At 72.9% G+C, this 46,593-nt stretch carries 41 protein-coding genes, 1 tRNA gene and 1 riboswitch; of the genes, 23 read left to right on the top strand and 19 right to left on the bottom strand.

Translation table 11 applies throughout. The annotated features are described in order from the left end of the window. Window positions 1-92: 92 nt before the first annotated feature. The 4 genes from ACIO5D_RS21775 to ACIO5D_RS21760 all read right to left on the bottom strand — a co-directional run bounded on the left by ACIO5D_RS21775 (window position 93) and on the right by ACIO5D_RS21760 (window position 5,507). Entirely contained in the window at window positions 93-875 is a 783-nt protein-coding gene (locus ACIO5D_RS21775) for a pyridoxal 5'-phosphate synthase (RefSeq protein WP_363603895.1), read from the bottom strand. Window positions 876-1,883: 1,008 nt separating this feature from the next. Beyond that, the gene (locus ACIO5D_RS21770) at window positions 1,884-3,248 is read right to left on the bottom strand and encodes an FAD-binding oxidoreductase (protein ID WP_400658405.1); all 1,365 of its coding nucleotides are present in this window, start codon (window positions 3,246-3,248) and stop codon (window positions 1,884-1,886) included. A gap of 224 nt (window positions 3,249-3,472) precedes the next feature. Then, window positions 3,473-4,303 carry a MerR family transcriptional regulator gene (locus ACIO5D_RS21765; protein WP_400797087.1) on the bottom strand — a complete coding sequence of 277 codons (831 nt, stop codon included), beginning with the start codon at window positions 4,301-4,303 and terminating at the stop codon, window positions 3,473-3,475. Between the two features lie 94 nt (window positions 4,304-4,397). Further along, window positions 4,398-5,507 (bottom strand): peptidoglycan-binding protein, encoded by a 1,110-nt coding sequence (locus tag ACIO5D_RS21760; protein ID WP_400761605.1) that lies wholly within the window; start codon window positions 5,505-5,507, stop codon window positions 4,398-4,400. A gap of 797 nt (window positions 5,508-6,304) precedes the next feature. On the opposite strand from ACIO5D_RS21760, the gene ACIO5D_RS21755 reads away from it, so the two are divergent. Then, window positions 6,305-6,547 (top strand): DUF2188 domain-containing protein, encoded by a 243-nt coding sequence (locus ACIO5D_RS21755; RefSeq protein ID WP_400797085.1) that lies wholly within the window; start codon window positions 6,305-6,307, stop codon window positions 6,545-6,547. Window positions 6,548-6,701: 154 nt separating this feature from the next. Here ACIO5D_RS21755 and ACIO5D_RS21750 read toward each other — a convergent pair whose 3' ends face one another. Further along, the gene (locus ACIO5D_RS21750; protein WP_400797082.1) at window positions 6,702-7,385 is read right to left on the bottom strand and encodes an HAD family hydrolase; all 684 of its coding nucleotides are present in this window, start codon (window positions 7,383-7,385) and stop codon (window positions 6,702-6,704) included. Next, on the bottom strand, window positions 7,382-8,230 hold the full coding sequence (locus ACIO5D_RS21745; protein WP_400797078.1) for a GntR family transcriptional regulator: 849 nt from the start codon (window positions 8,228-8,230) through the stop codon (window positions 7,382-7,384). Before ACIO5D_RS21745 ends, ACIO5D_RS21750 begins: the two co-directional genes overlap by 4 nt. Window positions 8,231-8,820: 590 nt before the next feature. Between ACIO5D_RS21745 and ACIO5D_RS21740 the strand changes: the two genes are divergently transcribed. The 13 genes from ACIO5D_RS21740 (at window position 8,821) to ACIO5D_RS21680 (ending at window position 21,589) form a co-directional block, all read left to right on the top strand. Next, window positions 8,821-9,108 (top strand): hypothetical protein, encoded by a 288-nt coding sequence (locus ACIO5D_RS21740; protein ID WP_400797075.1) that lies wholly within the window; start codon window positions 8,821-8,823, stop codon window positions 9,106-9,108. Next, window positions 9,105-10,361 carry a hypothetical protein gene (locus ACIO5D_RS21735; RefSeq protein ID WP_400797072.1) on the top strand — a complete coding sequence of 419 codons (1,257 nt, stop codon included), beginning with the start codon at window positions 9,105-9,107 and terminating at the stop codon, window positions 10,359-10,361. The genes ACIO5D_RS21740 and ACIO5D_RS21735 overlap by 4 nt, the downstream gene beginning before the upstream one ends. Before the next feature lie 50 nt (window positions 10,362-10,411). Continuing rightward, complete coding sequence (locus tag ACIO5D_RS21730) at window positions 10,412-10,897, top strand: hypothetical protein (RefSeq protein ID WP_400797069.1); 486 nt, start codon at window positions 10,412-10,414, stop codon at window positions 10,895-10,897. Between the two features lie 53 nt (window positions 10,898-10,950). Then, window positions 10,951-11,394, top strand: coding sequence for an ATPase (locus tag ACIO5D_RS21725; protein ID WP_400797066.1), 444 nt, complete (start codon window positions 10,951-10,953; stop codon window positions 11,392-11,394). Next, window positions 11,391-11,837: a hypothetical protein gene (locus ACIO5D_RS21720; RefSeq protein WP_400797064.1), complete on the top strand. Its 447-nt coding sequence runs from the start codon at window positions 11,391-11,393 to the stop codon at window positions 11,835-11,837. Before ACIO5D_RS21725 ends, ACIO5D_RS21720 begins: the two co-directional genes overlap by 4 nt. Before the next feature lie 38 nt (window positions 11,838-11,875). Continuing rightward, window positions 11,876-12,430 (top strand): hypothetical protein, encoded by a 555-nt coding sequence (locus tag ACIO5D_RS21715; protein WP_400797061.1) that lies wholly within the window; start codon window positions 11,876-11,878, stop codon window positions 12,428-12,430. A 131-nt stretch (window positions 12,431-12,561) separates the two neighbouring features. Beyond that, window positions 12,562-14,568 (top strand): hypothetical protein, encoded by a 2,007-nt coding sequence (locus ACIO5D_RS21710; RefSeq protein ID WP_400797058.1) that lies wholly within the window; start codon window positions 12,562-12,564, stop codon window positions 14,566-14,568. Between the two features lies 1 nt (window position 14,569). Beyond that, entirely contained in the window at window positions 14,570-14,944 is a 375-nt protein-coding gene (locus tag ACIO5D_RS21705; RefSeq protein ID WP_400797055.1) for a hypothetical protein, read from the top strand. A gap of 5 nt (window positions 14,945-14,949) precedes the next feature. Continuing rightward, window positions 14,950-17,250: a type IV secretory system conjugative DNA transfer family protein gene (locus ACIO5D_RS21700; protein WP_400797052.1), complete on the top strand. Its 2,301-nt coding sequence runs from the start codon at window positions 14,950-14,952 to the stop codon at window positions 17,248-17,250. Further along, on the top strand, window positions 17,247-17,597 hold the full coding sequence (locus ACIO5D_RS21695; RefSeq protein ID WP_400797049.1) for a hypothetical protein: 351 nt from the start codon (window positions 17,247-17,249) through the stop codon (window positions 17,595-17,597). The genes ACIO5D_RS21700 and ACIO5D_RS21695 overlap by 4 nt, the downstream gene beginning before the upstream one ends. A gap of 72 nt (window positions 17,598-17,669) precedes the next feature. Then, the gene (locus ACIO5D_RS21690) at window positions 17,670-19,652 is read left to right on the top strand and encodes a DUF3987 domain-containing protein (protein ID WP_400797047.1); all 1,983 of its coding nucleotides are present in this window, start codon (window positions 17,670-17,672) and stop codon (window positions 19,650-19,652) included. Between the two features lie 300 nt (window positions 19,653-19,952). Continuing rightward, window positions 19,953-20,147: a helix-turn-helix transcriptional regulator gene (locus ACIO5D_RS21685; RefSeq protein WP_400797044.1), complete on the top strand. Its 195-nt coding sequence runs from the start codon at window positions 19,953-19,955 to the stop codon at window positions 20,145-20,147. 62 nt (window positions 20,148-20,209) lie between these two features. Beyond that, the gene (locus ACIO5D_RS21680; RefSeq protein ID WP_400797041.1) at window positions 20,210-21,589 is read left to right on the top strand and encodes a tyrosine-type recombinase/integrase; all 1,380 of its coding nucleotides are present in this window, start codon (window positions 20,210-20,212) and stop codon (window positions 21,587-21,589) included. A 139-nt stretch (window positions 21,590-21,728) separates the two neighbouring features. On the opposite strand, the gene ACIO5D_RS21675 is transcribed toward ACIO5D_RS21680, so the two are convergent. Both ACIO5D_RS21675 and ACIO5D_RS21670 read right to left on the bottom strand, forming a co-directional pair. Continuing rightward, a tRNA-Ser gene (locus tag ACIO5D_RS21675) sits at window positions 21,729-21,816 on the bottom strand. A 60-nt stretch (window positions 21,817-21,876) separates the two neighbouring features. Then, the gene (locus ACIO5D_RS21670) at window positions 21,877-23,709 is read right to left on the bottom strand and encodes a S1C family serine protease (RefSeq protein ID WP_400797038.1); all 1,833 of its coding nucleotides are present in this window, start codon (window positions 23,707-23,709) and stop codon (window positions 21,877-21,879) included. 255 nt (window positions 23,710-23,964) lie between these two features. Next, a riboswitch (TPP riboswitch) is annotated at window positions 23,965-24,114 on the top strand. Between the two features lie 88 nt (window positions 24,115-24,202). Here ACIO5D_RS21670 and ACIO5D_RS21665 point away from each other — a divergent pair. From ACIO5D_RS21665 to ACIO5D_RS21650, 4 genes are all read left to right on the top strand, one after another. Continuing rightward, a complete protein-coding gene (locus tag ACIO5D_RS21665; RefSeq protein WP_400797036.1) occupies window positions 24,203-25,609 on the top strand; it encodes a purine-cytosine permease family protein in 1,407 nt (468 codons plus the stop codon). An 80-nt stretch (window positions 25,610-25,689) separates the two neighbouring features. Further along, complete coding sequence (locus ACIO5D_RS21660) at window positions 25,690-26,514, top strand: glycerophosphodiester phosphodiesterase family protein (protein ID WP_363603887.1); 825 nt, start codon at window positions 25,690-25,692, stop codon at window positions 26,512-26,514. 198 nt (window positions 26,515-26,712) lie between these two features. Further along, window positions 26,713-27,282 carry an ATP-binding protein gene (locus ACIO5D_RS21655; protein ID WP_363604197.1) on the top strand — a complete coding sequence of 190 codons (570 nt, stop codon included), beginning with the start codon at window positions 26,713-26,715 and terminating at the stop codon, window positions 27,280-27,282. A 147-nt stretch (window positions 27,283-27,429) separates the two neighbouring features. Further along, complete coding sequence (locus tag ACIO5D_RS21650; RefSeq protein ID WP_400658394.1) at window positions 27,430-28,416, top strand: DUF5926 family protein; 987 nt, start codon at window positions 27,430-27,432, stop codon at window positions 28,414-28,416. Window positions 28,417-28,692: 276 nt separating this feature from the next. Here the strand turns inward: ACIO5D_RS21650 and ACIO5D_RS21645 are convergent, their stop codons facing one another. Further along, the gene (locus ACIO5D_RS21645) at window positions 28,693-29,331 is read right to left on the bottom strand and encodes a bifunctional DNA primase/polymerase (RefSeq protein WP_363603883.1); all 639 of its coding nucleotides are present in this window, start codon (window positions 29,329-29,331) and stop codon (window positions 28,693-28,695) included. A 611-nt stretch (window positions 29,332-29,942) separates the two neighbouring features. Between ACIO5D_RS21645 and ACIO5D_RS21640 the strand changes: the two genes are divergently transcribed. Next, on the top strand, window positions 29,943-31,388 hold the full coding sequence (locus ACIO5D_RS21640) for a PP2C family protein-serine/threonine phosphatase (protein WP_363603882.1): 1,446 nt from the start codon (window positions 29,943-29,945) through the stop codon (window positions 31,386-31,388). A gap of 185 nt (window positions 31,389-31,573) precedes the next feature. Then, a complete protein-coding gene (locus ACIO5D_RS21635) occupies window positions 31,574-33,076 on the top strand; it encodes an aminopeptidase P family protein (protein ID WP_400797033.1) in 1,503 nt (500 codons plus the stop codon). 61 nt (window positions 33,077-33,137) lie between these two features. Here the strand turns inward: ACIO5D_RS21635 and ACIO5D_RS21630 are convergent, their stop codons facing one another. Both ACIO5D_RS21630 and ACIO5D_RS21625 read right to left on the bottom strand, forming a co-directional pair. Then, window positions 33,138-34,550 carry a hypothetical protein gene (locus ACIO5D_RS21630; protein WP_400797030.1) on the bottom strand — a complete coding sequence of 471 codons (1,413 nt, stop codon included), beginning with the start codon at window positions 34,548-34,550 and terminating at the stop codon, window positions 33,138-33,140. Beyond that, complete coding sequence (locus ACIO5D_RS21625; protein WP_400797027.1) at window positions 34,547-35,218, bottom strand: RNA polymerase sigma factor; 672 nt, start codon at window positions 35,216-35,218, stop codon at window positions 34,547-34,549. The genes ACIO5D_RS21630 and ACIO5D_RS21625 overlap by 4 nt, the downstream gene beginning before the upstream one ends. Before the next feature lie 240 nt (window positions 35,219-35,458). Between ACIO5D_RS21625 and ACIO5D_RS21620 the strand changes: the two genes are divergently transcribed. Next, on the top strand, window positions 35,459-36,538 hold the full coding sequence (locus ACIO5D_RS21620; RefSeq protein ID WP_400761624.1) for a helix-turn-helix domain-containing protein: 1,080 nt from the start codon (window positions 35,459-35,461) through the stop codon (window positions 36,536-36,538). 23 nt (window positions 36,539-36,561) lie between these two features. On the opposite strand, the gene ACIO5D_RS21615 is transcribed toward ACIO5D_RS21620, so the two are convergent. The 8 genes from ACIO5D_RS21615 to ACIO5D_RS21580 form a co-directional block, all read right to left on the bottom strand. Continuing rightward, a complete protein-coding gene (locus tag ACIO5D_RS21615) occupies window positions 36,562-37,335 on the bottom strand; it encodes a MerR family transcriptional regulator (protein ID WP_400797099.1) in 774 nt (257 codons plus the stop codon). A gap of 130 nt (window positions 37,336-37,465) precedes the next feature. After that, entirely contained in the window at window positions 37,466-38,689 is a 1,224-nt protein-coding gene (locus tag ACIO5D_RS21610) for a hypothetical protein (protein ID WP_400761627.1), read from the bottom strand. A gap of 281 nt (window positions 38,690-38,970) precedes the next feature. Beyond that, window positions 38,971-40,137: an LPXTG cell wall anchor domain-containing protein gene (locus ACIO5D_RS21605; RefSeq protein ID WP_400797024.1), complete on the bottom strand. Its 1,167-nt coding sequence runs from the start codon at window positions 40,135-40,137 to the stop codon at window positions 38,971-38,973. A gap of 370 nt (window positions 40,138-40,507) precedes the next feature. Then, window positions 40,508-41,068 (bottom strand): GNAT family N-acetyltransferase, encoded by a 561-nt coding sequence (locus ACIO5D_RS21600; protein ID WP_400658377.1) that lies wholly within the window; start codon window positions 41,066-41,068, stop codon window positions 40,508-40,510. A gap of 89 nt (window positions 41,069-41,157) precedes the next feature. Next, on the bottom strand, window positions 41,158-42,087 hold the full coding sequence (locus ACIO5D_RS21595; RefSeq protein WP_400797021.1) for an NAD(P)-dependent oxidoreductase: 930 nt from the start codon (window positions 42,085-42,087) through the stop codon (window positions 41,158-41,160). Window positions 42,088-42,205: 118 nt separating this feature from the next. Further along, entirely contained in the window at window positions 42,206-42,619 is a 414-nt protein-coding gene (locus tag ACIO5D_RS21590) for a hypothetical protein (protein ID WP_363603873.1), read from the bottom strand. A gap of 43 nt (window positions 42,620-42,662) precedes the next feature. Then, window positions 42,663-43,088, bottom strand: coding sequence for a PPOX class F420-dependent oxidoreductase (locus ACIO5D_RS21585; RefSeq protein ID WP_363603872.1), 426 nt, complete (start codon window positions 43,086-43,088; stop codon window positions 42,663-42,665). 132 nt (window positions 43,089-43,220) lie between these two features. Next, the gene (locus ACIO5D_RS21580) at window positions 43,221-43,781 is read right to left on the bottom strand and encodes a heme-binding protein (RefSeq protein WP_400658371.1); all 561 of its coding nucleotides are present in this window, start codon (window positions 43,779-43,781) and stop codon (window positions 43,221-43,223) included. A 344-nt stretch (window positions 43,782-44,125) separates the two neighbouring features. On the opposite strand from ACIO5D_RS21580, the gene ACIO5D_RS21575 reads away from it, so the two are divergent. Continuing rightward, complete coding sequence (locus ACIO5D_RS21575; protein ID WP_400797018.1) at window positions 44,126-45,391, top strand: sensor histidine kinase; 1,266 nt, start codon at window positions 44,126-44,128, stop codon at window positions 45,389-45,391. Beyond that, entirely contained in the window at window positions 45,388-46,032 is a 645-nt protein-coding gene (locus ACIO5D_RS21570; protein ID WP_400797016.1) for a response regulator, read from the top strand. The genes ACIO5D_RS21575 and ACIO5D_RS21570 overlap by 4 nt, the downstream gene beginning before the upstream one ends. The last annotated feature ends 561 nt before the right edge of the window (window positions 46,033-46,593 follow it).

The following is a 46,593-nucleotide window of genomic DNA, read 5'->3' as shown; positions in this document are numbered from 1 at the left end:
GAGCTACCTCGCCGGCCTCCACCTCCGCGCCTCGATGATCTGGATCAAAGACCTCACCCAGACTGCCCTTTGATCACAACCCGATACGGTCCCTAAGGCCAGAGCAGGGTCCGCGACCACTCCGGGGTGCGGACCGGGCCGGTCCGCGTGTAGCGCAGCCGGACGTGACGGCGGTCGTTGTCGCCCTGCCAGAACTCCACTTCGTGCGCCCAGAGCGTGTAGACGGCGTGGCCGGCCGCGACGGTGTCCGGGGTGGCCTCCAGCCGGCGGCGGGCGACCGCGACCGCCTCGTCGTACTCGGCCGGGGAGGCCAGCGGCTCGCTCTGTCGGCCGACCAGCGCCCCGACCCGGGCGGCGGGCGAGCGGGTGGCGAACTCGGCCGCGGCGACCTGGTCGGCGGCCCGCTCGACGGTGCCGCGGACCCGGATCTGACGGCCCAGCGGCGGCCAGTACAGGGTGAGCGCGGCGGCCGGGTGGTCGGCGAGCTGGCGGCCCTTCGGACTGTCGGCGGCGGCCGAGAAGACCCAGCCGGTGCCGGAGGCGTCGACGTCCCGCAGGACCAGCACCCGGGCGTCCGGCAGGCCGTCGGCGTCGACCGTGGAGAGCGTGACCACCTGCGGGTCGAGCACACCGGCCGCGAGAGCGGTGGCGAGCCAGTCGACGAACAGCGGGCCGGGCTCCGCCGGGGCCGCCTCCGCGTCGAAGGACGGCAACGGGCGGGCCATCGGCGGACGGCCGAGCAGCAGCTCGGGTACGGACCTGGGCTCGGGCCTGGTCTCGGACCGGGGCGCGGACCCCGGGTCGGTTCCCGGGTTCGCCCCGGCTGCGGGCCTGGTCTCGCCCGGGCCGGTCAGGCCCTCCTCCTCCGCTGCCATCGTGCCTTCCCTCCGGTCGCCTCGGTCGCAGCCCCGGCCGGCCGGGCCGTCGGGGCCCGGGCGCGGGGTGCGCTGTCGGAGCGCAACCGTACCGCCGTGGGCTGACCGCTCGGGCGCGGGCCCTCGCTGTGCGCCCTGTGCGCCCCGTTGCCCGTGCGCCCGTGCGCCCGGGTTCTTGGCGACAGGCGGCCCCGGACGTGCTGGTGGGCGGTGCCGATGATCGGCACCGCCCACCAGGCCGGTCGCGGTGACCCTTTCCGCTACCCGGTTCCGCGCGGTGACAGCCGCGCGTCGAGTTCCCTGGTCTTCCCTGGTCCGAGTTGTCTTCTCCGACTTCTGTGCGGCGGGCTCTCCGTCGAGTCCTCTGGTCGAGTTACTCCGCGTCGGGCCCTGGTTGGAATCCTGCTCCGGTCTTCTTCGCTTCTCCGCTTCTCCGCTGCGAGCCCGGCCACGGGTGCTCAGCTCACCTGTGGCCGCCCACGTCCGGCGCCCCCGCCGGACGTGACCTCGCTCGGATCAGTGGATTCGGTTGGAGACCGGAGCGAAGACGACGGTGGTGTTCTGGCCACCGTTGGAACCGTCATCGCGGATGCGAGCCATTGAGAGCCTCCCAAAAGCTGTACTTCGTGCGTTGTGTCGGAGTTCGTCGCCCAGACGAACTCCTGCGGGCTGCGACGTCGAGGAACAGACTTCCGCAACAAATCGACAAAGCACCACCTCAAGCCGGAATTTTCGCCCGTTTGCGTGATATCCCAACCTCTGATGAATAACGGGCGCACCCTCTGGACAACGCATCGATACAGCGCCGCTCACCTGGGTCTTTGCCCGGACGGTAGCCTCCTTCCGGGTGAACCGGCGCAGCGCCTGGACACCGGGCGTCGATTCACCCGCCGCACACGGGTGCGGTCGACCTTCCATGTCGACATGTCAAGCCATTCTGCGACCATCCCAAAGTATTACTGGAGGCATCACAGACAGAAGAGAGAAGGAAATGGGGAGAGGTGAAAATCAGACCGCCTTACCCGGGTTGAGAATCCCCAGCGGATCGAAGACCGCCTTCAACTGCCGCTGCAGTTCCAGCGCCACCGGCCCCAGCTCACGCGCCAGCCAGTCCCGCTTGAGCAGCCCCACCCCGTGCTCCCCGGTGATCGTGCCGCCCAGCTCCAGCCCCAGCGCCATGATCTCGTCGAAGGACCGCTGCGCCCGCGCCGACTCCTCGGGATCGGCGCCGTCGAAGATGACGATCGGATGGGTGTTGCCGTCCCCGGCGTGACTCACCACGCCGATCGTCAGCGCGTGCCGCTCGGCGATCGCGGCGACGCCGTTCAGCATCTCGGCCAGCCGGGAACGGGGCACCGCCACGTCGTCGATCATCGTGGTGCCCAGCCGGTCCAGCGCGGGCAGCGCCAGCCGCCGGGCCTCCAGCAGCAGCTCGGACTCCGCCTGGTCGTCGGCCGGCACCACCTCGGTCGCGCCTGCCGCCCGGCAGATCTCCCCCACCGCCGCCAGCTCGGCCACCTGGTCCGGCCCGTCGAAGGCCACCAGCAGCAGCGCCTGGGTCGACTCCGGCAGCCCCATCTGCCCCAGCTCGTTGACGGCCCGCACGGTGACCGCGTCCATCAGCTCCATCAGCGACGGGGTGAGGCCGCGCGCCATCACCTCGCAGACCGCCGCACCCGCCGTGTCCGCGCTCGGGAACTCCGCCGCCAGCGCCAACTGCGGTGCCGGCGCGGGCCGCAGGGCGACCACCGCCCTAACCACCACACCCAGCGTGCCCTCCGAGCCGACCAGCAACCGGGTCAGGTCGTAGCCCGCGACCCCCTTGGCGGTACGACGGCCGGTGGACAGCAGCCGCCCGTCCGCCAGCACCACGTCCAGCCCGAGCACATACTCGCCGGTGACGCCGTACTTGACGCAGCAGAGCCCGCCCGCGCCGGTCCCGATGTTGCCGCCGATGGTGCAGGTCTCCCAGCTGGACGGGTCCGGCGGGTAGGACAGCCCCAACTCGGATGCCGCCCGGGAGAGTTCGGCGTTCACCACGCCCGGTTCGACCACCGCGATCCGGTTGACCGGGTCGATCTCCAGGATCCGGTTCATCTTCACCATCGACAGCACGATGCAGCCGTCCACGGCGTTGGCCGCGCCGGAGAGCCCGGTGCGGGCACCCTGCGGCACCACGGGGACACGCAGTTCGGTGGCGGTCCGCAGGATGTGCCGCACCTGCTCGACCGTCTCCGGGAAGGCCACCACGGCGGGGGTTCCGGCCACACAGAAGCCCGCCATGTCATGGCTGTAGGCGGCCATCACATCCGGGTCCACCGCCAGGGCGCCGGGCGGGAGCCCCTGCGCCAGCCGGTCCGTCAGATCACTCATCGCCGTCTCCGATCGCCGCCCGGTCGCGCCACCGCCGCACGCGCGGCACGCGCTCTTCCCGCGTGCTTCCCGCTCTGTCCGCACTCTGCCCGCCGACCGGTGGTCGGGCAAGTGCGCCGCTCGGACGTTTCAGAGCCGGACCGGCGGTGCGGCCCCCGGGGCCCCGAGCAGGGCCGGCCTGGACCCCGGCCGGCCGGAGCGGGTACGCGCCCCGGGGCACTGTCCTACGGGCGGCTTACCGGCTCCTGGAACTCCGTCACCCACGCCGCCTGGTCGTCCGGGCACTCCAGGTACAGCTCCCGGGCGTATCCGGCGGAGCGGTAGCCGTTCTCGTCGACGAAGCGGGCCAGCGCCTGGACGGAGCCCATGCTGTCGTCCATCGAACCGCGGTGCACGATGGTCGCCGCCTCCTCGATCACCGGCAGGTCGACCACCTCGAAGCCGCACTCCCCGGCGGGTGCCGGGGCCGCGCCGACCGGGACCGCCGCCCGGACCAGCCCCGCGCCGTCCCCGTCCGGGGCGTCCTCGTAGCGGGCCACCGCCGGGCCGGCCCCCTCCACCCCGGCCTCCGCCATCCGCCGGCAGAGCTCCGTGAACAGCGGGCCGATCACCGGTCCGACGTCCTCCGGCTCATAGCTCGCGGCGACCGCCGTCAGTTCGGCCACCCGCACCGACGGCACCCGCTTCACCACGACATCGTGCGCGGACATGGTTCCCTCGCTCTCGATCGTCCGGAGCCTCGCCTCGACCCGGGTCAGCCGCTGGGCGTCCGCCGCCATCGCCGCGGCGAGTTCGGCCCGCCGCAGCCGCAGCATCCCGCGCAGCTCGGCCGCGTCCACCCGCTCGTCCAGGACGTCCCGCACCTGCTGCAGCGTGAAGCCGAGGTCCTTGAGCGCGATCACCCGGTTGAGCCGGGCGAGTTGGGCGGCCTCGTAGAAGCGGTAGCCGCTGGCCCGGTCGACCCGGGCCGGACGCAGCAGGCCGATCGCGTCGTAGTGGCGCAGCATGCGGACCGACACCCGGCCGTGCTTGGCGAAGTCTCCGATGTTGAACATGATGGCTCCCAGTGCAGACCCTCACACCGTGTCATGGTCAAGCACCAGCACCCACGGCCGGGCCGCCGTCCTCACCACCTCGGTCCATGCCGCCTCAGTCCGTGACGTCGAACCCGCGCCGCCGGCCGAGCACTTGGAGGCTGCGTTGACCGGGGATCCCGTTCGCGTCCGCGCCCGAGTAGCCGAGACTGCGCTGGAAGGCCGCGTACGCCTGCACCGTCCTGGTGCCGAGCGAGCCGTCCACCCAGCGCTGCTCCAGGTACCCCTCGTCGGCCAGCGCCTGTTCGACGATCCGCACCTCGGGTCCGTACGTCCGGTGGCCCTGTTCGGCGCCGGGGTCGGTCCGGGCGGCCGCGACGATGTGCGCCACCGAGACGCGCCGGGGCGAGGGCAGCGTGCCGAGCAGCCGGCGCAGCGAATCCTCGCCCGGCACGCCGTCCGCGGCGGCCCCCGCGTAGCCCAGACTGAGCTGGTAGTCCTGGTAGTTGAGGGTGTCGGCGTCCCGCCAGTCCTCGTCCGGACCGGCCGTGTAGTGCGAGCCGTGCCCGGACGCCACCAGCGCGTCGCCCACCTGCCGGACCTGCGGGCCGTGCGCGCCGTACCCGTACTCCAGGCCGTTGATGGTCACCCGGTAACGGGCCGGCCCCGGCGTCGACCGGGACGGGGGCGGCGGAGCACCGCCCGCGCCGGCCACGATGCCCGGCAGGACGAGACCGTGGAACTGCTGCACCCGGGCGTCGCCGGGGCAGGCGGTGCCACCGTCCGACCACTCCGGGAAGAGCCGGTGAAAGCCGTAACCGGGGTCGTCGGCGGTGCGGCAGACCCGCAGCGGGATGCCGTGCCGCTGGTGCAGCCAGACCCCGACCGCGATGAACGTCCCGATCTGCGCGGCCGTCCACGGATCGGTGTGCTGGTCGTTGCTGGCCGACTCGATGCTCACCGCGCCGGTGCCGTCCGGCCGGTGGTTCGCGGCCATGTTGGCGTCGGCCCGGGTCTGGGTGCCGATGTACTGGGCGATGCCGCCGTCGTAGCCGACCCCGAAGTGCGACTCCAGGTTGGTCGAGTCCCGCCAGTACTCGTAGATGCGGCGCGGCGTCCAGGGCGCCGCCATGCTGTGAAAGATCACCTGCGTCGGCACGATCGCCGGCTGCGCGTCCGACTCGGGCTGAAGCTCCATCTTCTCAGCGCCGGGGTACCAGGCCATCCGTGTCTCCTCGCCGGGCCCACTCCCAGGGCAGTCCGCCCCTTACCCCCGGCACACGCCCCCTCGCCGCACCCACAAGGACGCCCCCACCCCAAACCCCCCGTTCAGGTGAACCCACCACCCCCGGCCCACGGTCGGCCCACCGCCTCCACCCCGGTGGAAAACGCGAAGGGCGGGTGTCGGCCTGGGGCCAACACCCGCCCTGAGCAGGCGGTTTCTCCTACCAGCGGAGAGCGTGGGATTCGAACCCACGGTGACGGGTCACGCCACGACAGTTTTCAAGAACATTAAGGCACTCCCCCTCAGGGGCCCTTCCACCTGCGGCGGAGCACCAATCCGACCGCGCGATCGTACCCAGCGTTCCGCGCATGTTCCAGGGCCCGGGTCGGGCAGCTTCGGCTGCCCGACCCGGGCCTTTTTGCGTTCAGGCCAGGCCTCGGTCTCCAGGAGCCGTGACACTCCGCATCCACAGGGGGCTGTGGATCACGCTGTGGACAGAGCTCCCCGTGCTGTGGATTAGCCAGGTCACACCCTGTGGACACCACATCTAGTGGTTGCATCCTCACCTGTGCACAACATCTTGGAGCCGAAGGTGTTTGCGAGTGTCAGCCCGCCCTGCTCTACTTGGGACTGCTCAAAGTGAGCAGGCCCCACTACTCGGGGTCGACACTGAGTCGTGCCCGCCGAGCCGTGGGGCCTAGTGCGTTGGTCGCGCCCTAGGACCGTACCTCCCTCGTGGTCATCCACCAAGGGATCGAAGGTGTCGGTTGGGCCACGCCTCTGGAAACGGAGCAAAGGTGGCAGGAAAGCCGAAGTCGGGAGACGTTACCCAGCGACCCGACGGCAGGTGGCAGTTCGCTCGGCCCGAGAACAGCCGGGCCAGTGCCGTCGCCGACACCCAGGCAGCTGTTGTCGCCCGGGGCAGGGAGATCCTCGGGCGGGATGGCGGTGGCGAGCTGCGGATCCACGGCACGAACGGCGTGATCCGTGACCAGCGAACCATATCTCCGGGGAACGACCCGTACCCGCCGAAGGGCTGATCCACCGCCAGGGGCGCCTTGACGCGCAGGCCTCAAGGCCGCCTTTGGCCCATCCAGCCCCTATCGGGGTCGACCAGCGTTGACGTCCGATAACGCCAGTCAGGCTGGTCAGCGAAGGGGGAAACACCCCTCCGCTGACCAGCCTGACTCTTGATCAGGACAGCGCGTCCGCAATGTGCTGCATTGAATCCACGATGACCACCGCACCGGCGGCGGCCAACTTGGCATCCTTCCCGGGCTTGTTCGCGTAGCCGATCGTTGGCACGCCCGCAGCGTCACCAGCCTGCACGTCCCGGGCCGCGTCGCCGATGAACACGCACTCCGCCGGCTCGGCGCCCACGGCTTCCATGGCGTCCACGAGGAGACGCGGGTTCGGCTTCATGGACGATGGGTCCCCAGGAACGCGCCCAAAGACGCCGGTCACGTAGCCGCTCAGCCCGTGGTCCGTCAGGTATGCCTCGATCGCCGCGCCGGCGTTGTTGCTCACCACCGACACGGATCGGCCGGAGCGCGCGCAGGCCAGCAGAACCGATTCCCCACCAGGGTTCGGCTTGCCGATCCGGACGGCCTCTGTCTCCAGCGCGGCCAGCGCCGCATCGGCGCTGGCCGCGAGCTCAGGCCTGGCGTCGGCGATAAGACGCAGCAACGCGAGCGGATCACTCTCGGCCTCGCCCGCAGCCGGGGCCTGCTCGCCGGCAGCGAGCAGGCCCTCGCGGAGACGCCGTGCCACCTCAGGGGCGGACAGGCCGGCGAACACCGAGCACACCGGGCCGTCGAAGTCGAGCAGGACGTGCTTCACCGGGCGGAGCACCTCCGCGAGCTGCTGGGCCGCGCTCACGGCTGCCGCTCGTAGGCGATGGTGGACCACACGCTGTCGAACCACAGCTGGGCTTGCTGCACGTACTGCGACCCGAGCGAGGCATCGTCCGGCCCGGCGGCGTGGTGGAACAACGTGGTGTCCTTGCCGGTCACGTCGTAGAAGGTGTGGGCCGTGTCGTCTACGTTGATGGTCCGCTCGCGCAGCGGATAGAAGCCGAAGAACGCTTCCGAGCGGTTCAAGATGTAGAGCTTGAACAGGCTCGATGCCCGGTGCACCTTGACCTGGACGTTCGCCGACTGGACGAGCCCGAGCTCGGCCAGAACCTCCACCGAATGGGCGATGCCGCCGGCGTTCGTCAGCGCGATGTTCCGCGCGCGCTCGCGGAGCGCGACCTCATCCTTGAGCCCGTCGACCAGTACGGGAACGGCCATCGGCTCCGTGGTGTCCGGCAGCAGCAGCCGCACCGTGACGGACTCGGGGGTCAGTCGGCCGGAGCGGACCTTGTCCAGCGGCTCCTGAAGCGCGTTGTGCAGCGTCTCGCTGGAGAAGCCGGCGAAGTCGAGCGTGACCTGCTGCTGCTCGAAGGCCGCTTCGAGATGCGGCCGGAGGCCGACCGGTCGGGACGTGCGCTCCCGGACGAACGAACCGCTTCCCTGGCGGGTCACGATCAGTCCCTCGGCCCGGAGCAGGTCGAGCGCCTTGTCGACGGTCCCGCGCGCCACGCCGAAGTGCTTGGCCAGCTCAGGGCCAGACGGAAGTTTGTCACCAGTCTCGAAGCCGGGCTGCTTCGTCAGGATCGAGGCCCGCAGACGGCTGCTGACCTGCTGATACGGGGGGCGAGAGTCATCCGGGTCCAGGGCCATACGCCAATGCTAGGGCAGGTGCCCAACTGACGCGAGAAACCCAACTCTCTTGACCTGCCTAAGCAGGTTCTCTATGTTGTGAGTGTCGCACCGAGTGAGACAGGGGCGACACAGAGGGGCCTTCTTTGGGCTGCTCTGAGCTGCACAAACGCACCATCGACAACTCAAGAGAGTGATCCACCACCGCAGTCCTTCCGTGGCCACGCCGGTCGGGGTGAGTGGAGACCAGTCGGCAGAGAAGGGGCGCACGCCCTGACACCTCGGTCCGCCCTTAAGACGGCGGGTCGTACATGGGACACGCAGCCGACTCAAAAGACCGACGCGGCCGACATTTCGCCGGCGACGACCTCCGGGAGGGATCTCCCCGGAGCGAGCCCGGCCCGCGTCCAAACGAGACCAACCACCCAGCTCCACCAGTGACCACGGCCCTCGACACCCCGCGCATCCGTGACTGCGCGGCTGGTGCCGGGGGTCGTGGCTACTCGTGACGTTCGAGTGGCCTGGGCCCAACAAGACAGGCCGCCGCGCTCCGGCCAAGGAACGCGCGGCGGCCCCGGGCCCACACCCCCCAACCGAGAAGAGGTAGACCCGTGAGGTCGATTGTTGCAGGCCAGACGGCCCTGACGGAGGACGAGTTCGCCGAGTTGGCGCTCGGCGTGGACTCGGAGTTCACGAAGCTGTTCACCGGAGTGTCCGGTGAGAACGAGTTGGAGCGCGCCGCCCGGATGGACGCCGCCGCCGACGTCCTGACGGACCTGCGTCGGGAGGACCCGGAGCTGGCCGCCTACGCGGAGCGGCTGCTGGCGATGGCGCCGGTGCCGCTGCGGCGCCCGGCCGTCATCGTCCGGATGGCGAGTGTCGAGCGGGTGGCGGCGTGAGCGGGCTGAGTGAGTTCCGCGCTGAGCGGCGGGCCGACAAGGTCGCCGACCGGGCCGCCGATCGGGAGGACCGGCGCGAGGAGCGTGAGCAGGCCCGGCTGGATGCCGAGGCCGCCCGGCTCCGCCGCGAGGCTGACCGGGCCCGCGCCCGTGCCGAGCGGGCCGAACGCCTCGGTCGTGTGACCGGCTGGGTCACGGCGAACCCCGCCCGCGCGTTCGTGCGCCTGGTTCAGGCGTGCTCGATCGTGCCGGCCGTGGTCTCCCAGGTCGCCGCGCTCGACCACGCGAAGGTGTACCTGCTGCTCGCGGTGCTGCTGGCCGCGATGCTGGAGGGCGGAGCGTGGGCCCTGGTCGCCATGGGCGCCCAGGCCGAGGGCGAGCGCTCCACCCACACCTACCGCCTCGGCGCGTGGGCGGCCGGCATCGTGGCGGGCGGCATCAACTTCGCCCACGGCTGGCAGCAGTACCCGCACCACCACTGGGTGGCCTTCGTGCTGGCCCTGTCCAGCGTCGGAGCCGTCTGGCTGACCGATCTTCAGACCCACGGCGGCCGGGGCCCGACCACGGCGGACAAGAAGACCGCCAAGGAGCGGGCCGAGCACGCCAGGCAGCGGGCCGAGCACCACCCGGAGGTCCGGAAGGTCGCCGACCGGCTGATGTCCGCCGCCGCCTACGGCACCCTGCCGGCGGACGAGGCCTGGCGCATCGCCTGGGAGTACGTCCACGGCATCACGGTGCCCGGCCTCACCGCCGATCTGCTGGCGCGCCGGCTCAACGCCCGTGCCCGCGTCGCGGAACTGAGTGCGCTTCCCGCGCCGGCCGATCTGTGGCCGGGAATGCCCGACGACCCGTTCCCCGCCCTCACCCTCCCGCTGCCCGGCGGGCCCTTCGACAGCGTCTACCTGGACACCGTTCCCGAGGCGCTGCGGAACGCGACCCCGGATGCCGCCAAGGACCGGGAATCCCTTTTCCGTAAAGGGCCGGACGTATCCGTAGCAAATCCGGAGCCCCCCGCGAACAGCGCCTCGGATGGCGGGGGTGGGAACGCTTCCCCGCTCGCCGGGGAACGCCCGCTCGACCCGGCCCATCTCGCCCGCGTCAGGGTCCTGACCGCCGACCTCGCCGCCCGGGGCGAGGAACTGTCGACCCGCAAGGTCCGCGAGCTGCTCGGCTGCCGCAACGACTACGCCGTACGCCTGCGCGCCGCCGTCGAAGCCGAGCGCACGGACCGGCCGCAGCCCGACAGCCAGTGAGCCAGAAAGCCACCCTCACCCGCCCCGCGCTCCATGAAGGAGACCCCGCCATGACCACCGCCACCACCCGGGCAACCAGCCAGATCGACGCGGCCGGCGCCCTGATGGCCATCCTCACCGCCCACACCGATCTGCCCGAGACCACGCCCCAGCTGTGGCAGTTCCTCTCCTCCGGCACCGACATCGCGTTCGGCGCGTGGGGCGTGAAGCTGTCGCTGCACAGCGGCCTGACCGCGTTCGAGCAGTGGCGCGAGGCCCTGGACCTGGACCCCGCCACCACCGACCACGGCGAGCTCGACACCACCCGGTGGCTGTCCGCCCACGGCGTCCACCACGGCGTCCCGGTCGAGTTGGTCGGCTTCTACAGCCTGCCCGACACCGGCGAGGAGTCCGCCGTGAAGCACTGCTACTTCTGCGGCGAGAGCACGCCGGATGTCGAGAACGTCGCCGACCCGTTCGCGCGGGAGATCAACGACGAGGAGTGGATCATCCCGATCTGCACCGACTGCTACCAGGTCCGCTGCGACGAGATCTGATCCCCACGTCCCCTGACCTGCTCCGCTGCCACCCTCGACAGGAGATCACTGTCATGTCCGTGACCGAGATCAGCGTGATCAGCTTCGGCTACCTGCACGGCGACCCGCCCGCCGACGCGAACTTCGTGCTGGACCTGCGCCGGCACTTCCGTGACCCGCACATCAGTCCCGGCCTGCGCTACCAGACCGCCCACGACCTGCCGGTGCGCCGGGCGGTGCTCGGCACGCCGGGAATCCGGGAACTGATCAGCACCGCCGCCCTGGTGGCCGACGCGTTCGACGCCGGGCCGGGCGGGGCGCCGCTGACGATCGCGGTCGGCTGTGCGGGAGGCCGCCACCGCGCCGCCACCGTAGCCATGGCCCTGGCCGACCGGCTCCGCAAGACCGGCAGCCCGGTGACCCTCGTGCACCGGGACCTCGGCAAGCCCGTCGTCGAGCGCACCGTCACCGGCGACGCCGTCGCCCCGGCCGCCCGAGAGAACGGAGAGCCCCGATGACCACCACCCGCGCCGCCAGGTTCGCCGCCGTCTATGCCCTGCTCAGGGCGGCGGCGGACGTGGCGGACCACTGGATCCAGACCGACCACCAGGCCACCGCCAAGGGCCAGGCCGACACGGCCGGGCGCCGGGCCTGCGCCGCCCACGTCGCCACCTACACCGCCGTCCAGGGCGCCGTGCTGGTGGCCGGTGCGCGGGTGCTGGGGGTGCGGCTGCGGCCCGTCCCGGTGGCCGCCGCTCTGACCCTGTCGGCCGCCAGCCACTACTTCGCCGACCGGCAGGGCGGTCACTGGCGCGAGTCCGAGCCCCGAGGGATCGTTCGCCTTGCCCACGCCACCGGCGGGGGCAACTGGCTCCAGCGTGACCCCCAGGCCGGCTACCTGCTCGACCAGGCCTGGCACCACGCGTTCGAGGCCGCTGCGGCCCTCATCGCCTCCGCCTGACCGCCCGTCACTCCACCCGATCAGAGGAGAGCATCGTCATGTCCGACCGTGATTCGGTCTACAACGACCCGGCGTACGACATCACGTCGGTGCCGTCGTGGAAGTCCCCGCCGCTGCACGGCGCTTACGCCCCGAACGCCCGTCTGTCCGCCCGTGCCAGGGCCGGGATCGGCGCTGGCGTGGTCGTCCTGGCCGCCGCCGGGATGGTGGCCTATTCGGTCTACTCCTCCGCCGAGGTGGACGCCGAGGTGCGCAAGGCCCAGATCGCCCTGGACGCCTCCCGGCTCGACCTGGAGCGCCAGCGCCAGGCGGCCGATCTGGCCAAGGCCGGCGAGCAGGAGACCGACGCGCAGCGAGCCCGCCGTGAGGCCGTCCAGGCGTGTGTCGCCAAGGCCGGCGGCGCGTACAACGCGATCGCCGACTGCGGCAAGGCCTACCCGGCCGTCGACGCGCCGGGGATGGTGAACACCTCCCGCTCGGTCGCCTCCGGGGACGAGGGCGGCTCGAATTCCGGTGTTGGCCTGGTCGTCCTCGGCGTCACCGGCACTGCGGTGGCCGTCGGCTGGATGAAGCGGAAGTTCGCCCGTCCGTAACATTCCGTGACCTCCCCCCACCCACCCCCCACCCGGGAAAACGTCTCCCTCCACCCGCTCAGTGGCTTGGGAGGGCACTTTCAGGCCGGGTGGGGGGTGGGTGGGAGGTTACCCACAGTGAGGAATTCGTGATGGCCACACCCGCCACCCCCGGTATCCCGCCCGTGCCGCCTCACCCGCCCGCACCCCCGGCGCAGGCCCCCGCCCCGGCTTCTCCGGCAGGGGCCTCACCGGATCCGGCTCCCGCTCCGGCCGCGCCGCCGAGCGCGCTCGCGCAGATCCTCGCCCCGGTCCAGCCGGCCCGCCGCCCCGCCACCCCGATCGGCACCACCGCTAGCCTGGCCCAGACCCCCGCCGCCCCGGACGGCAGCGGCGGTCCGGGCACCGGCACTGTCGGCGACGGCTCCGGGCGTGACGACCGGCGCGACGGCACGCTCGCCGCCCTGGTGCGGGCCCTCGCCGAGCGACTGCGCCGCACCGGCACCACGACCAGCATCAAGCGCAACCACGACGTCAAGGAGACCCGGGTCGCCGGGAACTCCACCAACACCACCAACACCAACAATGCGGACCGGCAGGCCAAGCACGAGACCAGCGCTCAGCACCGCTCCAACCGCGACGCCAAGCTCGCCGACCTGAACAACAAGACCAGCCAGCACCAGCACCAAGACCACCGGGACGTCAAGAAAGCCGACGCCACGGACGCCAGGACGAACGCGAACCGCGACGTCCGCAAGACCGATGCCACCGACGCCAAGACGGCTGACACGAAGAACACGAAGGCCGACACCGCCGCCGTATCGAAGACCGGCAAGGACACCCGGGACAGCACGGACGCCAAGACCTCCGACACCAAGGCCGCCAAGAGCGACACCGGGGTCCGGACCAGCAGCGACGACAAGCACCACCGCGACGTGAAGACCGTGAAGACGCCCGCGTCGAAGGACACCGGCGCCGGGGGCAGGGGTGCGGGTGCGGGGGGCTCGAAGCCGGACACCCCGCCCGGGACCGGCGGCTCGAAGGCGCCGAAGACACCCGCCCCGGACGGCCCGCCCGGCAAGGCCGACGCCGCGAAGGCGCCGGAAACACCCGGCTCGGATGCCCCGCCCGGCAAGGCCGGCGGCGCGAAGCCGGACGGTTCCCCGAAAGCCGGCAGTGCCGACCCGGACAGCGCGGACGCCAAGCGCGGTGCGGGAGGCAAGGCGCCCGAGCCGAAGACGCCGGGTGCCTCCGGGCCCGCAGCGAAGCCGGGCAGCCTGGCGGCGCCCGCCGGGGCGAAGGGCCTGGACACCAAGTTCGCCGGAGCGAAGGCCTTCGAGGACAAGGCGCGCGGCGAAGCACCGAAGACCGCACCACGCCCGGCCACCCCGCAGGCACCCGCCGCCGCGGTGGACGGCACGAAGGCCACGCCCGTCACGAAGACGGCGGACGCCGGGAAGCCGGGCGGCACGAAAGCCGAGGACACGGCAGAGAGGACGACGATGACCACCCCGAAGACCCGCCCGGGGCCCCTGGCCGCCCCGCCGATGACTCCCGCGAGCGGATCCACCGCCGACCTGACGAAGAAGCCACCCGCCCGCACCGCTCCCGCCGCGGGGCCCGCCCGGCCGGCCGCTCCTCCCCGCCCGACCGTCCCGCCCCAGGCCCAGGCCAAGCCGTCCGCGGTTCCGGTGAGGGACGTGGCCGTCGGTGAGAAGGGCATCGCGTTCACTTCCGGTACGGGCGCCGACACGCGGCAGCACACCATGAGCCGCGGCGAGGTGCGCACGTTGCGGCAGTTCGAGCGGCGTATGGAGGAGAAGGCGGGGGTGCTGGCGCAGATCGCCGAGGACAGCAAGACCGCCAGGGCCCACGCCGTCGCGCACGCCGCCCGCGCACAGAAACTCGCCGAGGACGCTAAGGCCGTCAAGGGCGGTGTCGCCCTGGTCAACCAGTTGCGGCGGCTCGCCGAGCGCGCCAAGGACCTGCGCCTCAAGGCCGAGGAGGCCGAGAAGAACGCTGCCCGCGGGGCGGAGGCCGTCCGCGTGCTGGCCGCCAACGCGGAGGTGCGCCACGGCGGCATCTACAAGGCGGTCGTCGACAGCCCGCTCACCGCTCCGGCCGAGCGCTACTTCTACCAGGACAGGCAGGGGACCTGACATGGCCACAGGACTGACCTACCGGGAACTGGTCCGCCAGGTGCGGCAGCTGGCCCGCGAGGTGCGGCGCGACACCGCCGCCTACAAGGCCCTGGCCGCCGCGCAGAACAAGGAAGCCAACGACACCAACCGGATCGCTGAGCAGATCATCGCCCTCAAGGTCGACACCGCCACCGTGGCCGAGACCCACGAGGTCACCCGGATCATGCGAGGCCTCGTCCATGCCGCGATCGCCTACGCGACCGCGACCGAGGAGACCTCCAGGTCCGCCGCCGCCACCGAGACGCAGGCCCAAGGCGACCACGGCGGCATCCAGCAGGCCGCCGATTCCTCCCGCGTCCCCATGGCCGACCGCCCTTGGTACACCCAGGAGTAGCAGCGATGACCATCCCCGAAACCACCCGGACCGCCCAGGCCGCCCGGACCGCCCCGGCCGCGGTGAACCTCTCGACCGAGAAGGCGTTCGCCGTCGCCGAGGTCGCCGCCCCGCTGGTGACCGCCGCCGTGATGCCGTTCCTCGACCCGCAGGCCGCCACCACGGTGAGCACGTTCCTCGCGGCCCCCGCCCTGGTCGCCGGCGCCACCTTCACCGGCCTGCTGTCCGACCGGGTGCTGGACGCCGTCCCGGGCGGTGACATCCTGCGCGCCCACCGCCGGCCGTTCTTCGTCTCCACCGTCGCGACCGCGACCGCCGCCGCGACCGCCACGCTCCAGGGCATGCCCGGCATTGACGCCCTGCTCGCCGGGTGGATGAACCTGCCGTCCCTGTCCGGCCTGGTCTCCCTCGCCTGGTGGGGCAGCGTGGGCTTCGTCGGCTTCTCCCTGCGCCGCGTCCTCGGCAGCAGCCGGCCCCGGCCCGCCGCCCCGGCCGAACCGCCCGCCCCCGCCGAGGACGCCCCGGTCAACCAGGTGCTGATGCGCTGGCACGTCTACATCTCCGACGAGTCCGGCGCCCACCCCGGCCAGCACCTCACCCTCACCGGCCACGGACCCGAGGCGTGGGAGGGCATCATCGAGGCCGCCCCGGGCCGGCCGGTCACCGTCACCGCCGACACCGTCTCCGGCGTCTACCGCATCCCCGCCGCCCAGATCAGCATCACGGACGGCCCGCACACCAGCTCCCGGCACATCCTGGTCCACCTGGTCGCCCCCACCGTCGACCAGCCGCAGTACGGCGCCCTGGAGACCCTGTGGCTCCAACGGGTCGCCCGCAAGGGCGGCTGCATGCCCGGCACCCACCTGGAGGGCACCGTCCCGGACCCGGCCACCGGCGGCGTCGCCGCGTGGATCTGCGCGGACGAGGACACCGACGCCCTCACCATGCCCGACCTCTACACCATCGCCGGTGCCCTGCGCACCACGCCGCTGCTGGTCTCCGTCGAGCGCACCGACGACCCCCGCAAGGCCGTGTTCCGCATGATGGACCGCTCCCCGCTGGAGGACGGCCGCCCCCTGCCCGGACCCAAGACCCTGCTCGCCAACGCCAACGGGTTCGTGCAGCTCGGCACCGGCGTGTCCGGCAAGCCCTCCCGTATCCAGCTCTACGACGCCGACCTCGGCGCCCGCCACGTCCTGGTGGCCGGCGTCACCGGATCCGGCAAGGGCGGCGTCCTGCTGATCCTGGGCCTGAGCTACCACGTCAACGGGGTGGCGATCATCTACGCCGACCCCAAGGGCTCCAGCAACCCGGACGTCGAGGACATGGCCGCCTACGCCGGCTGCGGGCCCGACGGCGCCATGGGCGCCCTGCGCCTGGCCTACGCGGTCTTCCGCCACCGGGTCGCCGAGAGCCAGGAACTGCGGGCCAAGAACTTCACGCCCACGCCCGAACGCCCGTACGTCGTCACCATCCTGGACGAGATGGCCCAGCTCCTCGGCGACAAGAGCCCCTACCGAGCCGAAGCTGCGTGGATCATCGCCATCCTCGCCTCCCAGGGCCGCTCGCTGGGCATGCCCGTCGTGCTGTGCGGACAGATCCTCAACCTCGACCAGATGGGCTCTGACACCAGCATCCGCGACAACGTGTTCTACGGCGGGGCCCTGGTCCTCCTGCGCTCCGACAGCGCGCAGAAGAGCCGCGTCGACCTGCCCCCCGCCTTCAACGGCATCGACCCCTCCCAGATCCCCGCCTACTGGAAGAGCGGCACCGACAGCCTCATCTACGACCCCACCGTCCCCGAGGACGACCCCCGCCGCACCTTCGGCGTCGGCTACGTCGCCGGCCCCGACGACCGCGCCGAGATGATGCGCGCCTGGCTCCTCTCCTCCGCCGCCGGCCTCTGGGACCCCGACAACGTCGCCGTCCCCCACGACTTCCCCGGCTGGGAAGACCGAGACGCCATCGCCACCACCCCCGTCGGCCCCGCGGCCACCGACGACGACGAGGACGGCGGCACCGGCCGGGCGTGGATGCCCGCCTCCGCCGCCCCGTTCCTGGCCAAGGAACCCACCGCCGAAGAGAAGATCCTCGCCGTCCTGGAGGAGCGCCGCGACCCGATCGGCCTGGAAATCGGCTTCCTCCACCTCGACCAGATCACCGACATGACCAGCGTCACCCGCAAGACCGTCGAGAACACCTGCTCCCGACTCACCAAAAAGGGCGCCCTGGTCCGCAAGTCGACGTCCTCCGGCGAATACGGACTCCCCCTCACCGACACCGCACCCGGGGAGGTGGCCGTGTGAACCGCGTCCCGCCGCTCGGTGACGGTGGCCTGTGGCAGGCCGTCATGAACGCCGCCGCAGGCCGCTGCCAGTGCCGCGGCACCTGCGGCAAGAACCACGCCAAGGACGGCGGCCGCTGCCCCCACATCCACGGCGGATACGCCCACCGCCACGGCGGCGGCACCATCCACCTCATCGCCGCCCCCACCGACCCGGCCGGCCTCCTCCTCCCGCCGCACCAAGCCGCCGCCCTGCCCAAGCAGCGCTTGGCCGCCTGGTGCCCGCCCTGCCACGACGCCACCCGCACCACCGCCCGCAAGAACCAGCAGGCGAGCGCCCAGGTGGCCGAGCCGGACGCCCTGTTCTGACCCTCGCCCCTCGGCAGCCTGCACCCCTCGCCCCGGGTGCGGGCCGCCCCGCTCCGCACGAAAGGAGCCACCTTGAGCACCGAGTACGCCCACCCGAACGTGATCCCGTTCCGGCCCGAACCCGCCGAGGTCAAGGCCGCCGAACAGGCCGTCATCGGCGCCGCCCTGCTCGACCCCGCCCAGATCCCCGTGCTCGCCGCCCAGATCGGCGACCCGGGCGTGTTCTACCACCCGGCGCACGAGACGATCTGGCGCACCATCACCCGCATGGCCGACGGCGGCCGGCCGGTGGACCCGCTGCTCCTGACCGGCGTCCTGCGCGCGCAGGGCGACCTGGGCCGGGTCGGCGGGCCCGGCTACCTGCACACCTGCGTCGAGGCCACCCCGACGGCGGCGAACGGCGACTACTACGCCGAGATCGTCCGTGTGGCCGCCGAGCGCCGCCGCATCAACACCGCCACCAGCCGCCTGGCCCACATGGCCAGCGACGGCCAGGCCGACCTGGACGACGTGCGCACCGCCGCGCTCGCCGCGCTCGCCGACCTCGCCTCCGGCGAGACCTGGCTGGACCCCGTCCCGCTCGGCTCGCACGGCGCCCTGCCCACCTTCCCCGTCCACGCTCTGCCGGGATGGGTGAGCGGGTACGTGGAGGCGGTGGCGGAGTTCACCCAGACCCCACCCGACATGGCCGCCACCATGGCCCTGGCCGCGCTGTCCACGGCCGCCGGCGGCCGGGTTGGGGTGGAGATCCGGCCCGGGTGGCGCGAGCAGTCGAACCTCTACCTGGTGTGCGCGATGCCCCCGGCCAGCCGCAAGTCCGACGTGTTCGCGTTCATGACCGGCCCGGTCTACCGGGTCGAGGACGAGCTGAAGGCCGGGGCCAAGATGGCAATCATCGAGGCCGAGACCGCCAAGGAGACCGCGCTGGCCGAGGTCGAGGCGCTCATGGCCAAGGCCCGCAAGAACCCCGACCTCGACCGCGCGCACCTGGTCGCCGAGATCTCCGCCGCCCGGATGCTCGCCGACGAGATCGTGGTGCCGCCGAGCCCGCGGCTGACCCTGTCCGGGGACATCACCCCCGAGACCGTCACTCACCAGCTCGGCGTGCACCGCTGCCTGGCCGCGCTCTCCCCCGAGGGCGACCTGTTCGACAGCATCGTCGGCCGCTACAGCAGCAAGCCCAACCTCGGAGTGTTCCTCCAGGCCCACAAGGGCGAGCGCCTCCAGGCCGACCGGATCACCCGCGAACAGCCCACCGTCGACAAGCCCGCCCTCACCATCGGCGTCACCCCGCAGCCCGCCGTCCTGCAGGAGCTCGGCTCCGCCCCCGGCGCCCGGGACCGCGGCCTGCTCGCCCGATTCCTGTACTCCCTGCCGCCCTCCAACCTCGGCTACCGCAAGATCCGCACCACCCCCGTCCCCGCGCCGGCCGCCACCACCTACGACGTCCGCCTCACCGCGCTCCTGCACGCCCTCACCGCCCTGGACGAGCCGGTCACCGTGACGATGACCGAGGCCGCAGACCTCGCCGTCGAGAAGCTCCAGGAGAAGTTCGAGGTCCAGCTCCGCCCGGACGAACCGCTCGCCCACATCAAGGACTGGGCCGGCAAGCTCGTCGGTCACATCGCCCGCATCGCCGTCCTGCTCCACCTCGCCGACCACGTCGCCGACGACTGGCGCGCCCCCGTCGAGGCCGCCACCGTCGACCGCGCCGCCGCGATCGCCGAGTACTACACCGCCCACACCCTCGCCGTCTTCGACCTCATCGCCGCCGACCCCGCCACCGACGACGCCCACGCCCTCCTCCAGTGGCTCCAGCGACCGAAGAAGGACGGCACCCACCGCACCCACATCAAGGCCCACGACGCCGTCGCCAGCAGCCGCCGCTTCAAGAAGGTCGCCGACGTCGAACCCGCCCTCAATCTCCTCGAACAGCACGGCTGGCTCCGCACCGACCAGCCCCCCGCCAACGGCCAGCGCGGCCGCCCCCAAGCCATTACCTACCGTGTCCACCCGGCCGTGTGCACCCCCACGGACACGGACGCGACCACGTAACCGTCAGGGATGTCAGGGCAAACACCTGACCAGCCAATACGCCACCAGACGGCCTGTCAGGGGTTGTCAGGGATGTCAGGGATTAACCGAGATTCCCTGACAACCCCTGACAACCCCTGACACCTCGCCAGGAGCCAAACCAGCAGGCCAGCGGGTTTCCCTGACATCCCTGACACTTTCCCGCCTCACCCCCCGTCCATGCACGGGGAGCGTCACTGACCGCAGCCACCGCCCCTGCCCCTGTCTCACAGTCCACAGCCGTGCGGCGCAACTCTCACAACCGCCGATGGAGGCGCCACCGTGGCTACGCAGGACCAGAAGCTGAAGCTCGCCGCCGTGCTCGAAGAGCTGGACATGTCTCGCTCCGCCTTCTACCGCATGGTCGCCCGGGGGACGGGGCCGAGGCTCCTGAAGCTCCCCAACGGCCAGATCCGCGTCCGCCGGAGCGACCTCGACGCCTGGTGGGCCGCGCAGGAGCAGTCCACCGCCGCCTGACCGTCCGACAACGCCCTCAGGGGGCCCTGGCCAAAGCCAGGGCCCCTCCGTTTGGAGAACACGTGCTCACGTTCGACGTGCAGATCTACAAACTCCGCGACCTGAAGCGGGGACGGAAGCCTCACCAGCTGCGGTGGCGGGTCGGGAAGAGTCCGCACTCTCGCACCTTCGCCACGAAGACCCTCGCCGACGGCCGGCGAGCCGAGCTGCTGACCGCGATCAACAAGGGCGAGCAGTTCGATACCGACACGGGCCTACCGGCCTCGGAGCTGCGGGCACTGATGCAGCAGCAGGCTCAGGTGTCGTGGTTCGAGCACGCAAAGAAGTATGCCCAGGTCACATGGCCCGGATCGTCCGCAAAAGATCGGGCTGCACGGGCGGATGGCTTGGCCACGATCACTCAGGCGCTCGTCACGGATCACCGTGGGGCTCCGCCGGCACCCGTGCTACGGAGAGCTCTCTCGTGCTGGGCGTTCAACTTCTCCGAGCACCGGGGCGAGATCCCGGCGAAGTTCGCGGAAGCGCTCGGCTGGCTCGCCCAAAAGTCGGTGCCCGTCTCGCAGTTGGAGGACTCGGACACCATCCGGGAGGCCCTAACGGCCATCACTCTGCAGCTGAACGGGAAGCGCGCGGCGGACAACACCATCAAGCGCAAGTACTCCACCCTCAGCGGCGCGCTCGGGTACGCGATCGAACGAAAGCTCCTCACGGCGAACCCACTCAAGTCCGTGAAGTGGACGCCACCGAAGACGGACGACGAGATCGACTTCCGATACGTTCCGGCCCCGCGCCAGGCACGGGAGCTAATCGAAGCGGTCCGGACGCTCGGCCCACGTGGGCGCCACCTCACCACGTACTACGGCTGCATCAATTGGGCCGCCACCCGCCCGGCCGAGGCCACACACCTCCGCCTGACCGACTGCACCCTCCCTGAGTCGGGATGGGGTCTCATCGTGGCGCCCGGCAGCTCGCCTCGGGTCGGCTCGCGGTGGACCGACGACGGGCAGTCCCACGAGGAACGCGGCCTGAAGCACCGCGCCCGCACGGCCACCCGGGACATCCCGATCCCCCCGGTGTTCGTCCGGATGCTGCGCGAGCACGTGGACGAATTCGGCCTGGGCCTCGACGGGCGTCTGTTCCAGGCCGCCGAGGGCGGGCTGCTCAGCACGAAAGAGACCTCGGAGGTCTGGAAGAAAGCTCGGGGGTTGGTGCTCGCCCCCGAGCAGGTGAAGACCCCGTTCGCCGAGGTCCCGTACGACCTGCGGGCCACCTGTGTGTCCGGGTGGCTGGCGGCCGGCGTCGACCCGGCCGAGGTCGCCCACCGCGCCGGGCACAGCATCACGGTGCTCTTCAAGTTCTACGCCAAGGTGCTCGACGGCCGGAAGGATCGGTCCAACAACCTGATCGAGCGCTTCCTGGATCAGGAGTACGGCGACGAGTAGGCACCGATCCGTTCCACAGGTGTTCCACACGCACTGAACGAACCCGGGACTCGGGTGGGACAACCCGGGACGGAATAGAGAAGGGCGGGTGTCGGCCTGGGGCCAACACCCGCCCTGAGCAGGCGGTTTCTCCTACCAGCGGAGAGCGTGGGATTCGAACCCACGGTGACGGGTCACGCCACGACAGTTTTCAAGACTGTTCCCTTAGGCCGCTCGGGCAGCTCTCCAGGCGGAGGTCAGCCTAACGGGTCCGGCGGGGTTCGGTGCACAGGGTTTCGGGGACGGGGTCAGTCGCCGACGCGCTCGGTGAGGGTGACCTTGGTGTTGAAGGTCTGGCCGTTGCGGGTGTACTCGACGTCGACGGTCTCGCCGGGCTTGTGCGTCCAGATCTTGCTGACCAGGGCGGGGCCGTTCTCGATCGGGCTGCCGCCGAGCTTGGTGATGACGTCGCCGGGCTTGAGGCCCGCCTTGTCGGCCGCGCCGCCGGGGGTGACGGCCGGGGTGCCCTGGATGTCGCGGGTCTGGATCTGTGCGCCGTCGCCCTTGTAGTCGTCGTTGCGGAGGACGTCGAGCTTGGCGTAGACGGGCTTGCCGGTCTTGATCAGGGTCTCGGCGACCCACTTGGCCTGGTTGATCGGGATGGCGAAGCCGAGGCCGATGCTGCCAGCCCGGCCGGTGCTGGAGGCGTTGGACTGGATCGCCGAGTTGATGCCGACCACCGCGCCGCTGGAGTCGAGCAGCGGGCCGCCGGAGTTGCCGGGGTTGATCGAGGCGTCGGTCTGCAGGGCGTTCATGTACGAGGACTGGGCGCCGGTCTCGTCGCCGGAGGCGACCGGGCGGTCCTTCGCGCTGATGATGCCGGTGGTGACGGTGGACTCCAGGCCGTACGGGGCACCGATGGCGATGGTGGAGTCGCCGACGTTGACCTTGTCGGAGTCGGCCAGCGGAAGCGGGGTCAGCTTGTCCCCCTTCGGGGGGTTGTCCAGCTTGACCACGGCCACGTCGTAGCCCTCGGCGCGGCCGAGCACGGAGGCGTTGTAGGAGCTGCCGTCGGCGAACTTGACGGTCAGTTTGCCGCCGTTGGAGGCGGGCGCCACCACGTGGTTGTTGGTGAGGATGTGGCCCTCGGTGTCGAAGACGAAGCCGGTGCCGGTGCCGGACTCGCCGTTGCCCTGCGCCTTGATGGTGACGACGCTGGGCAGCGCCTTCTGCGCGATGCCGGCGACGGAGCCGGGGGCGGGCTCGTTCTTCTCCGGGCTGTTGGCCTGCACGGTGGTGCTGCGGCGGTCGTTCGCGGAGCTGGCGCTGTTGTCGTTGCGGTCGGCGATGGTCACACCGAGCGCGCCGCCGGCCACACCGGCGACCAGGGCGACGGCGGCGATCAGGGCGACCAGGCCGCCGCGCTTCTTGCGCGGACCGCCGGGGCCGGACGTACCGGGGTACTCGGGCGGGTAGCCGAGCGGGCCGCCGGGGTGGCCGGGACCGCCGGCGCCGCCGGCCGAGGAGTCGTGCGGGCCCCAGCCGCCGAGCGGCTGGCCCGCGCCGAAGGGGTGCTGCTGCGCGGGCGGGCCCGCCGGGGCGCCGTACGGGTCGTGGGCCGCGGCGGGCGGGGCACCGTACGGGTCGTGCGCCGCGGCGGCCGGGGCGCCCGTGGTGGCGTACGGGTTGACGGCGGGCGCGACGGGCGCCGTCGGCAGGGCCGGTGCCTCGGCGAGCGCCGGGGCGGGCGCGGCCGGCGGCCCCGCCGGGGCGGGCGGCACGACCGGCGGCGGGGCGTCGATGTACCCCGGGCCGGGGTGGCCGGCCTCGACCGGGGCGGGCGCGGACACGGGAGCGTCGGCAGCCGCGGCCGCGGCGGGTGCCTCGGCCGGCGCCGGGGCGCTGATCTTGCTGAACGCCAGCGTCGGCGTGGATCCGCCGGCCGCCGGAGCGGCGGGCGCGGCGGGCACCGCCGGTGCCACGTCGGTGGTGGTCCGGTCGGCGGGCGCCTGTGCGGGGGTGGCAGCGGCGGACGCGGACTGCTGCGCCGGACCGTCATGAGCGGGACCCACCACCCCCTGGCCGCCGGAGGGCTGTTCCCCCTGCGGCCCGGTGGACCCAACCTCGCGCTCGGTGCTCACGGACGACCTCCATAGCTGACAGGACCAAGAAGCATAGTTTTTCGCACACTCGATTCGATTGCCGTAAGGACCCTTCTGAAGAAGTCATAAGAATCCTTAGCCAGGTCCGACGGCCCCGTCCGGAAACCCGGCCGAACGCCCCCGAACCACCACCCCCACCGGCCGCTCGCCCACCGCCGCCGGATGTCCCTCGCGGCCGGGGCGCCCAGCGCCTGGCCTTGGCGTTCACCCCCGTGCCGGTTAGCCTGTCGCTCACAACTGACACGCGGGAGCTTGGACCTTCCCAGGCTGAGAGTGCGCTGGTCGACCGTACGCCACGACGTCCGTGGGCGGACCGTCGAGGGGGCGCTGACCGCCGGAACCTGTCCGGGTAATGCCGGCGTAGGGAGTATCGGCCATGCCGCCTGCTTCGCCATCCTCTTCTTCGGGCGCGCCCGCGTCCAAGGGTTTCTCCGAACCGTCCACGACCGTTCACTCCGACGCCGGTCCCCCCGTGCCCGGTTCCGCCGCCGTGCCCGGCTCCCCCACCGCGACCGGTGCCGCCGCGGCCACCGCCGTCCTGGACCGGCCGGACCGGTCCGAGCGGGTCGAGGCGCCGCTCGTCCTGGACACCGAGCCGCCGCGCACGCTCCGCTTCCGCGACCACTTCGCGCTCTGGATGAACCTCGGCGTCAGCCTGATCGGCTTCACCACCGCCGCCACCGTGCTGGGCGCGCGGGGCAGCGAGCTCTCCCTGGCCGCCGCCGTGACCGCGATCGCGGCCGGGACCGTGGTCGGCACCGCGATGCTCGGTGTGGCCGCCCTGATCGGGGCCCGTACCGGCGCACCGGCGATGGCGAACCTGCGCGGGCTGTTCGGGACGAAGCTCTCGTACGTGCCGACGGTGCTGAACATCGTCCAGTGCGTCGGCTGGGGCGTGTACGAGCTGCTGGTGATCGCGATGGGCGCGCAGACCGTCGTCCACACCGAGGGCTACCGCTGGGCCTTCGTCCTGCTGGCGGGCGCGCTGACCACCGCGCTGACCATCTGGCCGCTGGGCTCGATCGCGGTGCTGCGGCGGTTCGTCGCCGGGGCGGTCGCGGTCGCGATGGTGTACTTCACCGTCCAGCTGGGCCGGCACGGCGTGCCGGACCCGGGCGCGGGCAACTGGCACGGCTTCCTGAAGGCCACCGACGCGATGATCGCGGTGTCGATCTCCTTCGTGCCGCTGGCCGCCGACTACACCCGGCACTCGCGCACCCCGCGCGCCGCGTTCTGGGGCAGCTTCTCCGGCTACACCGTCGCCCAGGTCTGGTGCTACGTGCTGGGCCTGATCGCGCTGCTGCAGTCCGGCGGCGACCCGGACCGGATCTTCGACTCCTTCCTGGGCGTCTGGGCCGGCTGGGCGTTCCTGCTGGTGCTGGTCCTGCGCGAGACGGACCAGTCCTTCGCCAACGTGTACTCGACCGCGATGTCCGTCCACAACCTGCTGCCCAGGGTGGACCGCCGGGTGCTGACCGGCGGGACCGGGCTGCTGATCACGGTGCTGGCTCTGCAGATCACCGAGTTCACCGACTCCTACTACGCCTTCCTGGGCCTGATCGGCTCGGTGTTCGTGCCGATGTTCGCGGTGCTGGCGGTCGACTACTTCCTCGGCGCCGGCCGGCGCGGCTGGAACCTCTCCGCCGACGCGCCGTCCCGCCGGCTGATGCTGCTGCCGTGGGCGCTGGGCTTCGTCGTCTACCAGCTGATCGCGCCGACCGCGATCGCCGGCTGGTGGACGGACTTCTGGACCTCCGTCCAGGAGGCGCTGCACTTCACCCCGCAGGAGTGGACCTCGGCCTCGCTGTTCGGCTTCCTGGTGCCGGCCCTGGCCACCTGGGCGCTCACCCCGCTGACCCGCCGGGACGCGCGGGACTGATCCGCCCCCACGCGAAGACGGCCCCTCAGGTTGGGGCCGTCTTCGTTTTCGCGTCACTTCCGCCGCCTATCGTGGGACGTGTGACCAGCCCCGACCTCCCCCCGGCGGCGGCGCGCACCGCGCCGTCCGTCCAGGTGATCGCCCACCGCGGATCCTCGTACGCGCTGCCCGAGCACACGCTCGCCGCCTACCGGCGGGCGCTCACCGAGGGCGCCGACGCGGTCGAGTGCGATGTCCGGGTCACGGCCGACGGACATCTGGTCTGTGTGCACGACCGCAGGATCGGCCGGGTCTCGGACGGCCGCGGCACGGTGTCCGCGATGACGCTGGCCGAGCTGGAGGCGCACGACTTCGGCGCCTGGAAGACGGGCGCACCGAGCGCGGACCCGGAGCTGCGGGGCGTTCTGCGGCTGGAGAGCCTGCTGGAGCTGGTCGCGGACTGCGGACGCCCGGTGGACCTGGCGATCGAGACCAAGCACCCGGTCCGTTTCCGGGGCCGGGTGGAGGCCGAGCTCCTGCGGATGCTGGACCGGTTCAAGATCACCGGAGACCCCGCGGACGGCCGCCCGCAGGCCCGGATCATGAGCTTCTCCGCGCTGGCGCTCGCCCGGGTGGCCGCCACCGCGCCGCAGTACCCGAGGGTGTTCCTGTTCGAGCGCGGCCTGCCGCTGCGGGGCCGGCTGCGCCCGGGCGCGACGCTGCCGGGCGGGGCCGGGATCGCCGGGCCCGGCATCGAGCTGGTGCGGGCCAGGCCGCGGCTGGTGACGCGACTGCGCGAGCTGGGCCACCAGGTGCACGTCTGGACCGTGGACGAGCCGGCCGACGTGGAGCTGTGCCTGGAGCTCGGGGTGTCGGCGATCATCACCAACCGCCCGGCCGAGGTCCTCGCCCAGCTCGGCCGGTGAACCAAACCTGCTGCCGACAATTTTTGCCGGAAATTATGCGTTTTCACGACGGAGGGTGAGCACGGAATCACCTGCCGCCCACCCTGGGTCGCGCGGTTTGAAATGTCCGCGCGGGATCGCCCCGCAGTCGTTTCCGACGCATTACCAAGGGGCATCCATCCCTCGGCATACGCTGAAGGAGGTCCGGGGGTGGCGTTGATGGTGGCGCGTGAAGTGCCGACTTCATCGACCATGGCAGTGCCGCACGGCCCAGCGAGTGTCGGGGTCGCACGGCGCCGACTGCGTCGAGATCTGGGCGACCGGGAGATACCCGAACCGGTCATTGATGATGCTGTTCTGATCCTTTCCGAACTGCTGAGTAATGCCTGTCGCTATGCGCGGCCGCTCGGGCCATTGCCCGCGCTCGGCCGCAGCGCCCGGGCGGAGGTCGTGGACCAGGTGCTCGTCGGGGTCCCCACCGCGGGCCAGGGCGCCAGGACGGCCGCACACCCACAGCCGGACGGCGGCGACGGCGGGGTCCTGGTGCGCTGGCAGATGCACGCGGACGGGATCCTCACGCTGGAGGTCACCGACGGCGGGGCGCAGACCCGCCCGACGCCCGCCGGCCCGTCCCTGACCTCGCGCGGCGGCCGCGGCCTGAGCATCGTCGGCCAGCTGGCCAGCGACTGGGGTGTGCGCGACGCTCCCGGCGAAGTGACGGTGTGGGCGGCACTGCCCGCCCGGGCCCGCCACGCCCGACGGACCGGCGGTGATGCCCGCAGCGCCTGAGCGGGCCGGACCCGCCCGTCCGCGCGCCCCCGCGCCCCGTCCGCGCGCGCCGCCACCCACGCCCCGCCCCGGCGTGTGTCCACGCGCCGGGGGAACGTCAGTAGGCTGCCCGGAGCACAACACAACCGTCCCCGGGAGAGCCGCACCATGGGCAAGAAGGCCGCCAAGAAGGCGCCGCAGCGCAGCCAGTCCACCACCGCCGCCACGGGCGAGATCCCCGTGGTCGGGGCCCGCGAGAACTGCCCCTGCGGTTCCGGCCGCCGGTACAAGGCGTGTCACGGCCGGGATGCCTCGCACGCCGTGCAGGAGCTGGTGCACCGCCCGTTCGAGGGGCTGCCGGGCGAGGCCGACTGGGTCGCGCTGCGCGAGCTGGTGCCGGCCGCGACGGTGCCGCTGACGCTGGCCGCCGGGGTGGCCGAGGCCGCCAACGGCGAGGTCCCGTCGGTGACGCTGGCGACCGTCCTGCCGCTGGCCTGGCCCGCGCTGCGCCGCCCGGACGGCTCGATCCTGCTCGGCCTGCAGACCCAGTCCGCCTCCGGCGACCTGAGCCGCGACCTCGCGGACGCCCTGGAGCTGGCCCTGGCCACCGAGCCGGGCACCCCGGTACCCGCCCGCCGGACCGTCCCGGGCGGCCGCCGTCTGCAGGATCTGCTGGACCTCGACGCCGGGTTCACGCCGGCCGTGCACACCGGCTTCGAGTTCTGGCTGGAGGACGCCGAGGCCGCCACCGGCGAGGTGGCCGCCTCGCTGGAGCGCGCCAACGCCTCGGCGATCCCCACCGAGAAGCTCGGCAGCGTCGACTCCGCCTACTGGTGCGGCACTCCGGACAAGAACCACCTGCGCTGGGTGATGACGGTGCCGGAGGAGCAACTGCTGGACGCGCTGGCCCGGCTGACCGCCGCCGACCAGTCCTCGGTCGGCCCGGACACCCGCCTGGTCGGCTCGTTCCGCGCGCACGGGCTGACCGTCCCGGTCTGGGACCTGCCGGTGGCCATGACGGCGGCCGACTGCGAGAAGCCGGCCGCCGAGTTCGCCGAGCGGCTCGCCGCCACGCTGGCCGACAACACCCCGCTGACGGCCGAGGAGCGGCGCGCCCGGGCAAACCTGGTGAACCGTCAGGTCACCTTGAACTAAAGGCGACCAGGATCGGGTGATACGCGTCACATTACCCCTCGCCGACCGCAATTTCCGGGCGGGGAAGGGTCCTTGGAAATTGGCGCGGGCGCGGATCCTTGTTACTGTCTAAAGAGTCCGGTCGCTGGTGCATCCCCCGTCGCCAGCGACCGGATCTTTTGTTTTCCGGAACGGCCGCCCGCGTGCGGCCGGCGCACGGGACGGCGCACGAGCGGCTGGTCCGCCCGCACGATCCCGCCGTACACGATCACTCGCGCACGACCCCGCCGCACCCGGTCAGTACGCCGAGCGGCCGGTGTCCAGCCGGACCGTCGCCTCGACCAACTCCCCCAGCAGCGGACCGACCTGGGGCAGCCAGACCCCGCCGCCGGCCGCCGGCCGCGGCGGCAGCACCCAGCGCACCCGCCCGCCGGACCCGCCACCGGGCGGCAGCGGCAGGAACCCACCCGACCCGTGATAACGCAACGAGCCCGGCACCCATGGCAGTTGGGCGAGCATCTCGCCGAGCACGTCGAGCGAGTACGGGGCGACCAGCATCGCGTACCGGCCGGGCATCGCCAGCACCGGGCCGAGCGGCAGCCGCAGCGCGCCGAGGTAGGCGAGCGCCCTGGCACCGGCCGCCGCGGGCAGGCTGACCGCCGAGACCACCCCGCCGGTGGCGGCCAGCACCGGCGCGTCCGGGCTCTGCCGCTCCCACCACCAGCGCACCATCCGGGCGTCGGTGGTGGCCGCGAGCAGCGGCGGGTCGTGCGGGTGGGCACCGGGGACGGCGCAGCCCGGATCCCCGCAGGAGCACTGCCCGGCAGTCAGCAGCGCGCCCGGCACCACGGGCCAGCGATGGTCCACGGCGGCGGCCAGCGCGGCGGCCAGCCGGGCGGAACGGGCCGATGACCGGCCCCTCGGATTCTCACGCATGGCGCTCGTTCCTTTCCGTGACCGCTCGGTTCGCTCAAAGCCCGCCGGCGTACGTCGGGAAGCGCCGTGCGGGCCCCGCGAAGGCGCGATGCTGGCGGGGCCGGGCGGCAGGACGGACGAACGGCGTGACGGGCGTGAAGCACGGTGTGGAGCACGACCTGAAGGACCGCGGAATAGAACAGCCCTTGGAACGAGAATCCCGTACGCGACCGGATGGACGCCGCCCGGGGGCGGTTGGTTCCACCGTACGAGTGAGTGTCTTCCGGCCAGCCCGGCCGACGGACGGCGAAAGCATACGATCCGGACGGCCGCCGGAGCCGTCAGGACGGTTCTGCCCGTTCTCCCGGAGCTCCATGCCGTCCGAGGCCGACCGGCGCGCGTACGAACCGGACGCGCCCGCCGTACGGGCTCCGAAGCATGTGGAACCGGCCACCGCGTCGTCCTGGATCTGGACATGCCCCGAATGGCCTGTGTAGAAGTGGTGGCATTGCTGTCGATCAATGACGAGTAGTAGCGAATCGAGGCGAAACGCGCCCTTTGGCCGTCCTCGCTCCAATCGGCCGTACCTGGGGGTTCCGCATGACACGTACCACCGCGTCAGGAGTGGCGGCATGAACGAGTCCCACCCATCGTCGACTCCCTCCGAGCCGGGCGAGCCCGGCTGCGTCAGCGGGCTCTCGGTGCTCGACCCGCCGGGCCGCCACCGCCCGGTGCTCGGCCCCGCCGAGCAGCAGTGCCCCACACCCGAGAGCCGAACCGCACCCCCGACGGCGGTGCAGGACCGTTTGGCCGGACGGCTGTCCGATTTCACCAGCCTGCACGAGCACACCGAGCGGCTCGCCCGTGCCCGGGGCCTCGACGCCACCCTGACCGCCGTCCTGGAGTCCGTCGGCGCGCTGCTCGGCGCCCGGCGCGCGCTGCTGGTCACCGCCATGCCCGGCGGCGGGCCCAGCCAGCCGGTCGGCCTCGGCCTGGACCGCGCCAGCCTCGGCGCGCTGGAGACCGTGCCGCCCGAGCAGAGCCTGCTCGGGCGGCTGCTGCGCGAGCACGACCGGCCCGCCCGGGTGCGGTCCCACGACCTCGCCGGCGACCCCGCCATCGGCACCCGGCTGCGCGAGGTCGCCGTCCACCTCGGCCTCGGCGGTTGTTACGGCCTGCCGCTGGCCACCGAGGAGGACGGCCCGCTGGCCTCCGCCCTCTGGTTCTACGACGAGCCCGCCGGCCCGACCGAGCGCCAGTGCGAGCTGGCCCGCCGGTACTGCGAGGTCGCCGCGCCGCTGCTGGCCAAGCAACTGGACGCGGACCGGGCCCGGCGCACCACCGAGGCGCTGCGCCGGGGTCTGCTGCCGGACCACCTCCCCCGGCCCGCCGGACTGCGGCTGGCCGCCCGGCTCGTCCCGGCCGGGCTGGACCGCTCGGCCGGCAGCGACTGGTACGACGCCATCCCGCTGCCGGACGGAACCGTCGGCCTCACCGTCGGCAGCGTCTCCGGCGACGGACTGGGCGCCGGCCCCGGCTCCGCCCCGGGCGCGGCCGCCGCGATGGGCCGGATCCGGGCCGCGCTGCGGGCGTACGCCGTGCTGGAGGGCGAGGACCCGGTCTCCGTCCTCGGCGACCTGGAGCTGCTGCTCAAGACCACCGAGCCGGCCCGGACCGCCACCGCCGTCTACGCCTGGGTGGAGCCGGAGGAGCGCCGGATCACCCTGGCCGGCGCCGGGCACTGCCCGCCGGTGCTGGTCGGCCGGCACGGCGCCGAGTTCGTGGAGACCTCGCTCTCCGCCCCGCTCGGCATGCTGGCCTGCTGGGAGGCGCCCGGGGTCGAGCTGACCGCCGAGCCCGGCGACACCCTGGTGCTCTACACCGACGGCCTGGCCCGCCGCTGCGGCCCCACCCTGCACGCCGGACAGGCCAACCTGCGCCGGGCCGCCGCCGACGCCCCGCGCGACGTGCGGATCGACCCGGACCGGCTCTGCGCCCACCTGCTGGCCGTCTGCGCGGGCCGGGACACCGGGCCGGCCACCGACGACCTGATGCTGCTCGCCGCGCGCTTCGAGTAAGCCCGAGCGAGTGAGCCCGGGCGCGCGGGGTACGCCCGCGCGCGCCCGGTGAACCCGCGCCCCCGCCACCCCGACCCCGAACAGGTGAGCGGCCGGGCGTCCGTACCATGGACGCACGGCCGCCCCCGCGTGTCGCGATCCGACGCTCCCGGGGCGGCACACCACCCCGCAAGGAGGCGACGTACGTGACCGAGGACCGCACCCCGGCGGTGGCCGAGAACCCTGAGGCCACCGGCGGCGACGAGGAACCGCAGCAGTTCAAGGGCCGCAAGAACGGCCTCTACTCCGAGGTCTCCGACGAACTCGCCGCCTCGATGAAGTCCGGCTGGGCCGACACCGAGCTGCACGGCCTCACCCCGGTCGCGCAGGCCCCGTACGCGGCCGAGCGCCGCGCCCGGCTGTCCGCCGCCTACCCCGGCGAACGCCTGGTGGTCCCGGCCGGCACCCTGCGGGTCCGCTCCAACGACACCGACTACGCCTTCCGCGCCTCCAGCGAGTACGTGCACCTCACCGGCGACCAGACCGAGGACGCGGTGCTGGTCGCCGAGCCCACCGGCGACGCCGGCCACGAGTTCGGCCTCTACCTGCTGCCCCGCTCCAACCGCGAGAACGGCGAGTTCTGGCTGGACGGCTACGGCGAGCTGTGGGTCGGCCGCCGGCACAGCCTCACCGAGCAGGAGCAGCTGCTCGGGCTTCCGGTCCGCGACGTCCGCGAGGCCGGCGCGGAGCTGGCCGCCCGCGCCGCCGCCTCCCCCGTGCCGACCCGGATCGTGCGCGGCTACGACGCCGGTCTGGAGGAGGCCCTGGCCGGTGTGCTCGACCCGGAGCGGGACGCGGCGTTCAAGGAGTTCCTGAGCGGCCTGCGGCTGGTCAAGGACGAGTGGGAGATCGGCGAGCTGCGCGCCGCCTGCACCTCCACCGTCAACGGCTTCACCGACGTGGTACGCGAGCTGGGCCAGGCCGTCGCCACCTCCGAGCGCTGGATCGAGGGCACCTTCTGGCGCCGCGCCCGGGTCGAGGGCAACGACGTCGGCTACGGCTCGATCTGCGCCGCCGGCCCGCACGCGACCACCCTGCACTGGGTGCGCAACGACGGCGCCGTCCGCCCCGGCGAGCTGCTGCTGCTGGACGCCGGCGTGGAGACCAACACCCTCTACACCGCCGATGTCACCCGCACCCTGCCGATCAACGGCCGGTTCAACGACCTCCAGCGCAAGATCTACCAGGCGGTCTACGACGCCCAGGAGGCCGGCATCGCCGCGGTGAAGCCCGGCGCGGGCTTCCGCGACTTCCACACCGCCTCGCAGCGCGTCCTCGCCGAGCGCCTGCTCGCCTGGGGCCTGCTGGACGCCTCGGCGTACGACGTGGAGAAGGTCCTGGAGCTGGGCCTCCAGCGCCGCTGGACCCTGCACGGCACCGGCCACATGCTCGGCCTGGACGTCCACGACTGCGCCCACTCCCGCCGTGAGGAGCACGTGGACGCGCTGCTGGTGCCCGGCATGGTGCTCACCGTCGAGCCCGGTCTGTACTTCCAGCAGGACGACCTGACCGTGCCCGAGGAGTACCGCGGCATCGGCGTCCGCATCGAGGACGACATCCTGGTCACCGCCGACGGCAACGAGAACCTCTCCGCGGGCCTGCCCCGCCGCGCCGACGAGGTCGAGGCCTGGATGGCCTCGCTCGCCTGAGCCGACGTACGCAACGGGCCCGGCTCCCCCTCGGGCAGGGGGAGCCGGGCCCGCGTACGTCCTACTTGGCGACCACCCGGACCGGGACGGTGCGACTGCCGACGACGATGGCCGGCCCCTCCAACGGCACCACCGCCACCCTCGCGGTCACCGGCATCACCCCGGCCCCGTCCTGTCCGGTCAGCTTCAGCCGGTACTTCACCGTCCTGCTCTGCCCGGGAGCGAGCGTGAACGCACCGCTCCCGTCCCTTGCCGGCTTGTCGGTGGAGCGGAGGTCCATGGCCGTCCAGGTATCGCCGTCCTGCCGTTCCAGAGTGCCGGAGACAACCGGCGAGGCCCCGGCGTACGACTCGGCCGCCACGACGGGCACCAGCGCGGAATAGCCGGTCCGGCTGGTGTTCCGGTAGGTGACCGAGAACGTCACCGCGCTGCCGTCGTTCGGCACCTGCTGACCCACGCCGAGTCCCTCGAAGCCGATGCTCACGTCATTCTGGTTCGGCCGCAGCGCCGGTACCGGGTGGCCGCCGACGTCCAGGGTGTCGAGGATCGACACCAGGGCGGTCTGGTACTCCGGCTTGAGCCCGATGGCCGAAAGGAACACCTGGTCGTCCGGCAGGGCCCACATCTGGGCCGTGAAGGACTCCTTGGCATTGCAGGTGACCTGCCACTGCGACTTGCGGGCGGCTCGCCCGGCCACGATGTCCCTGGTCTGCACCGGGTTCCCGCTGGTCATCGGTTCGCCCTCGGCGGGCACGTGCGGATTGCCCCAGACCGGGCAGTAGGGCTGGGAGGTCCAGCCGCCCGGCGAGTCGAGGAACGACATGGCCGGCCAGATATCCGGTTCCTCGTCGAACACCGCCAGCTCCGCCCCGTACGGGGCGCAGTCCCTGGTCGTCGCCGACTTCGGCGCCCCGGGGCTCAGCACGCAGAGCCGTCGGTCGCCGGGGTCCGGCGGCACGACCCGCCAGCCCGCCGGGACCTTGAACTTCACGCCGTGGAACGTGTAGTTGGACGGTGCCGGCGGGGCAGTACTCGCGGTGCCGGACGGAGCAGGGGCACCGAGCGGGGCCTCGGTCCCGACGTCGCCGGTGACCGTCTCCGTGGCCGAGGGGGTCTCGACCGGGGTGGCCGTCGGGCTCGGCTCGGTGGTCGGCTCGGCACTCGGGCTGGGGCTCGGGCTGGCCGTCAGGGTGGCGGCCGGCGGCGGCACCTCGTCCTGCCGGGCCACGGTGTCGCCCCGGAAACCGAGCACGCCGAACGCCAGGGCGGCGGCCAGTCTGAACAGCGGCACGGCGGTGACGTACACCGGCCGCAGCCGGCGCGTCCGGCGGTTCGGCGGGGCGGCCGGGCGCAGGTCGTGCGCGGTGATCCGGGCCGTACGGGCGTTCATCGCCTCGCGGAGCAGCCGTTCCGTCGGGGTCTCGTCCGGCCCGGTGCCGTCGCCGCCGCGCGGGCGGGGAAGTTTGTCGGTCATCGAACCTTCTCCAGGTGCTTTTCCAAGGCGTCCAGGGCCCGGCTTGCGGTGGACTTCACGGCACCCCGGGACAGCCCCAGGGTCTCGGCGATCTGTGCCTCCGACAGATCGGACCAGTAGCGCAGCACCAGCACCTCGCGCTGGCGGGACGTCAGCTCCCGCAGGGCCACCAGCACCCGCCGGTGCTCGTCGTTGAGGACGGCGTGGTCCTCGGCGGACGGCGCGTCGGCCTCGTGCGGCGGCACGTACTCGCGGGCCGTCTTGCGACGGCGCAGCATCGACCGGGCGCCGTTGACCACCGAGGTCCGCAGGTAGCCGAGCGCGTTGTCCAGGTCGTCCAGCTGCTCGCCGTGCCGCTGGTAGAGCTGGGTGAAGGCCTCCTGCACGACGTCCTCGGCCAGGTCCTGGTGGTCGACCAGGAGGACCGCCATCCGGACCAGGCTCAGCCGGTGAGCGTGGTAGAGGTCGGTCAGGGTGGGCCGGTCCTCGGCCGGCCGGCGCCCGCCGCGCAGCAGCCGGAAGCCCGAACGGCGCTGTGCCGCCTCCGGCTGGACGCTCGGGGCGGCGGTCACCTCGTCGGCCTCCTGCGCACCGAACAGCAGCCCGACCACTCCGGTGAGGGAGAATCCCCGCCCCTTCTCGGGTCCGACGATCGGCCCGATAGCCATGGACATCTACGTTCTGCTTTCCCCCGGGACGGCGCCCGGTGCGGACCGGGCCGTCAGGACACGTGATCAAGGTTGTGATCAGCGGGGACCGTGTCATCGCCGCCGAACCGGCTCCGTCCGCCCCCATACCAATGGACGTGCGGCCCGGCTCGGGGTTGCACGTGGGTTCGAGGAAAGTTCGGCCTGGCCGTGACGGCTACACTCGGCCACATCCCGCCACCTACCTGCAGGGGGTATTCCGTGGCCGAGCAGTACGCCTCGGGGCCGTCGGCCGACTCGGCCGGGCCGCCGGCCGGCACCCCCGGGCCGGTGGACGTCGTGATCGGGCGGCGGCCGGAACCGGTGCACGATGTCGCGGTGTACGCCTTCGACGGCATGACGCCGTTCGAACTCGGCGTGGTGGTCGAGGTGTTCGGGCTGGCCCGGCCCGAGCTGAGCGGACTGCTGGCCGCGCCCTGGTACGGGCTCAAGGTCTGCGCCGACCGCCCGGGCAGCGCGCTCGCCTCGGTCGGCGGCTTCTCGCTGACCGCCCGGCACGGTCTGGACGAACTCGCCGCCGCCGACACCGTGGTGGTCCCCGGGGTGCCGAACGCCTTCGGCGGCGAGGTCTCCCCCGGCCTGGTCACCGCCCTGCGCACGGCGCACGAGCGCGGCGCCCGGATCGTCTCGATCTGCTCCGGCGCCTTCGCGCTGGCCGCCGCCGGCCTGCTGGACGGCCGCGAGGCCACCACCCACTGGCGCTACGCCGAACTCCTCCAGCAGCGCCACCCGTTGGTGAAGGTCAACCCGGACGTGCTGTACGTGGACGGCGGCTCCGTCCTGACCAGCGCGGGCAGCGCCGCCGGGATCGACCTCTGTCTCCATCTGGTCCGCCGCGACCACGGCGCCAGGGTGGCCAACAGCGTGGCCCGCCGCTTCGTGGTGCCGCCGCACCGGGACGGCGGGCAGGCCCAGTTCATCGAGGCCGCCGTCCAGCCCGTCGAGGCGGACGACGACGGCGTCGCCCGCAGCATGCGGTGGGCACTGGACCACCTCGCCGCCCCGCTGACCATCACGCTGCTGGCCCGGGCCGCCCGGATGTCCGACCGCTCCTACCTGCGCCACTTCACCGCCCGCAACGGCACCAGCCCGATGCGCTGGGTGATCACCCAGCGCATCGCGGCCAGTCTGCCGTTGCTCGAATCCCCGGACGGCACCGTGGAGGAGATCGCCGCCGCCGTCGGCTTCGAGAGTGCCGCGACCTTCCGCCACCACTTCGGCCGGGTGATGCGCACCTCCCCGACCGCCTACCGCCGCGGCTTCGGCAGCGGGGCGGCTTAGCGCTTGGCGGCCGGTCCGGCGGGCTACTCGCCGGTGCGCAGGGCCGCGTTGGCGAGCATGGCGTCGTGCAGCCACTGGGCGAGGCCCGGGGCGAGCTGCTCGTAGGTGGCGGTGAAGCGGGGGTCGGCGAGGTACATCGCGGCGAGGCCGCGGTGGATCTCGAAGGTGCAGTCGTAGAAGTTGTCGCGGATGTGCTGCCGGTGCACCTCCGCGAGGTCCATGGCGGCGCCGCCGTCGGCGGGCTCGCCCGCGGTGAAGGCCTCGACGAGACGGGCGTTGAGCGCGTCCGCCTCCGCCTTGATCCGCTGCCAGTCGGCCTTGACGTAGCCGCCGGTGCGGCGCTGGGACTGTGCCCAGGCGGCGGTGCCGCCCCACCGCTGCTCGGCCTCGGTCTCCCAGTCCTCCTGGTAGGCCTCGCCGAAGACCTCGAACTTCTCCTCCGGGGTCAGCTGAATACCCATCTTCTGTGCCTCCATGGCGTGTTCGACGGCCGCGGCCAGCTCCTGGAGGTGGCTGATGCGGTCGGTCAGCAGCTGGTGCTGGCGCCGCAGATGCTCGCTCGGGCTCACCGAGTCGTCGTCCAGGATGGCCGCGATCTCTTCCAGGGGGAACCCGAGTTCGCGGTAGAACAGGATCCGCTGCAACCGGTCGAGGTCGGTGTCGTGGTACCGGCGGTAGCCGGCCCGGGTGCGGCCCCGGGGGGCGAGCAGTCCGATCTCGTCATAGTGGTGCAGGGTCCGTACGGTCACCTTGGCGATCTTCGCCACCTCGCCGACCGAGTAGCCACCGCCGTCCATGCGGGTCGCTCCCTTCTTGCTGACCACAACCCTCCGTCCTCACGTCGCGTGAGGGTCAACCCCGTATTCGACGGAGGCGGCCGTGGCGGAGGGCTGCCGGCGGAGGCGGCCGTGGCGGAGGGCCGGCGCCCTAGGACGCCGCTCCGGCCAGGGCGCGCTCACGGCGGCGGGCCGACCGGCCGTGGCCGCCGCCGGCCCCCGTCCGCGGGCGGCGGCTCTGCCGGGTGGGCCAGAGCAGCACATACGCGGCCGAGACCACCACGAACGCGAGCCGGACGAACCCGCGCGCCGAGTCGGACGGGACCAGCAGCGTCCCGCCGTACAGCGCGGCCAGCGCGATCCAGCTCCACCACGGGACGAGGCGCTTCTGGCCGACGGCGTCCCAGAGCAGCGTGCCGAGCAGGATCGAGGCGGTGTAGTACGTGTAGACGCTGGGATCGAGCAGGATCCGGGCGTCGGCCCCCAGCAGGACGACGGCCGGCCAGCGGCCGCGCCAGACCGCGATCGTGCCCAGGCCCAGCCCCAGGGCGAACTGCGCGGGCCGGTCCCACCACGGGGTGGCCGGGTCGGTCACCCCGAACCAGCGCAGCGCGGAGGCCGGCTGGTTGGGAATGGTGAACTTGGCGGCCGCCACCGTGTCCAGGTTGCCCAGGTAGAACGGCAGCCAGGCGATCGCGACCAGCCCGGCGAACCAGAGCGCGGTCCGTAGCCACGCCGGCCGGGGCAGCGCGAGGATCAGCGGGGCGAAGGCCAGCGCCCACGGCTTGGAGTCCACCGCCAGCGCCAGGTAGACGCCGACCATGGTGGCCCGGCCGCGGCTGAGCGCGTGCGCGGCGAGAGTGGTGAAGAAGAGGGCCAGCACGTCGTCCAGGTGTGCGAAGCGGACCGAGACCTCGACCCACATCGGGATGAATGCCAGCCCGGCGATCAGCAGCCGCTGCTGGAGCCGGCGATGGTTGGTGCCGGTGCCCCGGTAGTAGCAGGCGGCGGTCCGGCCGACCAGGACCAGCATCACCAGGCCGAGCCCGGACATGGTCGCCTCGGCCAGCAGCTCGCCGGTGTGCGCGGGGAAGGGGTCGAAGAGCCGGGCGACGGCCAGGCTGACCGGGCCGATCTGGAGCTCGGGGTGGTGCGCGTAGAGCGAGAGCCCGCCGTCGGCCTGTCCGCTGAAGAGCAGTTCCTCGCCCTGGCGCAGGTAGTGCCAGGAGAAGCCGCCGCTGGGCTCGACCAGGAGGAACCAGAGCACCGTCCAGGCGACCAGGAGGACGTGGTGTCTGCGGATCGGCAGACCTGCGATCCGCCCGGTGGCGGCCTCGTAGTCGGTGGTGCCACGTGCCGTGCGAACTCCCCGCACTTGTCCCTCTTCCCCGCCGTGCCGCCCCCCCTCCGGCCGGACATCCTATGTGACCGCAGCGGACCCCCGGCGCCATGGCCGGTCACCGTCGGCGGCATGCGGACCGGTGGGACCGGGCTCACCCGGACGCGCCCCGGTTGCTCTGCGGGCACTCGGGGCGCGCCCCGGTCGCTCTGCGGGCACTCAGGACCTCCCCGGGTGCGCCCCGAAAAGCCGCGTGCCCCCCGGAGCTCCGGACACCGGATCTCCGAGGGGCACGCGGGTGGCTACGGCTCCCGGGCTCAGCCGTGCTGGGCGGTCCTGCGACGGCGGAGCACCACGAGGGTGCCGACACCGGCCGCGAGGACGGCACCACCGGCGATCGCGATCGCGGTGGTGTTGTCACCGCCACCGGTCTGGGCCAGGTCCTTGTCCGCGTTGTCGGCCCCGTCCTTCGCCTTGGTGACGGCGGCCGGGGTGAGCTTCGGCGGGGTGATGTTCGGGACGGTCACCGGGAAGTCGATCGGCTGCTGGCCGTCGGTGCTGCTCGCCGACGGGACCGGGGCCGAGCTGGACGCCGAGCTGGTGGCGGAGGCGCTCGGCGCGGTGGTGGTCGGAGCCGACGTGGTCGGGGCCGGGGTGGTCGGCTCGGCAGTGGCCGACGGCGAGGTGCTGGCCGACGGCGAGGTGGTGGCGGTCGCGGACGGCGAGGCGGTCGTGGTGGCGCTCGGCGAGGTGCTGGCCGACGGGCTGCCGGTCGGCTTCCCCGTGGGGCTCGGCTTGCCGGTGCTGGGCTTGGCGGTCGGGCTCGGCTTGCCGGGCCCACCTCCCTTGATGGTGAAGCCCGCGCCCTTGATGCCGTCGCAGCTGAAGCGGCCTTCGTTGACCGGCTTGTGGCTGGTGTCGTCGAGCTGCGCGGAGAAGACCACGGGCACCACGCCGGCCTTGCCGAGCGGGGCGTCCTTGGTGAAGGAGACCCGGACCTTGATGGCGATGTTCTTGCCGCGGTTCACGCCGAGCAGGGCGTCCTCCGCGACGTTCCCCTCCTGGCCGATACCGCCGAGCAGGGTCAGCACCGCGTCGTCGTCGGAGTCCCCGCCGCCGGGCGCGACCGAGCCGGGCAGCCACTGGCCGCCGGGCAGCTGGTACTCGACCTTGAGGTCGTCCGCGCCGAGGGAGCCCTCGCGGTTCTTGAACTTGAGCAGCGGGATGAAGACGAAGTCGTGCTTGGTGGAGTTCTCGATCCTGAAGGTGAACTCCCGGGCGTCACCGCCCGCGACGAAGGTGTCCGGCACACCGTGCACGGAGAGGTCGAGGCTCTGACGCCCGGCCTTGTCGGCCTGCGGCGCGGCCGCGGCGGACGGGGAGCCGGTGGTGCCGACGGCCACGGCGCCCTGGGCGCCGGCCAGCACCAGAGAGGACGCGAGCGCGGCGGCGCCGGCAAGGGCAAAACTGCGACGTATGGACAAGGAGACCTCACGAGAGTGTCCGGGCGCGGCCCGGGAGCGCGGCAGGGCACGGCTGTTCGGACAGCGGACCCCCCGCGAAGATGAAAGTCCGACGGAGACTACCGAACGATCCAGCCACTTCGGAAGGTGGGTGCCACGCTGCGCGCACCACTCGCGCCACCCATGTCCGATTGGCCCAACTCCGTCACCTCGTAAGGCTTTTGCACTCGACGGCCAGTTGGCCGCAGCATGACCGATACACGTCCGGAGGACGGTGCCGGGCGGCCCTCCGATGGCCTGAAACCGACGGTGCGCGAAGGTCCCTGGTACGAAGGTTCCGGGTGTGGCCGGTCAGCCCGCGACTGCCGGTCAGCCCGCGCCGCGCCGCCCGCTACGGTCGACCGGCGGGCGGCACCGGACGGTCCGCGTACAGGTGCAGCAGGGCGCCGAGGGTCGGGTCGCGGCGCAGACCGTGATCGAGGAGGCCGAGCCGCTCGGCGACCTGGCGGGACCCGGTGTTGTGGCCGTGGATCCAGGCGACCAGCGGCGCCCCGGGCGAGTGGCGGTGCGCGGCGGCGATGGCCGCACGGGAGATCTCGGTGGCGTAGCCGTGGCCCCAGTGGGCGGGGGCGAGCCGGTAGTAGAGGTTCCAGTAACCGGTGACGGTCTGGAGCTGTGCGCCGCCGACCCCGACCACCGTACCGTCGGTGCGCAGCCGGGCCGTCCAGTAGCTCAGCCCGTCCGACTCCCAGCGCCGGGCGGCCCGTTCGATCCAGGCCAGGGTGGTCCCCTCCTCCCGGTGCCGGCCCTCGGGCAGATGGCTCCAGGTACGGGGGTCGGTGTTGATCTCGAACAGCGCCGCAAGGTCGTCGGCGCAGACCGCGCGCAGCTCCAGCCGGTCGGTACCGACCAGCCTCGGCTCGCCGGGGAGGGGATCCTTCGTGAACGTCACGGCGCGATCGTAGGCACGCGGGAACGCGCCGGGCACGCGGTTTTCCCCGCGCCGGTCCTCGGGACGGCCGGCGCGGGGACCGGCCGCCGTCAGGCCGGCAGACCGGCCCGGCGGCGGGCGACGGCCGCGACGGCGGCCCAGTCCTTGTCGCCGTCCCCGTGCGCGAGCGCGTCGAGGAAGGCGTCCCGCAACACGCTGCCGAAGGGCAGCGGGACGTTCTCCGCGGCACCGGCGGTGAGGGCGAGGTTGACGTCCTTGAGGCCCAGCGGCAGCTTGAACCCGGCGGGCTCGTAGCGGCGTTCGGCGACCATCGAGCCGTAGCCGGCATAGACCGGCCCGGGGAAGAGGGTGCCGGTGAGCATCTCGATCAGGTCGGTGGGGCGGACGCCGTTGGCCTCCGCCAGGCTGCACGCCTCGGCCATCGACTCGATCGCGCAGGCCAGCAGGAAGTTGGTGCTGATCTTGGCGGCGTTGGCCTGGTGCGGGCTCTCGCCGAAGTGCCAGGTGCGCTGCCCCATCGCGGCGAGCAGCGGCTCGACCCCGGCCAGCACCTCCGGCTCCCCGGCGGCGAGGATGTTGAGTTCGCCCGCGGCCGCCACCGGGGGCCGGCCGAGAACGGGCGCGGCGGCGTAGGCGATGCCGTGCTCGGCGTGCAGGGCCTCGGCGCGCTCGGCGAGCGCCACCGAGACCGTCGCCATGTTGAGGTGCACGGTGGCCTTGGCGCCGGCCAGCAACGCCGGGTCGAGCAACAGCCGTTCGACGGCCTCGTCATTGGCGAGCATCGAGACCACCGTGTCAGCGGCGAACGCGCCGGCGAGCCCGTCGGCCGCCTCGGCGCCCTGGGCCACCAGCGCGGCCACCGGCTCGGGCGAGCGGTTCCAGACCCGGACCCGGTGGCCGGCCCGCAGCAGGCTGGCCGCCATGCCCTGCCCCATCGCACCAAGACCCACGAACCCGACCGTCGCACCGGCCATCGCACACTCTCCCGTTGTCGCCTGGCGGGCCGACCGTACGGCCACGATGCGTCGACTGTACGTCAGGCCTTCTGGCCGGTCGGGGATCTGGGCTCAGGCACGATCGTTCAGGCACGACCGTTCAGGCGGGCGCGTTCAGGCGGGCGCGTTCAGGAGCGCGTGTTCAGGCGCACGCGCGCTCCGGGAGCCGGACCGATCCGGCCTGCAGCTCGGCGACGACCCGGCCGCGCAGCAGCTCGTACTGGGCCTGGAGCCGGCCCGGGCGCTGCGGACGGGCCACCGGGCGCCCGGGGCCGACCCGTTCGTCCGGGCCGAACTGCTCACGGGTGAGGTCGATCTCGACGCCCGTGGCGAACCGGTTCCACCAGTGCAGGTCCGTCCGGACCCCGCCGACGTGCACCTCGCCCATCATCAGCTCACCGCCGAGGAGGTCGTGCACCACCAGCGCCGTCACCCCGCACTGGCCGCGGGCGGGATTGTCGGGACGCCAGTGGGCCAGGTCCTCGGGCGCACAGGTGTCCACACCCCAGGAGGAGCGGATCGCACGTTCGATGTCGTTGAGGGTCCACGCCGTCATACCGGGAAGCCTGCCACGCGCCACTGACAGCGGCACCGGCTTTTCACCGGGCCACCCCGTGTTCTGCGCCGACCTTCTCGATCTTCACCCGTACGAGCAGCTCACCGGGTACGCCGTTGCGGGCGCCGTACTGCTCGGCGAGGTCCTCGCCCATGTACCGGGCGGCGATCCTGGTGGCCCAGTGGCGCACCTCGGCCAGGTCGTCGCCGAGCGTGGCGGTGCCCTGGACCAGGACGTAGGAGAACGGCGGCCGCTCGTCGTCCACGCAGAGCATCACCCGGCCGTCGCGGGCCAGGGTGCGGCCCTTGACGGTGTCGGCGCCGGTGTTGAAGAGGATCTCGTCGCCGTCCAGCAGGAACCAGACCGGCGCGACATGCGGTCGGCCGTCGGCGCGGGTGGTGGCGATCTTGGCGGTACGGGTGCCTTCGGCGAGGAACGCTCGCCACTCGGCCTCGGTCATATGTGCCATGGCCTCATCCTGACCTGGCCGGTGCCGCGGCGCACGGGATACGGCGCGCGAAGTACGGCCCGCACGGCGCACGGGGCGCCGCCGGGCGGCCTGGACGGTCGGGGGCCCGTCCCGGCCCCGGCACCGGGCGGCCTACCTGGCGAGCGCGGCGACGCCCGCCTGCGCGAACTGCTCGTCCAGGTCGCCGCTGGGCGCGCCCGCGACGCCGATCGCCGCGACCGGCGCGCCCTTGGACTGCACCGGCGCCCCGCCCGCCAGGAACAGCGTGCCCGGGACGTCCTTGAGATTCGGGGCCTGCGCGAGCCGCTTGGCCAGCTCGGAGGTCGGCGCGTTCCACGAGACCGCCGTGAAGGCCTTGCGCTCGGCGGACTCCGGCGACTGCGGACCGGCGCCGTCGCCCTTGAGCAGCACCCGGGTGACGCCGTCCCGGTCGACGACCGCGACCGAGACGTGCTGGCCGGCCCTGGCGGCCGCGTCCAGGGTGGCCTGGGCGGCCCTGGTGGCGGCCTCGATGGTCAGACCGGTGGTCTGGGCGAGGTTCCGGTTCTGGGTGTCGGCCTTCACCGCGGAGGCGGCGGCCGGGGTCTCGGACGGCTGGGCGCTGGCCGAGACCGCACCGGCGGTGGCGGCGGCCAGCGCGGCGGCGGCGACGGTGCCGGTCAGCACCCGGGTACGCGCGGAGGTCTTCTTCATGGTCCAGCTCCTCGTCGGATCGGTCGGATCGGTCGGAGCCACGGCCGGGACCGGGTCGGACCCGGCGGCTCCGGTGCCGATCCTCCGACGGCCGGCCGGCCCGGCACATCGACGGTCCGGTGCGTGTCCGCGCGCATGATGGAGGACAGGGCCGTCAACCGATCGGCCGATGCGCGACCGGGCCGGACGGGTCACCATCGAGGGATCGCCGCAGGTCGGCACCCCGGTCGCCCGGGCGGCGGGCCACCCGGCCCGAGCCGTCCGAGCCGCCCGGGCCAGGTGGGCCGGGTGAGCAGCCCGAGTCGTAGCGGCCCGTCCGAGCGGTGCCAGTGAGGAGCGAACCCGTGGAGCAGCCCCGCCCCGTCGCCGGCCAGGACACCGGGGATCCGGACGCGGGCCGGCTGGCCGTGCTGCTCGACTCCGCCTTCCTGCTGCTGCTCGCCACCTCGCTCAGCCGCTACCTCGCCCACCACCCCGGCAGCGCCCGCATCCCCTGGGTGATCGGCCTGAGCCTCACGCTGGCCGTCGCCCAGCCGGTCGGCTCCTGGCTCGCACACCACCGCCCGCCCGCGGAACCGGGGCGACGGCGCGGGCTCTGGTCGCTCGCCCTGGTGGTCGTGCTCTGGGTGGTGCTCGTCCTGCTCGCGCCGAGCTTCGCCTGGTGCGCCGTCCCGCTGGTCTACACGGCCCTGCGCACCCTGCCCGCAGCCGCGGCGATCCCGCTGGTCGCGGCGCTCACCCTGCTGGTGGTGGTCGGCGAGGTCCGGCTGGGCGGGGTGGACGCCAACCTGATCCTGCTGCCGCCCGCCGTCGCGGCGCTGGCCACCGCCGTCTTCCTGCACATGGAGCGGCAGGCCGCCCGGCAACGCGCGCTGATCGCCGACCTGGTCCGCACCCGGCGCGAACTCGCCGCCACCGAACGGCGGGAGGGCACCCTCGCCGAGCGCGAGCGGCTGGCGATGGAGATCCACGACACCCTCGCCCAGGGGCTCTCCAGCCAGCGGATGCTGCTCCAGGCCGCCGACCGCATCTGGGACACCGACCCGGCGACGACACGCACCCACGTCCGCACCGCCGCCGAGGTGGCGGCCCGCAACCTGGCCGAGGCCCGCCGCTTCGTCCATGACCTCGCACCCGCCGAACTCGCCGACGGCCGCCCGCTCGACCAGGCGCTGCGGTCGCTCGCCGAGCGGGAGTCCGCCGAGAGCGGGCTGCCGGTCCGCTTCCACCTGGACGGCACCCCGGTACCGCTGCCCGCCGCCGCCCAGGCCGCGCTGCTGCGGATCGCCCAGGGCGCGCTGGCCAATGTGCGGGAGCACGCCGGGGCGTCGGCCGCCGCGCTGACCCTGTCCTTCCTGGGCGACCAGGCCGTTCTGGACATCGCCGACGACGGACGGGGCTTCGACGTCGGCGCCGCCCGTGCCGACGGCACCGGCGCCGGGGGCGCGCTCGACGGCACCACCCCTGCCCGAGGTACGAAGGCCGGGCGCGGCCACGGCCTGCCCGCGATGCGGGCCCGGCTCCGTCGGTTCGGTGGCGGCCTGACCGTCGAGAGCACCCCCGGCGAGGGCACCGTCGTCTCGGCCGCGATCCCCCTGGAGTCCCGATGAACACCGCACCCGCGGCGCCCCCTGTCCGTCTGCTGGTCTGCGACGACCACGCCGTGGTCCGGGCCGGTCTGCTGGCGCTGCTGGCCAGCGCCGGCGACATCGAGGTGGTCGGCGAGGCGAGCGACGGGGAGGAGGCGGTCCTGCTGGCCGCCCGGCTGGCACCGCAGGTCGTGCTGATGGACCTGCAACTCGGCAAGGGCATCGACGGGGTGGAGGCCACCCGCCGGATCACCGCCACGCCGGGCGCGCCGCACGTCCTGGTGCTCACCACGTACGACACCGATGCCGACATCACCCGGGCGATCGACGCGGGCGCCACCGGCTACCTGCTGAAGGCCGAACGGCCGGAGGAACTGTTCGCCGCGGTCCATGCGGCCGCGCGGGGCCGTACGGTGCTCTCGCCCCCGGTCGCCTCCCGGGTGATGGCCCAGATGCGGACGCCCGTACGCCGGCTCACCGAGCGCGAGCAGGAGATCCTCGCCCGGCTGGCCCAGGGGCTGGGCAACCGGGAGATCGCCCGCGCGCTGTTCATCAGCGAGGCGACGGTGAAGACGCATCTGGGCCGGATCTACGACAAGTTGGGCGTGGACACCCGGGCCGGTGCGGTGGCCGTCGCCAAGGAGCGCAGACTGCTGCGCTGAGCGTCCGCGCGCTTCCGCTCGGTATCGGGCGGTCCGTGGAATGCCGGGTTCCGAGGCGGCGCGCTCCTGGCGCCGCCCGGCCGGACGGGTGCCACCGGCCGGGCGGCCGCACCCCCTGACCGCACCCCGCTCTTCGATTCAACTTGGGTGCGAGGAAAGGGTGTTGATGCATCGACCACAGGCCGGGCCGATCGATGACGGCCGGCCACCCACTCACACCCCGCCCGCGAATCCACTCCAGGGATGTGGATATTTCGTGGATCCCCGTATTGACAAACCAACCACGCGGTTTGTTAGCGTGGAGATCAACGACACCCCGGGGGAGGGGATCGCCGGGGTCTGTGCGGACCGCCCTCGCCGGAGGGTGCTGCCAGGGGGGCGGCGAGACCTTGGGAGTCGGGGGGAGCGGTGCGCCAAGGCCGTGCGACGAGGCGGTGGGGGGGGGGGCCGGGGGGGGGCCCGCCCCCCCCCCCCCCCCCCCCCCCCGCGCCCCCCCCCCCCCCCGCCGGCCCCCCCCCCGCCCCCCCCCCCCCGCCCCCCCGCCGGGGGGGGCCCCGCGCC

It is taken from the genome of Kitasatospora sp. NPDC087315 (assembly GCF_044744345.1).
Lineage (GTDB): Bacteria > Actinomycetota > Actinomycetes > Streptomycetales > Streptomycetaceae > Kitasatospora.
Note: the sequence above shows the minus strand (reverse complement) of the source record. Positions and strands in the feature narration are given on the sequence as shown.

What these genes read in the sequence shown, in the direction of transcription:
- ACIO5D_RS21715 (WP_400797061.1), top strand. Translation starts at nt 11,876, where the DNA reads ATGTCCGACCGTGATTCGGTCTACAACGACCCGGCGTACGACATCACG.
- ACIO5D_RS21745 (WP_400797078.1), bottom strand. Translation starts at nt 8,230, where the DNA reads ATGGCCCTGGACCCGGATGACTCTCGCCCCCCGTATCAGCAGGTCAGC.
- ACIO5D_RS21770 (WP_400658405.1), bottom strand. Translation starts at nt 3,248, where the DNA reads ATGAGTGATCTGACGGACCGGCTGGCGCAGGGGCTCCCGCCCGGCGCC.
- ACIO5D_RS21645 (WP_363603883.1), bottom strand. Translation starts at nt 29,331, where the DNA reads ATGCGTGAGAATCCGAGGGGCCGGTCATCGGCCCGTTCCGCCCGGCTG.
- ACIO5D_RS21725 (WP_400797066.1), top strand. Translation starts at nt 10,951, where the DNA reads ATGTCCGTGACCGAGATCAGCGTGATCAGCTTCGGCTACCTGCACGGC.
- ACIO5D_RS21585 (WP_363603872.1), bottom strand. Translation starts at nt 43,088, where the DNA reads ATGGCACATATGACCGAGGCCGAGTGGCGAGCGTTCCTCGCCGAAGGC.
- ACIO5D_RS21760 (WP_400761605.1), bottom strand. Translation starts at nt 5,507, where the DNA reads ATGGCCTGGTACCCCGGCGCTGAGAAGATGGAGCTTCAGCCCGAGTCG.
- ACIO5D_RS21705 (WP_400797055.1), top strand. Translation starts at nt 14,570, where the DNA reads ATGGCCACAGGACTGACCTACCGGGAACTGGTCCGCCAGGTGCGGCAG.
- ACIO5D_RS21590 (WP_363603873.1), bottom strand. Translation starts at nt 42,619, where the DNA reads ATGACGGCGTGGACCCTCAACGACATCGAACGTGCGATCCGCTCCTCC.
- ACIO5D_RS21765 (WP_400797087.1), bottom strand. Translation starts at nt 4,303, where the DNA reads ATGTTCAACATCGGAGACTTCGCCAAGCACGGCCGGGTGTCGGTCCGC.
- ACIO5D_RS21720 (WP_400797064.1), top strand. Translation starts at nt 11,391, where the DNA reads ATGACCACCACCCGCGCCGCCAGGTTCGCCGCCGTCTATGCCCTGCTC.
- ACIO5D_RS21570 (WP_400797016.1), top strand. Translation starts at nt 45,388, where the DNA reads ATGAACACCGCACCCGCGGCGCCCCCTGTCCGTCTGCTGGTCTGCGAC.
- ACIO5D_RS21630 (WP_400797030.1), bottom strand. Translation starts at nt 34,550, where the DNA reads ATGACCGACAAACTTCCCCGCCCGCGCGGCGGCGACGGCACCGGGCCG.
- ACIO5D_RS21775 (WP_363603895.1), bottom strand. Translation starts at nt 875, where the DNA reads ATGGCAGCGGAGGAGGAGGGCCTGACCGGCCCGGGCGAGACCAGGCCC.
- ACIO5D_RS21650 (WP_400658394.1), top strand. Translation starts at nt 27,430, where the DNA reads ATGGGCAAGAAGGCCGCCAAGAAGGCGCCGCAGCGCAGCCAGTCCACC.
- ACIO5D_RS21580 (WP_400658371.1), bottom strand. Translation starts at nt 43,781, where the DNA reads ATGAAGAAGACCTCCGCGCGTACCCGGGTGCTGACCGGCACCGTCGCC.
- ACIO5D_RS21640 (WP_363603882.1), top strand. Translation starts at nt 29,943, where the DNA reads ATGAACGAGTCCCACCCATCGTCGACTCCCTCCGAGCCGGGCGAGCCC.
- ACIO5D_RS21625 (WP_400797027.1), bottom strand. Translation starts at nt 35,218, where the DNA reads ATGGCTATCGGGCCGATCGTCGGACCCGAGAAGGGGCGGGGATTCTCC.
- ACIO5D_RS21700 (WP_400797052.1), top strand. Translation starts at nt 14,950, where the DNA reads ATGACCATCCCCGAAACCACCCGGACCGCCCAGGCCGCCCGGACCGCC.
- ACIO5D_RS21655 (WP_363604197.1), top strand. Translation starts at nt 26,713, where the DNA reads ATGGTGGCGCGTGAAGTGCCGACTTCATCGACCATGGCAGTGCCGCAC.
- ACIO5D_RS21730 (WP_400797069.1), top strand. Translation starts at nt 10,412, where the DNA reads ATGACCACCGCCACCACCCGGGCAACCAGCCAGATCGACGCGGCCGGC.
- ACIO5D_RS21615 (WP_400797099.1), bottom strand. Translation starts at nt 37,335, where the DNA reads ATGGACGGCGGTGGCTACTCGGTCGGCGAGGTGGCGAAGATCGCCAAG.
- ACIO5D_RS21710 (WP_400797058.1), top strand. Translation starts at nt 12,562, where the DNA reads ATGGCCACACCCGCCACCCCCGGTATCCCGCCCGTGCCGCCTCACCCG.